A 57,671-nucleotide genomic window follows, 5' to 3' on the forward strand; every position below is an offset into this window, starting at 1 on the left:
GTATTAATATTGAATACCATTGGCGATTTATGTTGTTGATTTAACCATTTTTTTCCACCTATGGGAAATCTACGCATATTACACGATGAAGTGCAGAAAGTCGGTTTACTCAAATACGGGGTGAGGTTGCACCTGCATAACAGCTATATATCTTCTAAATATTAGTAAAGGCACGGTAGAACCGTGCCTTAATTCGCAAAAAATATTATTTGACGGGTTTTTGCTTTATAGGAGATTTAAGACTGGCGTAAAATTGCAGACAGTGAACTATCTTTACGAAGATCCATTAAGTCTGCTAAAGATTCTGTGCGCGTATCCAAGTGGTGCTTATGTTCTGCTGGCAGAACCGTTACCAGATGTTTTGTTTTCGGTTGCACCTGCATAACAGGCATCAGTTGTGAGTGTGGCACAAAGATTGGCTGGTTCTTGGGAAGGCGAGGTTCCAATCTTTGGTAATGGTTCTGTGCCAAGCGGGACTGATGAGGCTTAACCTGTTTTTGGACTTTTTGCGGTTGCTTTCTCCAAGTGAGCATTCGGAAAATCAGCAAACAACCACTACCACAGCACAGGGCGATCGCAGCCACCATCCATAAAGGTGTAGGATTACTATTCTCAGAGGGCGCATTGATTGGTTCTTCAACTATAACTGGGATTTTTTCTGATTCGTCTTGTGTTACCTGTCCAGCATTACCTAAGCTGTACAGGGCAAAGACACCACCTCCTAAAAACATGGCTAAACACCCAGTTAACAATAGCCAAGGATGATGTGCAACCAGATATATCAGAACGTTCGAGCTTTGTTTGAATCTCGATTTCCTGTTTGTCAGCCCTGGAGTAGCCCTTTTTAATTGGGTTCGCTCGCGCTGTACACTCTGACTTTTTTCCATGATTACTTTCAGATTTGTACCCCTCTAGTGAATAAATTGTACTGGAGGAGTCAAGCATCAGGTATCCGTAACAAAAGTTCAGATTCATGTAGCTTTTTTGTAAAATATAGGCTACTAAATCTGGCTAACTTTTGCTAATATTCTGTATTTATTGTGACTTTTGGCGATAAAAATCTAGAAATCAGTTCGCTCATTTTCTCCCTCAGCTAGGAGAATGCCTTTCAATAGCAAGTTGAATTAACCGATCAACTAACTCTGGAAAGGAGACTCCACTATACGCCCAGAGTTGGGGATACATACTAGTCGCAGTAAAGCCTGGTAACGTATTTATTTCATTAATCAAAACTTCTTGTGTCGCTTCCACATAGAAAAAATCTACCCTTGCCAACCCCGCAGCATCAACAGCTGCAAAAGCTTGCAAAGCCATGTCCTGAATTTGACGAGCGATCGCATCTGGAAGCTGTGCCGGTATCAGTAAATCTGCCATACCTTCAGTATATTTAGTTTCATAGTCATAAAAATCGCTGTCATAAGTAATCTCTCCAACGACAGAGGCTTGTGGTTGATCGTTACCTAAAACGGCACATTCGACTTCTCTGGCGACAACACCAGCTTCGACAACCAGCCTTCGGTCATAACTGGCAGCATTATCTAAAGCGGCTTCTAATTCTGGGCGCGATCGCACTTTGGCAATACCCACCGATGAACCCAAATTAGCAGGTTTGACAAAAGCAGGATAACCTAATGCTGCCTCAATGTCATCACACAATTTCGGAAACACGCAAGGATTAGACCAAACTTGGCTTCTAGTTATCGCCTTATATTTTACCTGTGCTAGTCCTGCTTGCTCAAAGGCGATTTTCATGGCGATTTTATCCATCCCCATAGCCGAACCTAACACCCCAGAACCAACAAAAGGGACTTGCATCAAAGTTAGTAACCCTTGAATTGTCCCGTCTTCACCGTTGGGGCCGTGGAGAATGGGAAACCAAACATCCACATTCGCAACTTGAGAGGGAGATTGCCACTTACTCAGGGTTTGGGCTTGAGGGTTGGATGTGAGATTTGCAACAGATGTTGATTCTTCAGATTCCAGTAGCGGACTGCCGGTTTCTAAAACCTTTTCGGGTGCTTCTCCAGCCAGCCAATGTCCATCTTTTTGGATGTAAAAAGGTAATATTTCGTACTTATTAGCATTTTGTTCTGCACTTAAGGCTTTAGCGATCGCCCGTGCTGATTTGATCGAAACTTCATGTTCTCCAGAACGACCGCCAAACAATAACCCCACGCGCAGCTTCGCCATTTTTCCCTTCCTTCACACTTCTCAAGCAGATAGCCTATCACAACTTACAAAAATTGCCATATTTTTCTATATTATTTTATTGCCTTTGTGTAATTACTGGGTTTTTGTCTAGAGTGGAAACATAGCCCTATGGGATTATATTTGTTTTAGCCTTTGACGACACAGGAATATAGAATTAGCGATTTGAAAGGTAAGTAGGTAGGCGTAATTAAATATAAGATCAAAGCTCACCCTCAATCCCTATGCTTATTATTGTCGGGGTCAGCCGGATTGAGGGTGAGATTTTATATTTAATTTGACCAGTTTACTTATAACTCAATCTGTGCAATTTTAATTACACAAGGAATCAGGGCTGAATATAGCTGCAACTAGAGGTAGATATCAGATGAAAACAGACGAACGCCATGCTCTTGTGATTGGGGCAAGTATAGCTGGACTGCTAGCAGCTCAAGTACTGACCAAATACTTTAACCAGGTAACAATTATCGAACGCGATCGTTTGAGCGATCAACCAGAACAGCGCCCAGGTGTACCCCAAGCTCAACATCTCCACATTTTACTTAAACGGGGTTTGGATGTTATGGAACAGCTTTTTCCCGGAATCCAGACAGAATTAGCTGCATCTGGGGCAGTCGCCATTAATGCCAGTGCTGATTACCTGTGTTATGGCTTAGGAGGATGGACACCGCGCTTTAATTCCGATTTGAACGTCTACAGTTTAAGTCGGAATTTGCTGGAATGGATTATCCGCCGTCGATTAGCTGCTAACAACCGTGTTGTCTTTGTGCAAGGTTCCCAGGTTACTAGTTTGCTGTCTAACCCCAACAAACCTCAGGTTACGGGTGTGCAGGTACGCCAAAAAATTGCTCACAGCCAAGATACCTCCTATAGACAAACAGATTTCACTGCTGATTTAGTTGTAGATGCTAGCGGACGTAATTCTCACGCTCCTGAGTGGTTAGAAGCAATGGGTTATACACCGCCAAAAGAAACTGTGATTAATTCCTTTTTGGGGTACGCTAGTGGCTTATTTGAACTTCCCGAAAACTTTCACACTGATTGGCAAGGTGCATTGATAACTGCAAAAGCGCCAGGCACACGCGGTGGTGTGATGTCTACAATTGAAGGAAATCGTTGGATAGTTACACTTATTGGAATTGGTCGAGATTATCCACCAACTGACGAAGCTGGGTTTTTAGACTTTGCTCGGAGCTTACGCAATCCAATTATCTACGAAGCAATACTAGATGCCAAAGCCGTTTCACCCCTGACTGCCTATCACCGCACGGAAAATAGCTGGCATCATTATGAAAAACTGTCGAGATTGCCAGTAGGGTTTGTGGTAACAGGTGACGCTGTTTGTGCTTTCAATCCCGTCTATGGACAAGGTATGACTACAGCGGCTCTAGGTGCATTGACATTGGACGAGTGTTTGAATAAGCAATTATCTCGCCATGCTGATGGAAATCTAGTCGGGCTATCCCAAAGCTTTCAAAAGCAACTTAGCAAAATAATTGTAGTCCCTTGGCTAATGGCAACAGGTGAAGATTTTCGCTGGGATACTACTGTAGGCGGACGACCAAATTTGATCACAAAACTCATGCAGCAGTATCTAGATCAAGTGTTGCTGCTAACTGCTGAAAGCCCTGACATCTACAGGCTTTTATTAGAAGTGATGCACCTACTAAAACCTCCTAGTGTATTTTTCCATACTAATGTCTTTAGGCAGGTGGTACAGCGAATCATCAGGGAGAGTGATAAAAAGTGGAACAGAAGCAAAGACAAGTTGTTGGTAGACCACTGATTTTCTGAACCTTTGGCCTACCCCAAGTGTCTGGCTTAATTCAATGACGAATGATCAATGACGTTAGCGAGTATTCGTTCGCTTTTAGTGTCTAGTAGAGAGCATCATTACGAATTAGGAATTATTTTTATATTTTTTTTCTGCCTCCAGCCGCCAATTGAAACAATCGTGTTGTTAGCTACAGTTATATTTTCGGAAAGTGAGCAACAATATTGAAAATTAACTAGAAGTGCAGCCCTAATTATAAAAATGCTGCCGTTTCATGAAACCTAGAATTATTGTTTGTGGCTTAGGACATACCGGATATAAAATCTTTCGTTTGCTGAGACATCAGGGAGCCTTCGTTGTTGGTATTCATTACCAATCTATCCCTGGCGAAACAGCACAAGATGTGATTGTTGGCGATTTAAAAGCAGCTGCTACCCTCACAGCAGCAGGAATTCAACAGGCACACACTTTAATAATTGCTGGATCTAAAGATGATCTGAATTTGTCTATTATGATGCAAGCGCGGGTGCTGAATCCTCAGATTCGGATTATCAACCGTTTTTATAATACAAATTTGGGAGAGCGTCTAGATCAAAGTTTGCCAGACCATTTAAGTATGAGTGTTGTCGGATTAGCAGCACCCGTATTTACCTTTGCAGCACTGGGAAACCGAGCGATCGGACAAATAAAATTATTTCAGCAAACTTGGCCAATTCACGAAGAATACATTGATGAGAACCACTTGTGGAAGGGTCGAAAGCTGAGTGAATTGTGGTCAGAGCGATCGCGGATGTTGATTTATTACTTGCCAGTAGAAGGTGAGATAGATTTGGTATCAGCTGTCATCTCTGGACAAGAGATAAAAGTAGGCGATCGCTTAATTATTGGCACCCAACCCCGCATCCGTTCTCCGCGAAGATCATTGATTAAAAAACTCCTGAAAGTTTTAACTAATATTAGACTGTTTCAGGAACACGGGCGATCAGTGCTGGTGGGTGCTATTGCACTATTGGCAGTTATTGCGATCGCTACATTCACCTATATGTCGGCTGAGTTGAGTTTGTCTCCTGTCGATGCTCTATATTTTTCTGTAGGCATGATTACTGGAGCCGGTGGTAATGACAAAGTAGTAGAAAATGCTTCTAACAATATTAAGTTATTTACCGTTGTTATGATGCTGGTTGGAGCAGTAGTAATTGGTATTTGGTATGCAATGCTCACCGATTTTGTCTTAGGAAGCCGCTTTAAGCAATTTTGGGATGCAGCCCGAATTCCCCAGCGTTCTCACTACATTGTTTGTGGCTTAAGTGGTATTGGAGTCAGAATTGTTCAGCAACTCCACACCAGTGGATATGAAGTTGTAGTCGTTGAACTCGACCCCAACAACAAATATATCAACACCGCCCGTGAACTCGGTATCCCCGTCATTCAAGGCGATGCTAGCTTCCGCACAATACTTAAAGCCAGCAATATAGACTCTGCCGCCGCAGTCCTTGCTGTTACTAGCAATGATGCTACCAATTTGGAAATTGCCCTCAAAGCCAAAGGTTTGACACCCAGCATTCCGGTGATTGTTCATTATGCTGATCCCGATTTTGCTAGCATAGCGCAACAGCTATTTGGCTTCGAGGCCGTACTAAGTTCAGCTGAACTAGCAGCCCCAGCTTTTGCTGCTGCTGCACTAGGGGGAAGAATCCTCGGCAATGGCATCACAACGGATAGTCTTTGGGTGGCCTTTGCAACTGTGATTACACCTTCACACGTCTTTTGTGGTCAGTGGGTCAAAGATGTAGCCATGTCTGCTGACTGTGTACCTTTGTACGTAGAAACGAATAACAAAACCCTTCACGGCTGGGATTTGCTAGAAACTAATCTCAGTGTTGGCGATGTTTTATATATGACTATGCCAGCTACACGGCTATATCAATTGTGGCGGGACGATCAAATTTGCGAATCACAGACTTGAATAATTCGTAATACCTCGACTCCCTTCTCTTCGAGACGCTGCGCGAACGACTTCGCTCAGGGCAAGTCGCAGTTCGACTGCGCTCACCGTAAACTCGGCACAAGTTCGTAATTCGTAATATCATGTTCGCTTGATTGCTTATTAAACCCGAAGAACCCCAAAAAGCCAAAGCTGCGCTTTGTCTCCCCTGCCCTTAGCAATGCTGTGTATACACAAGTCAAATTACCCCCCTTAATCCCCCCTTGCAAAGGGGGGAAACTGGATTTTCCTGTTCCCTCCCTTTGCAAGGGGAGGGTTAGGGTGGGGTAAAACTGACGCGAAAAACCAGGCAGGTGTGTAAACTATTTCAGACTTGTGTGTACACCGTAGCCTTAGCAAGGGGTGGGGTGCAATGACTGTGGGAATCATAACTAAATTCTCCTAACTTGATATAATTTGTAATTCGTAATTATTTAACGACTCTTTCTTGATATTCCTGCTCAGTAATCATATCAAGAGTGTTTTCTAAGCGATCCACAAATACGATACCATCAAGATGATCGGACTCATGTTGAAAAATTCGAGCGATAAAATCGGTTAATTCTTGCTTTTGTAAATTGCCTTGATAGTCAGTGTATTCTACTTCAATAGATTTATATCGAGGAACTAACCCCCTAATTCCTGGAACACTTAAACAACCTTCCCAATCTTTGACAACTTCAGTTGAATGACCAATAATTTTGGGATTAATCATGGCGGTAGGTTCCATTTCCGGCGCGTTAGGATACCTAGCATTAGGATGGGAAGCCACAATAAATAAACGATAGGATTGTGCTACTTGAGGCGCAGCAATCCCCACGCCGTTCGCCTTGCTAACAGTGGCAATTAAGTCTTCAATTAACTTTTGGATATGCTCATCTTGAATATTCTCAACGCAAGCAGCTTTTTGGCGTAATGTTGGATTGCCTAATTGAATTATCGGCGCTAATTCAGTCATGATAAAACTCCTTTAAGTAATGGGGAAATGGGGAGTGGGGAGTGGGGGATGAGGGAGCATTTAGGCAGGGGAAGAATGACAAATGACAAATGACAAATGACAAATGACAAATGACTAACATCATCCTTCACCTCTCATGGGCAAAGGAGCAGGTTGGACTGCTAATTGGACAGTTTGGCCATTGCGTTCCACTTCTATTGGTAATCTAGCGCCGATTTTGCTATTTTCTACTAGCTTTTGGACATCTTCAATTTTAGTAACAGGCTGGTTATTAATGGTTTTAATCACATCACCGACTCGGAGTCCAGCTGTAGATGCAGGCGATCGCGGGACGATATCAACTAGCAAAACGCCGTCATCTGCTTGTAAGTTTAAGCGATCGCCTGCTGTATTTTTTATTCTTTCTTTAATTTCTGGTGTCAGTGTCACCATCTGAACACCCAAATAAGGGTGATCGACCTTCCCGTTAGCAATTAATTCTTGGGCAATTCTTTGCACAGTGTTTATGGGGATAGCAAATCCCAAACCTTGAGCGCCTCGGATAATAGCTGTATTCATCGCAATTACCTGGCCACGAGTATTTAGCAATGGCCCACCAGAATTACCAGGGTTAATCGCAGCATCTGTTTGGATGTAATCAACCCGCTTGTCGCTAGCACCGATGTCGCTACTAGAACGACCTGTAGCACTAATAATCCCAGAAGTAACGGTATTATTCAAGCCTAACGGGTTACCAATGGCGATTACTGCTTCTCCTGGTTGCAAGGTATCGGAGTTACCCACAGATAGAGTTGGCAGATTATTAGCATTAATTTTGATCGTAGCCACATCAGTTACCGGATCTTCACCCAACACTTTCCCGTCAAAAGTCCGGCCATCTTTGAGTGTGACAGTTACCCTATCAGCACCATCTACCACATGAGAATTGGTGACAATTTGACCTGAAGAATTAATAATAAATCCAGAGCCGCTACCGCGCTCTATCTGTTGTTTAGGCTGTGGCGCATTATTTCCAAAAAACCGTCGGAAAAATGGATCGTTAAATTCGTCTGGTACGCGAGAAGTGATTGTTCGGGAAGAATCAATGCGAACTACCGCAGACCCCACCTGTTGCACTACTTTTACCACAAAATTAGGATCTCCAGACGAAGAAATAATTGGCAAGGGAGCAATTACCGGATTGGTTTCTATTGTCTTTTGGGCTTGAGTCTCGCTTTGTCGTGTCTCAAAGGTTTTAGCAGGTAGAACAGAGCAGCTCCCCAAGAACACCACTGCTAACCCATACGAGAGCATCCATAACCTGTGAGGTAAACCCCTGGTATCAATCTTTTTGGGCGCTAAATCACGGTTTGTTGTCTTCATGTATCGTTGCTTCTCCATATCAATCACTGGTGTTAGGATCTTGCCTAGCGGGTATGTCCCAAAATGATTACAACTTAAAAGCTTATTCTAGGTCTAGCGTGTATGGATGCTAAATTAGTGCTTTCTCTTATATTGTGACGGTTAGCAGCAAAGGTGGTGGATGATGGAAATTCCCATAGAAAGTCTGTGGAGTCAGGTACTAGAGCGCCTACAGCTTGAACTATCCCGGACTACCTTTGAAACTTGGATTAAAACTGCTAGTGCGGAGCGATTAGAAAATAATTGTTTGGTAATCCGTACTCCTAACCCATTTGCTCGTAATTGGTTACAGAAATATTACATTAATACCATTGCTCATGTAGTACAAGATATTCTCGGTCATCCCGTAGGAATTTACATTACTGTTGCTCAAGGTGATGAAGTTTCTCATTTGACTGAACGAGAGGTTTCTTGGCAATCACCACCCAACAGTATTTGCGAAGCTGTTCCTAATCACAATCAAAAAAGTACTCAATTAAACTCTAAATATGTTTTTTCACGATTTGTAGTTGGGGCTAACAATCGGATGGCTCACGCTGCTTCTTTGGCTGTTGCCGAATCTCCAGGTAAAGAGTTTAATCCTTTATTTTTATGCGGTGGCGTAGGTTTAGGTAAAACTCATCTCATGCAGGCTATTGCTCATTATCGCTGGGAAATTTCCCCTAATTGTAAAATATTTTATGTTTCGACTGAACAGTTTACTAATGATTTAATTACAGCGATTCGTAAAGATAGTATGCAAAGTTTTCGAGAGCATTATCGAGCCGCCGATGTTTTATTAGTTGATGATATTCAGTTTCTTGAAGGGAAGGAATACACCCAAGAAGAATTTTTTTATACTTTTAATACTTTACATGAAGCTGGTAAACAAGTTGTCATTGCTTCCGATCGTCCTCCTAACCAGATTCCTAGTTTACAAGAAAGGCTTTGTTCTCGGTTTTCTATGGGGTTAATCGCAGATATCCAAAAGCCGGATTTAGAAACGAGAATGGCAATTTTGCAAAAAAAAGCCGAGGATGAAAATATTAGTCTTCCCCGCGATGTGATTGAGTATATTGCTTCTAATTATACTTCTAATATTAGAGAATTAGAAGGAGCTTTAATTAGGGCGGTGGCTTATATTTCTATTTGGGGCTTACCGATGACGGTAGAAAATATCACACCAGTTTTAGAGCCGCCTAATGAAAAAATGGCAGCTACCCCAGAAGCAATTTTAAAGGTTGTGGCGGATAATTTTGATGTTTCCATAGACGATCTCAAAAGTAACTCACGACGCAGAGAGATTAGCTGGGCGCGTCAAATTGGAATGTATCTCATGCGCCAACACACGTCTCTGAGTTTGCCGAGAATTGGTGAGGAGTTTGGTGGTAAAGACCATACAACGGTAATCTATAGTTGCGATAAAATTACTCAGCTCCACCAGAGCGATCGCACTTTAGCACAAACAATCCGCCAACTGAGCGATCGCATCAATATGACTAGCCGTTCTCAAAAATCATCCTGAAGATGTATTTTAAGTTTTCCACAACCAACACCCTGATAACTAGCATTGATGGCTGAATAATTACTCAAGAATATTAAATAACGGATAAAAATTGATTAAATTTAACTTAAATTGTGGAAAAATCTTACTTCTTGTGGAAAATGTTGGGGAAAAATTGAGATTTTCCTGTTAAAACTTAATTAAGTATAATTACCTTGTGGAAAAATATTTAACTTTTTCCACAAGTTTTCCACAAGGCAAACTTGCCTAATGTATGACTTCAACAGAAATTGTAGAATTTTCTAGAGCGTCGGTCAAGTTAAACAATTTTGGATTTTAGATTTTAGAAAACTCTCTCCTCCTCATTCCTCTGTGTTAATAGTCCCTCTGTGGTTCGTTTAATTTGGGTAATTTATTTCTTAGAAGTCCCTAATCAGATGGAGCAGCAATCACAACATCTAGACCTTATGATTGCTTCATTGGGCTTCTCCTCATTCGCAATGACAATCTATGCGAATTGCGAATTGTTTTAATTCCCTTGTAACGGCGCATTTAAGACTTTCTCGATGCGATCGCGTGTTTCTAATAAGTGCGCTTTGGTGTATTCATCATCTGAATTAACCCCCTTGAGTTTCTCATCCAATTGTTTGAGTTTATACCACGCCAGAGTCCGAGCATCTTCTGGGACATATTCTTTTCGCAACACCATAGCAGTCAAAATATCCAGGTATTGCCGTTGTAAGCCTCGCCGCAAACTAGCAATCTTCATTGGTTTACCTTTTGGTTTGATTACTTCTGTCCAGATATCTGATTGCAAGGTGTCAAATAATTCCGGCAGAGTCAGTGCATTTTCTGGCTTCGTTTTCAGTTCAATATCCTTAAGACGAGAGAGGCGATCGCCTGAGAGTAAATCCCGCAACACAGAACCCTGCATGAATAGCACCAAGTCATGAATTGGAAAATCCAAACGACCGACTTGTGGAGAACTACCCCAATGTCGCCAACGGGAAGGTGCTAATTTATTCAGTAGTTCTGGTGAAAAGCTGAGGGCATCTTCTGCAAATACATATTTTTGTAGTGTTTTTAAAGCCTGTCGTTGTTCTTCAACTGGTACTGGTTCAAATGGTAATCGGTGTTGGCTTCCAGAGGGTATTTCGCTGGGATGGATGCGATAGAAAGACTGTCCCCCAATGTATTTTGTAGTGTAATATATTTGCTGAAAATAGTTACCCAATACCGTGCTAAAACGTTCGCTCACATCGCTGTAACTATCACCAGCTATTGGGTAACGCTTATCGAGACGTTCCCACATCACCCGCGCATTATTCAATTGCCACTGAGAATAAAGCAAGACATTGCCACTGTTATCCCAAGCATCAGAAGTTGGGTCAAGGTCATACATATCTTCGTCTGTGGAATAACTCAACTCTGGCTTATAGGATTGTGCAGCAATTTCTGACAAAATTGGCTTTTCTGCGATCGGAGGTGATGTTTGAATGGGCATGTAGCCATATTTTATCGCCCATTCATCATAAGGCCCTACCATATTGGGAAAATAATCTCCCTGCTTTGTCCCTTGAGGAGCGATATTGGGGGGAATATAATCCATCACCGAAGTTGTCAAACCTTTAGTTTTGGTAATTTCCGTATTATTCATCTCGTCGGGTGGTAGCAGTGTACTACCACGGAAGTTATGGCGTAAACCAAGAGTATGTCCAACTTCGTGAGCGATAATTAAACGTAAATATTGATTGATATATTCTTTCACCTGGTCTGGAGTGGCCATGGTATCTGGCAGCAGTGACATTGCCAGCGAACCAAAGGCAAACTGATTAGCAGCTTCCATGCCATAGCATAAATCGTACTCGCCTGCCATTTTCGATAAACGATTTAACAACCCTTGTTGTGTTTGCGTGTGCTGAGGCACACCGTTATTTTTTGCATCTAAACCATTGGTGCAAAGTAGACGATTTTGCATCAAGGCTGATAGAGTAGTGCGATTTTCAGTTTGGCTAGGTTGGACGATTTTACGATACTCACTCTTAAGCGCCCGCACAAAGCTAGCATCTACGAGAATATCTGCATCCAAAATTTCTCCAGTCAATGGGTTAACGCGAGATGGCCCCATTGCAAAATAACCATCGACTGTGTTGATCCAGCGAATCGTGTTGTAGCGAATATCTGCTGGGTCCCATGTGGCATTATCCGGCATTTGGCGGACTTCGATTGCATCCTTGAATCCAGCTTTCATAAAGGCTTTGTTCCACATTAAAACGCCTTCTTTGAGAGCATCGCGGTACTCTAAAGGCACAGCGTTATCAATCCAAAAGACAATCGGTTTTTTGGGTGGAGAAATTGCTGCTTTCGGGTCTCGTTTTTCCAAATTCCAGCGATTGATGTAGCGGACAAAAGAATCGCCGCGATCGTCTTTGGATAAATCTTGGTAGGCGGTGATGAAATAACCGATGCGATCGTCAGCAAGGCGTGGGCGATAATCTTTATCAGGTAGTTGAGAGAGACTATAGTGGACGCGCAAAGTATAACCACGGTTGTCAGCTAGCGACGCAAAACTTGCAACTTCACTGTTATGGTCACCGCCACCAGAAAAATTTAAAACTGACTCAATTTCTAAGTTTTGGGGAAAAGCTTTGGCAGTACCAAAATAAGATTGATCTGTGGTTGCTGGGACTCCTAAACTTGCAGATAATCCACCTAAGTCTGTCAGTAACAAATCTCCCAAGTCGATCAGAAGAGTTTTGCGTTGTGGATGAATGCTTTTAAGGGGAATGCTGTAGAGAACAGAATCACTAAAAGACCGGGTTAGCGATCGCACCTGCGGATCTCCCTCCCGAGTGCGAAAATTAACATTGCGGATCACAAAGTTTAATTTATCATCTACCCGTTGGAAATAAAACAAAAAATCTTGCAGAGGCATACCACTATAAATACCCCGTTCACCAATACCCGATTCCAGGGTTGCTGTAGCTAAATAATTTTTATTGAGTTGCTCTGGCTTAATTTCTAAATAAATTTTATTCTTCTCTTTATTGCGATATAAGGTAAACAATCCCCCTGACTTTTGGGTATCTTTGATGACTTCATCAAATGACTCTAAATCATCCTTTGTTGGTGTTTTGCTAGGTTTAGGCTTTTCTGCGGGTTTTGCAACTTGCAAAAATGGTTGCTGTCCTGCTTTTTTAAGGTCTTTTACTACCCAAATAAATGGTTGAGGCTGTGCCTGTTTATTTTGATTAACTACCCAAACTTGCCCTGATGGTAGCCTCTGTTTCTGAGGAATATTGAGATTATTTAGCGATAATCCTGAGGTTATTGAAGAAGTTTCTGTTGTTAACTGACTATTGGATTTTTCTCCACTTCTGGCTGTAACTAAGGCTTCTCCAACCTGCACAGCCTTATGGTTGGCTAACAATGTATCAATGTTAACAAATGGTGACTTGGCGCTAGCCGTTGCTATTCCTAAAAACAAACCATGTAACAAAATCATATAAAAAGTTAAACTGTTCTTCATCCCCTGTATCCCCGATAGTTATTCCGTAGTTAATTTTTAACTTTTGCAAAGCTATGTAGCTTGCTTTTTGTCGATTCTCTTAGATGCTTTAGATCGAGCAGCAAACTTTAGACTTCAATTTAAGTTGCCTTTTTTCCGCAATGTTCACGCTGTTATAAGTAAGTAAGCGAGAATAAATTAAACTAAGTTAAGTAATGTAAAAAATATTGAACTTACATCGTAGTAAGGACTTTAGTCCTTATTTTAGGACTAAAGTCCTCACTACGAACCTTTAATTATTTACGTCACTCTACTTACAGTAGGATTTTTCCTAACAATTGCAACTCTCACAAACAGTAAGTATTATTTTTACATGAGACTAGTAAATATCTTAGGTAAAAAAGGATAAAAAATTAGTCAAAGGTGGAAAATTACTTGATTTTTGAAAGAATTTTTCTGATGATACTTGATTTGCATCAGCAGAAGAAACTTGATCTGACTACGGGTTAGCGAGAAGCCGTCCTCCAGGAACACCGTTGGTGTAACCCATCAAGATATGGCCAACCCATGATATTTTTGTGTAGTATTTATTGATACTATTAAATTTTGGCAATGGCAAGCAAACTACCATAGAGAAATTTTTAATTCAGAATTATCAAAACAGTAATTTAAATGTAACAACGGACACAGAAATGTCAACATATTTATCTCAAGTTTGGCAACTGCTGAGAAATTATGTGAGGGATATAAGGTTAGAAGAGATGCCAAAGGCCACATCTGTAAAAACCGAAGCAGTTTTACCTCTAAGAAAAAGTATTAAAGAACCATATAAAAGCGTTAAATTTGGTCAAGATAATTTACAGGAAGATTTATGGTTTAAAAGACTGCAAGAAAGCTTAGAAAAATGGGCAATACCAAAGGGCGGTTTGACTTCTAAAATCGGTAATCAGACATCAGGAACACTACCTTCTGGGTTCTCTTTTAGAGTGTGCGATCGCCAGATGCATGAAGAGATTTATGATTTACTGGGCAATGGAGCGCTAAAACCAGAAATAGTTAACCAAGTAATGGAATTGGTTGTGACTGCTCAAAAAATTTGCCCAGAACTGCTTTTTTGGCGGCTAGAAGATTTTTATCATCGCTGGTGTCAGGGAGAATTTATCGATGCGACACCAGATGATAACCTACCTCAGAAAACAATGTTAGAATTGAGGGCGCAAAATATTGCGATCGGGCTGAGACAAGTTGACATATATACAGGGCTAAACGTACTAATTTTACTGTTAGAGTTACACCGCTACGCCCAAGCGCGAGATGAACTCAAACAAAAAATCACCTTCTATCCATCTGCTCAACCAGACACAGACAATTTTTTCACATCCCAACTGCTGCGGATCATCAACTATAGCAATGCCCTAGAAATTGGCAATTTTAGCACTATAGTCGGGCAATTTCTTAGAGGCGGTAACTTTAAGAGTGCTTACCTGGGCGATGCTAACCTCACTGGGGCAGACTTTAGGGGTGCTGACCTGGGCCAAGCTTATCTCGGCGATGCCAACTTAACTGGCGTAAACTTCAGTGGTGCAAACCTTAGCGGTGCTAACCTCGGCGATGCCAACCTCAGTGGTGCAAACCTTAGCGGTGCAAACCTTAGTGGTGCTGACCTCAGCAGCACCAACCTTAGTGGTGCAAACCTAAGCTGTGCCAACCTTAGCCGCGCCGACCTCAATCGCGCCGACCTCAGCAGCGCCGACCTCAGCCGCGCCGACCTCAGCCGCGCCGACCTCAATCGCGCCGACCTCAGCAACACTAACTTTAGCCATGCCGACCTAAGTAATGCCATCCTTTTCGGTGCAAATCTAAGTGAAGCCAACCTTGGCAGCACCAACCTTAACCATGCTGACCTCTGTCGTGCTGACCTCAGTGGTGCTGATTTGAGTCACGCCATCCTCAACGGTACTAACCTTAGTGACACAATTCTTTTCAGTACTAACCTTAGTGATGCCATTCTCATGGCTGCTGACCTCAGCTATGCCAAACTTAACGGTGCCAAGCTTAACAACGCCAGACTCAACGGTGCAATGTTCTTAGGCGCAGACCTCAGTGGTGTAGACCTGAGTCGGGTAATCCTCAACGAAGCCGACCTCAGTGGGGTGATTCTTAGCGAAGCCGATCTCACTGGTGCCGACCTAAGCGACGCTATGCTTTTCGGTACAGACTTTAGCTATGCCAACCTTAACAGTGCTAACCTCAGTGGCAGTAACCTCAGTGGTGCTATCCTCAATGGTGCGGATCTCAGCCACAGTAACCTAAGTTACGCCATTCTCGGTGGTGCTGACCTCAGCGACGCCAATATGGAAAAAATGACCTGGGGTAAAAAGCAGCAGTGGGAAGGTGTGCGGGGATTAGAGACAGCAGTTAATGTGCCTCCGGCGTTGAAGGAAGAATTGGGATTGAATTGAGATGAGGGGGGAATGAGGGGAAAGGTAAAACCCAAGCTTTGAACCTGACAATTCAGGTTATGTGGAAAAGCTAACCATTAAGGGACTGACAAGAAATAAATTATCCAATCTTGTGGGGTGGGCAACATAAGCGCCTTTGGCTACTGGGCGCTCGTGTCGCCCACCCCACAATATAAATAGTTGGATATTTTTTTATTTGGAAGTCCCTAACCCCCTTCCCGACGCTCTAAGGGGGAATTTCAAAGTTCTCTCTCCTTAAAGGAAGAGAGAAATAAAAGTGAGGTTTTCCAGATGACCTGAATTGTCAGGCTTTGAACACCAACTTTCGAGTTCCGAACACGACTTACCGAGTTCTGAACACCAACTTCGGAGTTCCGAACACCAACTTTCGAGTTCCGAACACCAACTTTCGAGTTCCGAACACCAACTTTCAAATTCCGAACACGACTTTCCGAGTTCTGAACACGACTTTCCGAGTTCTGAACACAACTTTCCGAGTTCCGAACACCACCTTCCGAGTTCCAATCTCAAAAGATGGGGATCTCAGTTTGAGTAATGACCAAATATTACCTCAAAGCCAGTTTTAAGTATGCTAACTCTACATAAGAGGGGTATATCTCCCTTGCTAGAGTGTGAGTAGTTCACGTAAAATATAGTGCCATTGTTGCAGCAGTTCTCATGACCTCATCTGCGTCGTTTGACACATTAGAGTCTTTACAGGCGGATATCGCTGAATTAATCGCTCGTTTACCGACATTAAAAAATCGGCAATTTATTCAGCAAGCACTTGCTACTATTGTTCGTCTAGCTGATACCGAAATTGAACGTCTCGATTGGAAAATTTTATCGGCTGCATTAGCAGATATGGAGCGCGGTTTCGAGCTTTTCTATGATTACCGACACGTTCGCAAAGTCACCATCTTTGGTTCTGCTCGTCTAGCTCCAGATACACCAGAATACCAAATGGCCGTTGAGTTTGGTCGTGCTGTTTCTCAATTGGGATTTATGGTGATGACCGGCGGTGGCGGTGGAATCATGCAGGCGGGTCATGAAGGGGCTGGGCGAGAAAATTCCTTTGGATTAAACATTCAGTTACCCTTTGAACAGGAAGCGAACCCTTTTATAGAAGGTGATCCCAAGCTAGTTCACTTCAAATATTTCTTTACCCGCAAGCTGTTTCTCCTGAAAGAAAGTGATGCTGTAGCCTTGTTTCCGGGAGGCTTTGGCACTCAAGATGAAGCTTTTGAATGCATGACATTAAGCCAGACTGGTAAATTTGGCCCTGTACCTCTAGTTTTAATCGATCGCCCTGGTGGTGATTACTGGCGGTGTTGGAGCGAATATGTTGATAAGCAACTAGTGCAAAATCGTCTTGTCAGTCCTGAAGACCCCAGTCTTTACACGGTGACAGATAACTTGGATGTGGCTTGTAATGCCATTACACGTTTTTACCAGGTTTATCACTCCTGTCGATATGTAGCTGGTAAGTTAGTCATCCGTCTGAAGACAGATATATCAGAGGCTGAGGTAGAGCAACTTAATGCTAATTTCAGTGACATTATTATTCAAGGACGGATTGAAAAAAGTCAGGCTTTACCTCAAGAAGCACAAGATGAAACTATTGAACTACCGCGACTCATTTTGTATTTCAATCAACGCGACTTGGGGCGCTTGTATCAGATGATTGCCACAATTAACCAGATGGGTACTCCTTCAGCAGAGGATGCAGCGCATCCAGAAAGAAAGTAGGTATTAAATAATTCGGAATTCGTAATTATATTCGCGGAATGCTTTGTGCTACGCTAACGTAATTTTCGGGTTTGAGTCTTGTACTAAATTCTCAAATCGCTGGTCTATAATTAGTCGGGGTATGAATCCTTAAGTAATTCAATTACGAATTACGAATTATTTTAATGAGATGCGATCGCTTCATCCCTATCCATAAACTTTTGTCATAACTAATTCAGATCATTGCCTCAGCTAGAGATTTTTTATTCCCATGCGGCTATCTTCATGAGGAATAGGTTATTTTGGCATTGTAAAAGGAGCCGCGAAAATAATATGATTCATCCTACTTACAGATGAGAGAAATAGCAGTTATTATGACTCAATACTGATTATTGTAAAAAAGCTTGTATATTAACACAGTAAACACTATCTCACATCCTAACAGAGGAATAAAATATGCTGGAATTATTGGGTTCAGGTTTGGTGTCGCTCTGGCTAGAGATGGCCGGGGTACAACTCAAACCTCTAAATGCCTTAGACGCTTTGACTTGGCAAAGTACCCCTGGCTTGGTTCTTGGCCCCGATCCTAATCCAACTGGTGCTACTACGGTGCAGGAATATTTGAAACAGCTAATAACATCGAAACTGATAGCGCAAAATCTAGCCCAGAGTCAGGGAATTTGGATGCAGTCGGGGCCGATGCTGATGGCAAATCACCAAGGTACAACACCTCTGCCAGCCGCCTCTTTAACCAAAATTGCTACTTCATTAGTTGCTTTGAAAACCTGGGGGCCAGACTACCAATTTGATACCTTAGTCAGTGGCAGTGGCCCAGTGGTAAATGGGGTTTTGCAAGGCGATTTGGTGATTACTGGTGGTGGCGATCCGATGTTTGTTTACGAAGAAGCGATCGCTCTTGGTAATACTCTCAATAAAATGGGCATCAAGCAGGTAAAGGGAAATTTGATCGTTAATGGCAATTTTGCTATGAATTTCCAACGTCAGCCGATGCTAGCAGGTGTGATGCTTAAGCAAATACTAAATAGTGCGACTTGGGGCCGCCCCGCTATTTATACACACTCAATCATGCCCAAGGGAACCCCCAAGCCTCAAGTTCTCATTGCTGGTGCGGTGAAAGTTGAGGCGCAACCAAACCTAAGACAGATTTTGTTACTGCGTCATCGCTCATTGCCTTTGAAGCAACTACTTAAGGAAATGAACATTTACAGTAACAACGATATGGCAGAAATGTTGGCAAACTCAGTGGGAGGAGCGGCTGTAGTGCAGTCAACTGCTGCTAACCTTGCGAGAGTGCCACAAGTGGAAATTCAGTTAATCAATGGTTCTGGATTGGGGCCCCAAAATCGGATTTCACCGAGGGCTGTTTGTGCCATGCTGATGGCTATTCAAATCGAGGCATCTGCCCACCAACTGAATCTCGCTGACTTGTTCCCCATGTCTGGATTTGATCATCGCGGGACACTACACACCAGACACATTCCCCTTGCTACTGTGATTAAAACTGGTACTCTCCGCGATGTCAGCGCCTTAGCGGGAGTTATGCCCACACGCGATCGCGGTTTGGTTTGGTTTGCTATTATTAACCGGGGGACAAATGTCTGGGGTTTGCGGGCTGGACAAGACCAGCTATTGCAAAGTGTTGTAAAGCAATTACAATTACCTCTAACCGTTCCTATTGCCCTCACTCCCCACTCAGCCATCAACTCTTTACCCCAGCTAGGCGCAGAGAGTCGGAATGAAATTTTATATAAAAGTTAGTTCATCCATAGTTCACCGTTAGAACAGAGAGTAAGTCTGTCTTACTTGGCAATCCAAAAGTTTTCTTAATGGGTAAAAACCGAACTTGTAAAGGCTAAATGTCCATAATAGCTTTTGGGTTAAATTTTCCATTAAGTTGAGTATAGGTAGTTCGCAAAATGCCCTAAGCCCATTATTGGGAAAGCAGGCGAAACCTGAAACTAAAAATAACTGTAAATAGATTTGTCACGACTAAGCAACAATTAAGCTTATAAATTAGGTTAAGATTATGCGATTTCTCAAATTACCCAGGTCTTTACGTCAACTCAGTAATCATGTTTTAGCGATCGCGTTAGGAGTTCTGCTAACCGTTTGCACATTGCAGGTGTTACCCTCCCAAGCCGAACCAGCACCCCCAGTAACTGTTGATACTTCACAACTGACTGTCCAACGGCAATCATCAGCCACTGGTGCGATCGGTAGCAGTAGCTTTGTCACAGCAGCAGTGAATCGTGTTGGTACAGCAGTCGTCCGCATTGATACTGAGCGCACAATTACTCGTCGCGTTGATCCATTTTCGGAAGACCCTTTTTTCCGGCGGTTTTTTGGTGACGGTTTCTCTCAACAAATGCCACCTTCTGAGCAATTACGCGGTTTAGGCTCAGGTTTCATTATTGACAAGAGCGGGTTAGTTATGACTAATGCTCATGTGGTCGATAAAGCTGATAAAGTAACAGTCCGACTCAAAGATGGCCGCACTTTTGAAGGGAAAGTTCAAGGTATTGATGAAGTGACAGATTTGGCAGTAGTCAAAATTAACGCTGGTAACGATTTACCAGTCGCCCCCTTGGGTTCTTCCAGTAATGTCCAAGTAGGAGACTGGGCGATCGCAGTTGGTAATCCTTTAGGATTTGATAATACCGTTACCTTGGGAATTGTCAGTACCCTGAAACGTTCTAGCGCCCAAGTTGGCATTAGTGATAAACGCTTAGATTTCATTCAGACAGACGCTGCTATTAACCCTGGTAACTCTGGCGGGCCACTATTGAATGGTCAAGGTGAAGTGATTGGTATTAACACAGCCATTCGCCCTGACGCGATGGGTATTGGGTTTGCCATTCCTATTGATAAAGCTAAAGCGATCGCAGCCCAATTGCAACGTGATGGCAAAGTTGCTCATCCCTATTTGGGTGTGCAAATGCTAACTTTGACACCCGATCTTGCCAAGGAAAATAACGCCGATCCCAACTCTCCGATTCAGATACCAGAAATTAATGGTGTTTTTGTGATGCGAGTTGTTCCCAATTCTCCAGCTGCATCTGCGGGTATCCGGCGCGGGGATGTAATTCTGCAAGTTGATGGTAAAGCTATTACCAGTGCTGAACAATTGCAGAACTTTGTAGAAGACAGTCGTCTTGGTCAAGTATTACAGGTAAAAGTGCAACGGGGTGAGCAGATACAGCAGCTTTCAATCCGCACAGCCGAGTTGCAAAATGCTTCTTCTTAGAGGATGTTTTAAAAGTGGTGGCTGAGGTATCCAAAACTTTAGATCCTCCTAAATCTTCCGATAAATTGGAGAACTTTGATAAGATTATTCCCCCCAATTTATCGGGGGGCTAGGGGGGATCTTGATACAACTGTAGACTTTACAAACATCCTCTTAGAAGGCAATATTTCTTAGTACGTTTTGTATCAAAATTAGATCCGCTTAGTTATATGACGACAAAGTTAATAAACTTGATCATGCATCCCGATGTCGAGCAAAACAATAGCTTCATCAAAGTCCTCACGCATGGCTCCACCACCGATTTAAAAGTGCCAACTAGTTCAAATCACTTACCAACGGCTAAAACTAGACCTTCATGGGCTAGTATTGCTAGAGGAAAGACAGATTTAACATCAACTTGAACCTGGTCAAGAAAATCATCATGGTCATCTGGGTGATGATGAGAAATAGCTAGCCGTTTAACGCTAGCATTTAGAGCCGCATTCGCCGCAGCTTGCCAGAGTAAATCAGCAGAATCATGGTTGTGAGATGTCGGCGGAGTGTAAGTGCCATTGGCAATCAGCAAATCAACGCCTTTAATAAACTCTAAAATCCGCTCTCGCTCAACTTGATCGGCATTCGGGTGCAAATCCGTGACGTAGGCAACACTATACTCTTGCCAAGTGACTCGGTAGCCAACTGACCTCTGAGTTTGATTAATTAATGCAGTTGTAATGGTGACATCATCTAGCTTCACGTCACTCTCTGGAGTCAGATTGTAAAACTGCAATTCCGACTGCATTACCTGTAAAGGGTAAGGAAAGTGTGGCTGGAGCATCTGATCGTACAGACATTGTTTGATTGAGGCTCCATTTGATGCAGCTGTGCCGTAAATATGGAAGCAATTTTCCCCAATAAATGCGGGAGCAAAAAAGGGAAACCCTTGAATTCTATTTGATTGGCAGTTGGTAAAAAATAAATGGGCTTCTAGTGGCTGTTGCACTTCTTGCCAAGTTTTACCCAGTATGCGTAAGCCAGTACCGCCATCAAAAATCAAGCGTTTTCCAGCTACATGTATTTCTACACAAGCGGTATTACCACCATAACGACAGGTATAGCTACTTGGAGTGGGAATCAAACCTCTTACACCCCAAAATTGCACGAGAAATTCACCTCCTGGGCTACTTAGCAGGGTAGATGACTTTTCTTTTATGTAGCTCTGGGAATCCGACAACTCAAAATATGACATTTTCCTTGAAATTAGACCTTACTGAGCAGATCATCGTAGTGCCGCACTTCTAAGAGCCTGTTTTTTTCGTCCACAATGACTACCGTAGGAGAGTAACTTTTTAACTCTTCTAGATTGAACTGCCCGTAAGTCATTATAATCAAGCGATCGCCAATAATGCCTAGACGTGCCGCACCCCCATTTAGCTCAATTATTCCTGAATGGGCTGGAGCCGGGATCGCATAAGTAATAAAGCGCTGACCGTTGGCATTATTAACTACTTGCACCTGCTCATAGGGTAAAATGCCAGCTTTTTCTAAAAGCATTTCATCGATGCTGATACTACCCACATAGTTGATATTCGCCCCTGTGAGGGTGCAGTTATGAATTTTTGCCAGAAGGAGAGTGCGCTGCATTTGGGTTTGGGTTGGTGGCAGTTTTTACAATCCGTAACAAAGGAAAGTTATTAAAATGTGAAGTTAGGAGTGAGGAGTTAGGAGTAAGAAATAAAAATTCATAACTCTTAACTCCTAACTTTTAACTCCTAACTTTTAACTCCTAACTCTTTGTATTATCCTCTATAAGCTTTGATGGATTTTTCGACTATTGCTGCAACTTTGTCTACATCTTGCCAACCGAGAATTTCAGTCACCTTTTTTTCCAAATTTTTATAACTACGGAAAAATTCGGCAATTTCATCTAAGCGGTGTGGCGCTAAGTCATTCAGGGATTTGACCTGAGTGTAGCGCGGATCTTTGTCAGGAACACAAAGGATCTTTTCATCGCGATCGCCCCCGTCAATCATTTCCAAGAAGCCAATCGGTCGTGCGGCAATCACACAGCCTGGAAAGGTTGGCTCGTCAATTATGACCATACCATCTAGGGGATCGCCATCATCAGCCAATGTATTGGGTACAAAGCCATAGTCATAAGGATATTGTACCGAGGAATAAAGTACTCGGTCTAAAGCAAAAGCTTCTAGTTCCTTGTCGTATTCGTATTTATTTTTACTTTTGCCAGTAATTTCAATCAGAACGTTGATTAGACCGGGTTTGGGTTGGGCAGGAATACGAGATAAGTCCACAAAAAACTCCTCTGATAACAATAAATCATGGGGACACTCAGTCAGTTTCGCTCCCCGTGTAGAATTTTAGGGCAATATGGATCTCTCTCTGCTAAGTTTTTGTACAAAAACAGTCAACAAAGCGGGAGGCTGGCCAATGGCTATCGTCAGTCCTATTTGCCAAAAATAGAAAGGTAAAACCAGAGATATTACCTTCAATAGCATCTTTAATAGTCATGTATCCCTATTTCGTCCAACAGGAAATCACAAAAATAATTACCTAATTTTCAAATCCAGATAAGTTAAAGATTTCAACATTTTATTACTAACAAAATATGGCAAATATTTTGAAATGTCCAGAGAAAAATCACGTCGCTTTTTTAGAAAACAATTCAGAAACGACTTCACAACGGCAACAAAAGGGCAATAGCAGCATCCCACTTTTGTAAAATCTAACAATCTTGCGTCATTGCGAGGAGGGACGACGAAACTGCTACTGCATATATCTATCTTTAGGCATAGAAAAATTCTATTCTGATTTCATTTTTTTGTGAAACGCTATGAATAGGGTGAACGGTAAGACATTTCGACATTTATATACCTTCATTGATCACAAGTGATTGCTAAAAATATGTTAGCCAGGGGTAAAATTCTCTGGTTGAGGCTTTCCCGTCAGATGCTTCGGCCTAGGCGGTTGGCTTTCGTAGAAGCTTGCCTGATTGGTCTAGTTTCTGGGGTAGCGGCAGTTCTGTTAGGACAAACAGTGGATTGGGCAGGCGCATGGCGAGTACATATTTCTTATTTGTGGCCTGCCTACATAGTGCTACCAGGTATTGGACTGGTAGGAGGAGTTTTAGCTGGTTGGCTAGTAGAGCGCTTTGCACCTGAAGCATCAGGTAGTGGGATGTCTGAAGTCAAAGCTGTATTAGCTCGCGTGCCGATGCCGTTAAATCTACGGATTGCTTTGGTCAAGTTGATCAGCGCTACATTAGTGTTGGGTTGTGGAATGCCTTTGGGACGGGAAGGGCCAACTGTCCAAATTGGCGCAGCTTTGGCAAATCAACTTAGTAACTGGGTACCGACTTCACCGGAGCATCGTCGCCAACTGATCGCCGCAGGTGCTGGGGCTGGGTTAGCTGCGGCTTTTAATGCACCGATCGCAGGTGTCCTTTTTGTAGTAGAAGAATTACTGCAAGATGTATCAGGTATTACTCTTGGCACTGCGATTTTGGCTTCTTTCATCGCTTCAGTCATCTCCCGGCTCTATGGTAGTCACAGCCTGGATCTGAATCATCTGAATTTAGGTTTGCCAGATACAACTTTCTTCGCTCAGGAAATCCCTTTCTATTTGATTTTGGGAGTGCTGGCGGGACTACTAGGCATTCTGTTTAATAAAGGTATTCTTGCCAGTCTGGCAATTAACCGCCGCCTGCTACGCCTGAGTTTACCCTGGCGAATTGGAATTGCTGGGTTAGTCAGTGGTGTTGCGATCGCTTTATTACCTGTTACCTTTCGGGATCATGCTGGGCTGAGAGAAATTTTGCTTGTGGGTAGTGCTAACTGGTCATTTGCAGCGATCGCTCTTTTAGTTCAGTTTACCTTAATTATTTTTACCTACGGCTCTGGAGCGCCAGGGGGTTTACTAGTTCCTACCTTGGTCTTGGGATCTGCCCTTGGTTACTTAGTGGGTGCTGTTGAACACAGTTTACTAGGAATGAGCGCTGCAACAATCTATGCTCATGTGGGGATGGCTGCTTTTTTTAGCGCCGTCTCTAAGGTGCCAATTACAGCAGTTGTGATTGTCTTTGAGATGACAACAGATTTCAATCTAGTGCTACCGCTAATGATTGCGTCTGTGGTTGCCTATTTAGTAGCAGAAAAAATTGATCGGCGATCGCTCTACGACCTTCTACTAGAGTGGAAAGGGATTCACATCACTAAAGAGCCAAGTACAGAGGGGCTTTTCGCACAACTGAGTGCCGTAGATGTGATGCAACGGCGTGTGGAAACTCTTTCTAGCCAAATGAACACTGATGAAGCAGTACAGGCGTTTTCCCTCTCTCACCATCGCAACTTTCCAGTTTTAGAGAATGGGAGAGTTGTTGGCATTGTGACTCAGAAAGATTTAGTTAATATTGCTTCAGAACAGTTAGGTAAAGATACAACTATCAGCCAGATTATGACACCAGAGCCAGTGACAGTAAGCCCCACTGCTACATTAGCTCATGTCTTGCATATACTGAATCGTTATCACCTAAGCTGCTTACCTGTTACAGAAGGTCGCAAGCTTATAGGAATTATTACTCGTAGTGATATTATCCGTGTAGAAGCAGAGCGACTGAGTGGTAATAGCCAACAAATAGAACCCAAATCAGCACCTTCTTATGTAGTCTACCAAACTCGCGCTCCGGCTACAGGCAAAGGACGGTTACTACTACCACTTTCACATCCGCAGACAGCCGAAACTTTATTGGAAATGGCAGTTGCGATCGCCAAAGATCGCAATTACGAAATAGAATGCCTACAAGTAATTATCGTTCCATCTGGCCGCATCCCCTCGGAAACACCAGTGCAAATCAGCAAAAGTCTTGAACTTTTGCAACAGGCAATATTATTAGGAGAGAAATCGCGGATTCCCGTTCACACCCAGATTCGAGTTACCCATAATGTCGCTGAGGCAATTTTAGAGACTGTCAAAGATCGACACATTGACTTGGTGCTGATGGGATGGAAAGGCAGTACATCAACTCCTGGTAGAGTTTTTAGCCGAGTGGTGGATACGGTAATTCGACAGGCCGGTTGTGATATTATCCTGGCTAAATTGAATGATAAAAGAGCCTTTGACCGTTGGTTGCTGCCAATGGCAGGCGGCCCTAACTCCAGCCAAGCAATTAAGTTATTGCCTGCTCTTGCTTCTCTAAGTACATCACCCCAAATTAAACTATGTCAGGTTTTCCAGCCTACTGACTCTATTACTGACACAAAATTACTAGATAAATCTGTTCACTTTCTCCAACGCCGAGTTAGTGGTAAAGTGATCGCTACTCCAGTTCGTGCCAATTCTGTTTCTGAGGCTGTCCTTAAGTGTGCAGAACTTGACAATAGTGATGTGATTGTTCTGGGAGCTAGTCGTGAAACTTTACTGCAACAAGTAATTCAAGGAAATATTGCAGAGAATATTTCTCGCAAAAGTAATTGTACAGTTATCATGGTCAAAACTTAATTATGCAGGCGTAATCGTAAGTTTAAGGTATTAAGAATTGCCTTTCAAATCACCCTCTCTACTGCCTGATTTTTAAATAAGTAAGTAGGTTGACAAGATAAAATCAAACTATGTAACGAAAAGTAAAATCTCTGTATTTGGCTCGTAGTCGCGCTTTAGCGCTAAAGCGCAACTACGAGCCAGTGATGATTATTTGCGCCCACTTACTTACCCTTGAAAGACCTGCTCCCTCATTTCTGGCACTCCTATTGATATGGAAAAAGCGTTGCGAAGTAACTTTGCAACGCTTTTTCTCAGAGGGTATTATTCTCTCCCACCTTTGATTGCTGTTGGAGGGATTTATTTTTGCTCGTACTTTGTCAAGACAACTAAAATCTGGAGTCAGACAATACAGATTTCAGCTTATTCCTGATGAACTAGATCAAAATCTAGAGAGATTTTCTCAATATTACTTTTCTCCTTTTTTGTAGCTTTCCTGCTGGTGAAATGCTACTGGAAAGTTTTATCAATCTTAACTTCCTTTGAAATTTTGAACCAAGGGTTGCTGGTTGATTTGAACATTACTTGAAGAATAGTGGGCAATGACAAACACGGGTAGGGTGAGAGTCAACATAGCGATCGCAGTTCCCACAATGTCTGCCAAACGTTGGGAATATGTATCGGTATTGGCAGACTGACTATTTGAATTCATACAAAATTGGCGTTTTTCGGATCACTGTGTAGGTCTACTCTCTGAGCGAGAGTCTTAATGATATTTTAGCTATTTTTAAAATGTAAAATGTCTAGCATTCTACAATCTAAACCAGTTTTACAACTGTCATAATAGCATTTTTATACATGGACTTCTTAATACAAAGTTACAAGTAAACAAATCATGTTTTATTTTGTAATTAATATTTTCAGATGTTTCCCTGTATGGTGTAACGGTTCGCATACGCAAAGCCAACTTTAACAGCATCATAAATTACATTTTTTCGCTGCTTCAAGATTAATTAGCAAAATGTATTTGTTTGATACTTCATGATTATAACATTCTACAAAGCCTTTGATAAGGTCATTTTATGGGAATTCTTAATTTGTGATACAGAACACAAAACCGCAAAAGTACTGAAAATATATCAGTGCCATTGATTGTTATACAGTAGTTATACACAAAAATATTTGACATTAAAGAAGAAATGGATAGCAATGATTTTTATAACCAACGATAGTTACCGAATAAATACAGATGCATCAACGTTGTGCAGCATCGATTCAGTAATATTACTAAACAAATATTTGAGAATTTAAATTTTAAAATTTCCGTAATATCACAGTAATTTTGTCAATTTATATAGGGTATTGGGCATGGGGCATAGTGAAGAAGACTTAGGGACAAGGAGAAAGACTTGTTGCAACTTCTCACCTCTTGTCCCCTCATCCCCCTCATCTCCCTCATCCCTACTCCCTTCCATAAACACTCATAGGTTCCTTGATAAATCGGGTGTAAAGATGCTTAAACGTAGACTTAATCACACGGGGCATACCAAAATCGATGGGCATCAACTTGTCTGGTAGCCGCCAATCTTGTATTTTTAATAAGTCAGGATTTAAATGCGGAAACTCTATGGCATCTAGTTCTGGACAAACTCCCAGCCTTTGGGAAGCTGCAACTGTGGGTACTTGTTCAGGAGGAACATTGAGAATTTCTACCATTGCTCGATCTAAGGCAAATATATCTGATGCGGCTGCTAAAATCCCCAGGTGGCGAGGTTCACCATTACTGGGTCCATTTCCTTGATGACCGATGATGCCATCTAATATGGTTAAGTTAGGGTTAATTGCCCTAGCAGTTTCTACTAACATCTCACCAAATCTATTCGCATCTTTTCCAGCTTCGATATGCCACCAAGCTTTCATTTTGCCGGGGACGCAACCAAACAAGTTTTTTACACCCAGTGTTAATGTTAGCTGGGCATGTGATTTCACTTTAGGTAGGTTAATCACTACGTCTGCTTCCATTGCTTCTTTAGACAGCCGCAGATGGTTAAAATTGTCACTGACGGTTTGGTAACGCTGACCATGAAAATCGATGATGGGAAGATTGAGTTCTTCTAAAATAGGCAGATAGCCATTTGCTACTGCTACGCCCTTAGCACTGCCAAAAGCAGGACTATCGCCCAAAAAGGGCTTACCGCCAACTTCAATTACCATCTGGGCAACTTGATAAACTAGTTCGGCACGGGTGATACACTCTTTACCAGGACGCGTCCCTGTAAGTAGATTCGGTTTTAGTAAAACGCGATCGCCTTTTTTCACAAACGCTGCCATACCTCCAAAAGGTTCCAGGAGAATAACTAAGGATTCTCGTAAAGCCTCTCGTTCGTAGGATGTAGCCCGAATAAGACTAACAGATGGTTTTTGAGTCTGCATGGATAGATAGGGGATAGAGGGAGTTAGGAGTTAGGAGTTAGGAGTTATGAGTATGAGGGACAAGCAATGCCCAATGCCCAATACCCCATAGCCTATTATTCTGTTTTGAGCGGTAAGATACCACTCATTTCTTCTAGATTTAAGACTGTAGCTAAGTCTGTTTCACTCATCAATCCGCGTTCTAAGACAATTTGCCGTAGGGGTTTACCGGTTTCTAAAGATTCTTTGGCGACAGCAGCAGCATTTAAATAACCTATGTGGGTATTTAGTGCGGTTACTAAAGCTAAACTGCCTTCGGCATAAGCTAAACAACGTTCTTGGTTTGCAGTAATTCCCTCGATGCAGCGTTCGGTGAGTGCGGCGATGGTATTACCCAGAATTTCGATGCTGTGAATCAAGTTATAGGCAATTAGTGGCATCATCACATTTAATTCTAATTGTCCGGCTTGTGCGGCTAAAGCGATCGCACTATCGTAACCCATCACCTGAAAACACACCATTGATGTCATCTCTGCCATCACTGGGTTATATTTCCCTGGCATAATCGAGGAACCGGGTTGCACTGGGGGGAGTTGAATTTCTTTCAAACCAGTTTTTGGCCCCGAATCCATCAGTCGTAAATCATGAGATATTTTGACTAAATCTTGCGCTAAGTTGCGTAAAGCACCGGAAACATTTACAAATGGTGCCATACTTTGCATGGCTGCCATAAGATGCAGTGCAGGTTCTAAAGGAGTATCAATCAATTCTGAGAGAACTTCTACCACACGGGCGCGATACAAAGGATGAGTATTTAACCCGGTTCCGGCTGCACTACCTCCCAAACCCAACACCATCAAATCACCAGAGGCGGTGTAAATCCGGTTTTGATGTTCTGTAAGAATTTGCGCCCAAGCTCGAAAATTCTCACCCAAACGCACGGGTACTGCGTCTTGTAAGTGGGTTCTGCCAGATTTAACGATATCTTGAAATTCTACAGCTTTGTTTTCTAAGGATGCGATCGCATGATCTATTGCTGGGTGTAATGTCTTGGATAATGCCAATAATCCACCAATCCGAATTGCGGTAGGAATCACATCATTGGTAGACTGCCCATAATTAACGTGATCATTGGGACTAACACGTTTATAATTGCCTTTTTCTTCCCCAAGAATTTCTAAGGCGCGGTTTGCCAAAACTTCGTTGACATTCATGTGGTGGGATGTTCCAGCCCCCGCCTGATAAACATCCACGACAAATTGATCCCGGAACTTCCCAGCCAGGATTTCATCGGTTGCTTGGACAATCGCCTGACTAATTTCTTGGGGAATGCAATTTAGTTCTCCATTCACAATTGCTGTAGCTTTTTTAATGATTAATCCAGCATTTACGTAAGTAGATAAAGGCTTTATGCCGCTAATATGGAAGTTTTCGATAGCCCGAAGCGTTTGAATGCCGTAATAAACGCTACTAGCAATTTGGCGATCGCCCATCGAATCGCGTTCGATGCGGAATTGAGAGTCTGTGTGTTCAGTCATAGTATTGTTTTAGGATAGCTACAGAAAACAGATTTTCCCATGCAGCCATACTCAGATACACTAATCTGCATAGATTTTGCATATTTCCCTGGCTGCTTGTTGCTTTACAATTGTTAATTTTGAAGTTTGATTTTTTAATTCCCTATGACTATACCCAACTGGATTACCTTTTCTCGTCTATTGGGGATACCATTTTTGCTTTACGGTTTATATAATCCCACACCTCAAGCTCAGTGGATATGTTTGGCGATTTTTATCATTGCTGCATTAACTGATTGGTTAGACGGCTATTTGGCGCGGAAACTCAACCAAATTAGTGAATTGGGTAAATTTCTTGATCCCTTAGTGGATAAACTTCTGGTACTAGCGCCGTTGTTGGTTTTTATTGAACTAGGAAAAGTACCAGCTTGGGGAGTGTTTTTGATTTTAGCGCGAGAATTAGCGATCGCTGGTTGGCGGGTGAATCAAACGACGATTACCGGGGCGAATATTTGGGGTAAACTCAAAACTGTTAGTCAAATAGTTGCGATCGCACTTTTGATTGCGCCTCTGGGTGAAGTGTGGCAAACTCCCTCTCTAATTGCCTTTTGGATTTCTGTCGCCCTGACTTTAATCTCTGGGGGTATTTATCTTTTGCCGCAAAAAGCTATAACTTATGAAACGACAATATAGTATTGTTAACTCCAAACTCCAAACTCCAAACTCCTAACTCCTAACTCCAAACTCCAAACTCCTAACTCCAAACTCCAAACTCCAAACTCCTAACTCCTAACTCCTAACTCCTAACTCCTAACTCCTAACTCCTAACTCCTAACTCCTAACTTTTTTCATGCCATCCAAAATCTTACCACCGCCCCTGAAACCTGGAGACTTACTACGAGTAATTGCCCCTAGTGGTGCTTTGCGAGAATTTGAGGCATTTGAACGGAGTCTAGAAATTTGGCGATCGCATGGTTATCGAATAGAAATAAGTCCTAAGATAGATGACAAGTGGGGTTACCTAGCTGGTAAAGACGAAAAGCGTCGTCACCAACTAGCAGCAGCATGGCAAGATCCTGATTGTCGTGGTATTCTCTGTGCCAGAGGTGGTTTTGGCAGCACCCGTATTTTAGAAGATTGGAATTGGCCAAACTCAGCGCTTCCCAAGTGGCTTATAGGCTTTTCTGATATCACAGCTTTATTATGGAGCCTTTATACAGCAGGAATTTCCGGCGTTCACGGCCCCGTACTGACGACTTTGGCAGATGAGCCAGATTGGTCTATTGAGAGATTATTTGATTGGGTAGAAGGTAGTTCTTTCGCCCCTCTCAAAGGTTGCGGGTGGGGGGGCGGCGTAGTTAGTGGTACTTTATTACCAGGTAATCTCACTGTGGCTACTAACCTTTTAGCTACACCAATTTTGCCACATCTCGATGGTGTAATTCTGGCGCTGGAGGATATTACAGAAGCACCTTATCGGATTGACAGAATGCTGACACAGTGGCGTTTGAGTGGTGCTTTATCTCAAGTCTGCGGTATTGCTTTGGGCGGTTTTACTCGCTGTGAAGCGCCGCCAACTGTGTCTAGCTTTAGTGTAGAAGAAGTATTGCGCGATCGCTTGGGTGATTTGGGTATTCCTGTTGTTTCTGATTTGCCTTTTGGTCATGATAGCCCCAATGTAGCCTTACCAGTGGGAGTAGAGGTAACTTTAGATGGGGATGCGGGAATATTAGCGATGCCTACGGCGGCAAGCTACGCGCCATAGTTGACGGCAAATATTGATTGGTAGTATATCAGTTTTTCAGAATTTTTTGAAACCACTCTTCGGTGCGATCGCCCATCGCCTGCAAAGAGTATTCAGTTTCTGCTTTCTGGCGACAAGCATAACGGTCAAGTTCATCCAGACGCTTAATAGCTTCTACTAAACCTTGGACACTATCAGGTTCCACCAAAAAGCCAGTTTTGCCTTCCTGGATAATTTCTGTTAAACCACCCCGACGATAACTAATCAAAGGCACACCGCAAGCAAGCGCCTCTAGTGCCACATTAGGATAAGCCTCTATCCATCTGGGAGTGATTAATAATGCTCGACACTGACCTAATTCCTGTTGAAGTTCGTGCGTTGGTAAAAATCCTCCGTATTCTATGGGAGCATCAGGGTATTCCTGACAAATTTGCTCCCAATAGGGTACATCCTGTATTAATCCAAAGATTTTCATCGGTATACCCGTAATTTTGGCTGCTGCTACAGCATCTTCTAGCCCTTTTTCTGGCGCTATCCGACCTACCCAACCCAGGTAAGAACCAGGTTGAGTGCAAAACTGATAAACAGATAAATCTATGCCATTTACTAAACATCTACATTTATCTGCAAATGTAAAAGTAGCTGCCTGAGTTTGACCATGAACGCCAATAGTACCTGGAAAATTATTTGCTACCTGTTCAATTATGCCATCCATAGCATCTGTCAAAGAACCCATACTGATCAGATGAGCGATCGGAGTATTAAAAAATGGTGTTAAATACAATGGCAGCCAATCATAAGCAAAATTCACAATCAGATCATAATCTGCTTGCACTTGCCGAGCATAATCCCACATATTCGCCACAACAGAATTTTCCGAAATAAAAATTGGATCGGTACGAGTCTGATTTTGGGCTGGTATCTGGAGTTCGCCAGGGATTTCTTTAATAGGTAATGAACTGCTAAAAGACCCTTGTGGTGCAACAATTTCTAATTTGTGTCCTCGCCGCAGCATCTCTTTAGCAATGTTAGAAATGGTCAACTCCACTCCGCCACCCAATCCTGAACCTAGTGAACCAATTGGAGTAGACATAAATAATAATTTATGGTACATTTTCGTCGTTAATGTATTTTCATCAAGATCATTTTTTTACCTAAACAATGTACTTATTGGGTTTCGGTATCACTCCACCCAAAAGACATTAAGTCGAATTTAACTCTGCTTCTGGTAACAACGGGTTGTAATGAGATAAGGGTGAAAAACCTCTAAAAATTGACTCTGAAGTGTACGGAAAAAGGTTTCGATTGCTTTGGGATCATCTAAATGAAAAGGGTATTCTTGATTAAGACCTTTAAAGAAATACCAATTCATTATCATCTTACCATCAGAGTTCAAAGCTTGATAAAATTGCAATAACTGCTCGCTAGGATCTAACAAATGCTCTAAAACATCAAAGCATAAAATCGTATCAAATTTCTCTTTTCCAGGCATTTCAAGAGCAAAAACTATTTTTTTATCCAATCCCATTTTCTCAGAGCGATACTCAACAAAATCACGATTTATCGGATTTATATCATAATAGATTACTTGCTCAACTTGTGGGCAAAGAGCAGCGCCAAGGGCATGAGTTCCTATTCCACCACCAAAATCTAGCACTCGACCTTGGGCAGAATCTGCAATCAACCGCAACATATCTCCAATATACTCATGACTTGACAGATGCCAAGCCCCCAATTCAAATAAGTAAAGTTCTCCTACTTTATCTCGGTAGAAAGCACTTGCTTCTTGCCAATTAAAATCTTTGTGTCCTAAGTTTTTTATTTCTTCTTGTGCTGCTGCTAACTTTGTCTCTACGGTTTCTGCATCTAAATGTAAAAAATCTTGTAGATGATGCTTCAAATGAAATGAATTTTCTAAAAAGCTACTTAAAAAATAAGGCGTGATAGAGCTTACCATAAAATTTGGGTCACAAGGGAATAACGTATTATACTATACAATCAATATCTGCTAGTTTAACTTATTAGCACTCATGAAGATTCAGATAAAATGTAGTATATTGGAGCAACTTTTTCTAAAATAGAGATTAAGATAGATTTTTTAATGAAAATGGTCTTAGTTGCTGGAGGTTATATTCCTGCACCTCCCTTATTAAATCCTATTTGAACTCTGATGCAAGATAATTTTTTTTTATATAATATTGAAAATTAAATAGATATTGTTAATTATAAAGATGTTAATCAACTCATAGATCAAATAAATATGGATAAGTCGGTAGGTGTAATTAAATATAAGATAAAACCTCAGCCTCAATCCCTCTCCTTATTATTGTCGGGGTCAGCCGGATTGAGGGTGAGGGTTGATATTTAATTTGACCCACTTACTTATCTTCAATACTTTTAATCTTTATATAATTGACTACACGGCGGTGTAGTTTAAAAAGGGTGAAATGATAGATACCCAACAAATCTAAAAATTGACATGAAAGTTAACTTTTTCCCATTTAAAATTCAAAAACTTTCCCGCCAGTTGACCAATTCTGTTTGGCGGCTTTCGCTGATAGGAATTATTCTGAGTATCTTTTTGATATTTTTATATGGTTGTCAGGGGACAGTCCAGAAAAATGATAGAGTAATTAATCTGAGTCTATGGCAATCAATTAATCCCCCTACTAATCGGGATGTGTTTGATAAACTAGTAGATAAATTTAATCAGACTCATAGTGATGTCCAGGTAAAATCTATCTTTATAGGTCAACCCCAATTGCCAAAAATATTAACAGCAGTTGTGGGCAATACATCTCCAGATATTTTGTCATTCGATCCTCAATTGACAGGTCAGTTTATGGAACTAGGGGCAATTCGTCCTTTAGAAAAATGGCTGGACAAATTTCCATTAAAGTCAGAAATTAGCCCCAATTTATGGGAGGGATTAAAATTAGACGGTCATCTTTGGTCAATCCCACTTTACACGGGCAATGTAGGGATTTTTTACCGACCTAAACTTTTTCAAGCTGCGGGAATTAAGCAAATTCCTAAGACTTGGGAAGAGTTAAGGGAAGTTGCTAAAAAATTGACCATAGATAGGAATGGTGATAATCGACCTGAACAGTACGGAATGTTACTGCCTTTAGGAAAGGAAGAATGGACTGTATTTACTTGGTTCCCCTTCTTATTAAGCGCTGGCGGAGAGATTGTAACAAATAACCGTCCAAATTTGACGAATCCAGGTGCGATCGCAGCCTTACAATTTTGGCAAAACCTATTAAAAGATGGTTCCGCAACTCTTTCTTCCCCAGAGCGAGGTTATGAAGAAGACGCTTTTATTGCAGGTCGCGTTGCTATGCAACTCACAGGGCCTTGGACTTATATAATGAAGTCCAATGTTGACTTTAACGTATTCCCTATACCTGCAAAAGTGAAACCTGCTACGGTGACAGCCACTGGAAATATGTATTTGATGAAGACTACACCAGAAAGAGAGCAAGCCGCACTCAAATTTTTAGAGTATGTTTTAAGTGAAGAATTCCAAACAGAATGGAGTATAGGGACGGGTTTTTTACCAGTTAACATTAAATCTGCCCAAAGTCAGGCTTATCAAAAATTTCTCCAGCAAAAACCTGTCTTGAAAGTCTTTATTGAGCAAATGTCTGTATCAGGTTCTCGACCAATTATTCCTGGCTATAGTCGCTTGTCTGACAGTTTAGGTCGAGCCATCGAAGCCACTATGCTAGGAGCATCTCCAGAAACAGCACTCAAACAAGCTCAAGCAAACCTCGATTCAATTTGGGATTCTCTATAATCTAGATGAAATCTAAAATAGACATAAGACATCTCCGAAAAAGAATGTAGAGACGCGAAATTTCGCGTCTCTACAAGGGTTCTGAATAACGCATATTTAATTTCTGGAGATGTCTATAGAACTGATATTAAATATGCGTTATCTATAACACTTGTCTTGACGTAGCAATGCTACGTCAAAACAATTCTTTTTCACTCATATCTCTAATTATGATCAACCAGAAATTCCACTCCGGCGATGTGAATTTATTTTCAAAGTACATAAGCCAATTGCTGGTATAGTTCCCAAAATTAGTGCTGTAAATCCTTGTTCAGTCCAATAGAGTATAAAAGTACGGTTTGCTTCTGGAATCAAATTTTGCACAATAAAAAGCAACCAAACCAAAATAGTAATCAAGAAGAAAGAGATTGAGGGTAAAAAATTCCACCACCAAATACCTGTTGTGTATCGTCTCAATACCAGCCATTGGCAAAGCCCCAGCCAAATACCAGAAATAATATATGCGATCGCAGACAAAAATCCCAAAATCAAAGTCTGTTCAGGAGATGATGAGACAATGGTTGAAATGTAGTTAATCCAAGCTTTAGAAACGCCGTTGGCAATCAGCCAACCAACGCTAGTAGCGAATAGCCACTGCCAAGGCAGTAAATATCGGTAAATAGCAAGAGCTTGATCGGCAGCAAAAATCACGGCAAATACAACATCGCTGAGACTTCTGGCAACAATGCTCCATATTTGTGGTTGGATTGCAACACTAAGTAAGCTTTGGAGAATAATTTTCTCTAAGGCGATACTAGCAACGCCACCCACAACCCATCCGATCAGGGTCATTAAGGTAAAATTAATAAAGAACCGCTGTCGCTGCGATCGCGGAATCAAAAACTTTCCTGGATTAGGCTCATTGTTAGCAGATGCAACACGATCGGGACTGTTAGAGTCAGTTTGCATAGGGAGTTAGGGAGTGGGGAGTGGAGAGTGGGGAGTGGGAGACAAGGGGACAAAGGAGACGAGGGATAAGAATAATAACCATGCCCAATGCCCAATTTCCAATCCTCAGTTCAATATTGATTCTTGTTTTATCCTATTTCTCACTCCTTAGTCCCCACTCCTTAGTTCCCACTCCCCACTCCCCACTCTTCTAATCTCCAAACCTGGTGAAAAAGCGTAATCCCAGAATGATAAGCTAAACAGTGGCATAAAAATTGTGACTTAGGATGAAGTGATAAATGGGTGTTTATTCAACGACTCCTCATCTCTTACGGGCTGCTCGTGGTGAAGTAGTAGATCGTCCCCCTGTATGGATGATGCGACAAGCGGGACGATATATGAAAGCATATCGAGACTTAAGAGAGAAGTATCCTTCGTTTCGCGATCGCTCCGAAATTCCAGAAGTAGCAATTGAAGTTTCTTTGCAACCCTGGAGAGCTTTCGGGCCAGACGGAGTAATTTTATTTTCTGATATTGTCACCCCATTACCGGGTTTGGGCATTGACATGGATATTGCCGAAGGTAAAGGGCCAATCATTCACTCGCCCCTCCGCACTCAAGAACAAATTGAACGTTTGCATCCTTTAGAACCAGAAGCAGCTCTACCATTTATCAAGACAATCTTACAAGCGCTGCGTTCGGAAGTAGGCGATAAATCAACGGTGTTGGGCTTTGTGGGTGCGCCGTGGACATTAGCAGCTTATGCAGTAGAAGGAAAAGGTTCTAAAACCTATTCCATCATCAAAAACATGGCATTTTCCGAGCCGACGATATTGCATCAATTGTTAGCTAAATTAGCAGATGCGATCGCTATTTATGCCCGCTACCAAATTGAGTCTGGCGCTCAAGTTGTGCAAATGTTCGATTCTTGGGCGGGTCAATTGAGTCCTCAAGATTATGATACCTTTGCTCTCCCCTATCAGCAGAGAGTTTTCCAGCAAGTCAAGCAAACCCACCCTGATACACCTTTGATTTTGCTAGTTAGCGGTAGTGCGGGTGTGTTAGAAAGAATGGCACAATCTGGCGCTGATATAGTCAGTGTAGACTGGGCAGTGGATATGGCAGACGCACGAGCTAGATTGGGTAAGCAAGTCAAAGTTCAAGGAAATCTTGACCCAGGCGTGTTATTCGGCTCTAAAGAGTTTATCCGCGATCGCATTCTCGATACCGTTCGCAAAGCTGGTAATTGGGGTCACATTCTCAATCTCGGTCACGGTGTCTTACCAGAAACTCCAGAAGAAAATGTTGCTTTCTTCTTTGAAACAGCAAAGGAATTAAATCTTGCAGGAGTTAAGGCTTGAGAGTGAGGAGTTATGAGTTAGGAGTTATAAAATTATCAGTTGCGAGGTGCAAAGTGATTTTTTTTATTCTTAACTCCTCACTTCTAACTCCTAACTTGATTCTTAGCTCCTAACTTGATTAATAACTCTTGATTGGGAACTTTTAACTTAATTCTTAACTCCTAACTCCTAACTCCTAACTTATTAAAATTTTAGTATGAGCCAGAAACGGATTTTAGTGACTGGTGCAAGTGGTTGTGTAGGTCATTATTTAACAGAAGCCTTAATTAAAGAAACAGATCACGAACTGTATCTACTAGTTAGGAACCCAAGTAAACTGCAAGTTGATACTAAAGCCCGTTCAGGTATCAACGTTTTGCAAGGTGATATGCAAAATATTCGTCAATTTGCCGATTTGCTATCTACAATTGATACGGCGGTACTCACAGCCACAGCTTGGGGTGGTGATGAGACATTTGATATTAATGTGGTTAAGACTATAGAGTTGCTCGAACTCTTAGATCCAGAACGTTGCCAGCAGGTGATTTATTTTTCGACAGCTAGCGTTTTGGATCGGTACAATCAACCATTAAAAGAAGCCGGGGAAATTGGGACAGATTATATCCGTTCTAAATATGAGTGCTTAGAGAAAAAAGAAAAATTAGCGATCGCACCCAAAATTACCACAGTATTTCCCACTTTAGTATTAGGCGGTGATGCCAAAAAACCCTATTCTCATCTCACATCTGGCATTCCAGAAGTTACGAAATATATTAATTTGATTCGCTTTCTAGAAGCTGATGGCAGTTTTCACTTTATCCACGGGCGAGATATTGCCACTGTCGTGCGATATTTAATCGATCATCCTGTAGAAAATGATCAACCACATCGGCTTGTTTTAGGTCAAGCACCGTTAACTGCTAATCAAGCAGTGAAAGAAGTTTGTGCTTATCTGGGCAAAAAGATTTACTTTCGCATTCCCATATCTATAGCATTAGCTAATTTGTTTATTATTCTGTTCCGCATTCAGATGGCCGCTTGGGATCGGTTTTGCATGAACTATCGGCATTTCACTTATGAAAAATTCATCAATCCTGATAGTTTCGGCTTGCCAAATTATTGTGCAACCATGACTGATGTTTTAAAAATTAGTGGCGTTAAAGGGGGTAAAAATTGAATGTAATCTGTGGCTTTTGACAACATTTGTAAAACATACCTATTCAATCAAAGACCGTATCGCTCAAACTTTGCGTCCCTCTGCGCTTTCCTTTGCGTTCCTTTGCGTTTAAAAAAGCTCCGAACTTACTTATACAAAACTATACTTAGTGAAGGAAATTGAGCATTAGGCATGGAGAAGAATGAAAAATTACCTCTTCCCCTCTACTCCCTGCTCCTCATTCAGGTAAAAATATCAGCGATAAAATAAAACAACTTTAATAAAAAGTCAATAGCTCTTAATTTTCGTTAGAGTGGGATAACAATCAAAGTGTGAGGATTGATACTACATGCGAATCCTGTTAGTGTATCCAATATTTCCCAAAACCTTTTGGTCTTATGAAAAAATCTTAGAGTTAGTCGATCGCAAGGTTTTATTACCACCTCTAGGTTTAGTAACAGTAGCGGCGATTCTGCCCCAAGAATGGGAATTCAAGCTAGTCGATCGCAACATTCGTGCAGCAACAGAAGAAGAGTGGGCATGGGCAGATGTGGTAATCCTCTCCGCGATGATTGTCCAGAAGCAAGATTTACTTGAACAAATCCAGGAAGCAAAAAAACGTGGCAAGCTAGTCGCAGTTGGCGGCCCCTACCCCACCTCTGTACCTCACGAAGTTGAAAATGTTGGCGCAGATTTTCTGATTTTGGATGAAGGAGAAATCACTCTCCCGATGTTTATTGAGGCAATCAAACGGGGAGACACATCTGGCACTTTCCGCGCCACAGAAAAACCAGATGTCACAAGCACACCAATACCCCGCTTTGATTTATTAGAATTAGATGCTTATGACATGATGTCGGTACAGTTTTCGCGCGGGTGTCCCTTCCAGTGCGAATTTTGCGACATTATTGTTCTTTACGGGCGCAAACCGCGCACCAAAGCCCCAGCCCAACTGTTAGCAGAATTAGATTATCTCTATGAATTGGGTTGGCGACGGGGTGTGTTCATGGTGGATGACAACTTTATTGGCAACAAACGAAATGTAAAATTGTTGCTCAAAGAGTTAAAAGTCTGGATGGCAGAACATAAGTATCCCTTCCGGTTTGACACTGAAGCTTCAATTGACTTAGCACAAGATGCAGAAATGTTGGAGTTGATGGTTGAGTGCGGATTCTCGGCGGTGTTTTTGGGAATTGAAACGCCGGATGAGGATAGTTTGCAAATGACTAAGAAGTTTCAAAATACTCGCAGTTCGCTAACTGAGGCAGTAGAAACCATCACCAGAGCCGGATTACGCCCAATGGCTGGGTTTATTATCGGGTTTGATGGCGAAAAAGCAGGTGCAGGCGATCGCATTGTCCGCTTTGCAGAACAAGCAGCGATTCCCTCTACTACCTTTGCCATGTTGCAAGCGTTACCGAACACCGCGCTTTGGCATCGCCTGAAAAAAGAAGGGCGACTACGAGAAAATCAAGATGGGAACATCAATCAAACAACATTGATGAACTTCCTGCCCACCCGTCCTCTAGAAGAACTTGCCAGAGAATATATTGAAGCCTTTTGTACTTTATACGACCCAGTACAGTACTTAGATCGTACCTATCGCTGTTTCTTGATGATGGGTTTGCCAAGTTGGAAAGCGCCAGCGAAAATGCCAGAGTGGGTGGTTGTGAAAGCGTTGTTAATTGTAATTTGGCGACAAGGCATCAAACGGGAAACCCGTTGGAAGTTCTGGCACCATTTGTTTAGCATTCTCAAGCGTAACCCTGGCGTTATTGAGCATTATATCTCTGCTTGCGCCCACAACGAGCATTTTCTAGAGTATCGCCAAATTGTGCGCGATCAAATTGAAAGTCAGCTAGCTGAATATCTCGCACAAGGTGCAGAAACGCCTTATGTGCTAGTGAAGGAAAAAGCCCAGGAAAAAGCGGAAGCGGTAGTCAGTTAGTTTCATTAGAAAATAATAAGTGATATCATGTCCGCTTGATTACTTATTAAACCCGAATCATCCCAAAGAGCCAAAGCTATACTTTGTCTTCCCTCTCCCATCTGACGGGAGAGGGGCTGGGGGTGAGGGAAAAGATTTAAGCTAAAATTGGGATGCTCCCTAAGGAAGGGGTTGGGGGTTAGGTATTCTTTTTAACTTCTCAGTTGCACCGGCATAGCTAAATAGGTCATTTTCAAACCTCCCAATGGCGTAAAAATCACTGGAGTTAGGCTTTGATTTAAGTGCATTTGAATTTCGGAAGATGGTAACTCTTTCAAGCCTTCCATCAAATATTTAATGTTAAAAGCAATTTCTATGTTTTCCCCAGAAATTTGGGCTGGCATAGACTCTCTACCACTCCCCACATCTTGGGCTTCACAAGATAAGGTAATTTCTTGAGCTTCGCTATCAATACTGAGCTTGACAATATTATTTTTTTGATCGGCTAGTACAGCAATCCGCTCTAAAGTGCTGACAAATTGTCGCCGTTCAATTGTCACTTGTCGCTCAAATTGGCGCGGAATTAGTTGTCGATAGGCAGGATATTGCCCTTCTAATGTGCGACTAGTCAAGCGTTGATTTTGCCATGCAAACACAACTTGACCTTGATCGAAATATAAAGCTACAGGTTCATCTGATGAAGCGCTATGAGCTAGCATTCGTTGTAATTCGCGTAATGCTCTAGCTGGTACTGTCACTTCTAATTGACTAGTTCCGCCTAAAGGACGCTCATTGCTAGTTTCTACCACTGCTAGGCGATGTCCGTCGGTAGCTGCAAATTCTAGAGTATCTTGTTTAACTGTTAAATGCACTCCCGTAAGTACTTGCTTGGTTTCATCACCACTAGTAGCAAACAATGAACCCCGTAATCCCTCAATTAATGCAGTGGTGGTGAGATGGATTACTTCTGTATTTTCAATTACAGGTAATTCAGGAAATTCTTCAGGCCCCATTGCTCGGACTTGGTAATGTCCACTCTTGGGTGTTAGTGTAACAATTAAACCTTCTCCACCAGGTGTTACACCTGTGAGGGCTGATTCATCGTCTAGAGTAATTTCGCCCTCTGGAAGACGAGAGGTGATGTCTACAAGTAACTTAGCAGGAAGTGCGATCGCACCACTTTGCCATACCTCTGCATTAAAGCTGGTGCGGATTCCCAAGCTGAGATCAAAGGCTGTTAAGCTTACTTGGTTAGTTTGGGCATCCGCTTGTAACAGCACATTGGCAAGTACTGGATGAGTTGGTCGTGAAGGTACTGCACGACTGACGAGTGAGAGGTTTGTACTAAGATCGCTTTGGGAGCAAACTAATTTCATAAGTCAGATTCAGCTGGTGAAAAATATCCTAACACCCTTAAGTGACGGAGTTCTTGTAAAGTCGCCTAAGTTTCTGAAAGTAATGCAAAGCAAGCTGTTCATGGGCGAATAGCCAGTGTGTGTCTTATTTGTTTACTGCCATTTGGGCTTTAGCCTTAATGTACCATTCGAGTTACTTGCTGATTTACACGGGGACGGCCAAAGCGTTCCCAAGCACTCCCTCCTCGCAGAAATAGCTCTAAAAAGCGCAATGGTTCTCCTGAATCGCCTCTTGACCAACCGGAACTACCAGGAGCAAAGGCCAAAGTTCCTTCAGAAACTTTGAAGCTGCCATCAGAATAGACTGCATCACTGACCACATCTCCAATTCGGATCACGATTTTGGTTTGAGGCTCCAAATTCAGTGTATGCGCCCCAATAGTTGTTTTGATGTTGCCGTAGCCATCAATCCAGGCTATTCTATCTGGTGGAACATCTGGGATTTGCTCACTCTTAAGACTATCTCCTAGAAGGCTAAAATCTTCATTCATAATGGCAGCCGCAGCCGGCGGAAAGACATCGCGTGAGCGAAATTGCGAACCACCACGAGAAACGTTGACCACTCGCAACTCCTTTGTATAGTCTTTGATAAAGGAGAGTGTGTAGCCTGCATTTACACCTACGACTTTTACACCATTGGATAAAAGGGCATAAGTTAGCCCTTCACCTTCATTGTCTCGACGGGCTTCAGGATCATCCTGACGAGGCGCACAGTTATGATAAATTAGGCGATCGCTATTTCCTGGGTTGAGTCCTAGTTGAGCAATCCAAAATCCCGTTGCCAATGTACTGAATGCTGGAACCGAAAGCAAATGAATTTGGGCTTGGGGAAAAGCCATCAGCAAACGCTGTGTGACTTCTGTAAATGCCGGATCTCCTGTACCGTAGTCTGCAATAACACAAATAAACATTCTGCTCCTCCTTCTGATGGGTAGTAATTTGCAATTAACCTAATTCATAATTCATAATTAAATACCCATGTAACATAATTATGAATTATGAATTATTCGCTCATCATGTGATTAAGGACTTCCAAAAAATAAATTATCCAACATCATTTGTAAATTTGTAAAAGTGCAAGGACTTGCGCTCCTACGATAGGATGTTTTTTTACTGGAAGTCCCTTATAGGGTTAAATGAGCAGACAATTGCTTATTTTACTCCTAATTAATAACCTTAAAGTCTTACTCAACGCAATGAAAACAATCACCTCACTTTTTAGCGAAGAACGCAACCAACTCAAGACAGATATTGATAATGCAACCAACATTGAGGAGATAGTTAAGTTGGTTCAGAATCGACTTGATAATCTGGAAAGAAATTACATTGAAAAGCTTAATTTGGCTCAAGTTCGTCTAGCTTCCTTTTTCCTGGATACGCTGCGACAGTCCATCGCCACTCTCGCTGCGGCTAACTATCTTCAAATTGCTCCAACAGAACAAAAGCAATTTGCTAACCCAAGTACAAAGTTGTTTTCCAGCAGATTAATTCTGAAACTGCTAAAGGGACTAATTTATATCGGCATCTTAGGTTCGTTATTCTCCTTAACTAAAACGACCCCAGGTGCATGGATGGCTATTTTACTAACCTCTCTACTTCTAGGGGTAGAAGTTGTACTTCAACTCGACTCAAATAACCAGCAAAATTCTATGTCTCAAGAGCTATTGGAATTACCTAAACCTATGCTACAGGTTGATAGCAAAATATTTTTAGATCACCTTGGCGATGCTCTCAACACTATCGACTTAGCAGTAGCTAGAGTAGAAGAATGGAATAAACATGAAGGCGATCTAGCAATAGAAGAACTACCAGAGCTATTGAATTTTCTGCAAAGGCTAATGGGCGCATCAAAACTTGATAAACCCCAAATGGCTCATGAACTTGCAAAACTTCTGCCACAGATATTAATGTCTCAGGGAATTAACGCTCAAATTTACCGACCAAATGACCCACACAGCGATCGCGGCTATTTTGACTTTGAGCCAAGTATCGACCCTGATACCAAAGATCACGTAACTTTAACTCCGGCATTGTTGAAAGGCGATCGCTTAATTCGGCGCGGTCGAGTAATTGAGCCAGCATATTCCGCTGCTAGAGAATAATAGACAATAAGGGTATGGAAATTTTAGAAACAATCGGTTTTGATTTGGGACACGGTGAAACGGCTGTAGCTAAAGCTGTTGTGGAAAGCATCGAACCTCCCCAGATGCTGGAAGTTAATAACAAGAAGAACCAAATTACAGCCCTTGGTTGGCATCCTAAACTCGGTTATCTTGTCGGCGAACAAGCATTAATTCAAGCTGGCGTTACCCAGCTGACAATTTCATTTAAGCAAAAACCCAACAACGATCCCAAATATCGGGAAACAATTAGCACTTTTGTCGCAACGTACTACCGTCTTTTGAAAGAAAGCAAACAACTTGAAGGTGGGGAAAGTAGCTATTTTTACATAGGTTGTCCTTCCGGATGGTCAGCTAACGATCGCACCGAATACCAAAAGCTACTTCAAGCAGCTGGTATTCCCCAACTAAATGTTGTACCCGAATCGCGGGCTGCTTTCATGCAAGCCAAAGAAGCCGGGAAGTTGGAGTATGACAAACTTGTAGGAGCGGTGCTAATTGTCGATATTGGTTCTTCAACCACAGATTTTACTTTGGTTAAGAGCTTAGAAGAGATTCCGATAGATTTCGGGAGTAATACTTTAGGTGCATCGCTAATTGACAAAGCTATTTTTGCCCAGACTCTCGCCAACCACGAACAAAAAGCATTACTCGAAAAAGTATTTAAGGAATATCCGCATCACCAAGCTCGTTGTGAACTTGCTTGTCGCAAAGCTAAAGAAGATTACTTTTCTAATGAACAGCTATATAGCGATCCTGAATCCTTTGCGCGTGGCTTCGAGTCGATCAACGAACAGATTTATTTTATTCCCCAAGTGAATAAATTGATGATGGAGGAAATTTTAAACCAGCCCTTACCGGAATTGGAGCATCATAGTTGGGTGCGATCGTTTAGCGACTCTTTAACCGAGGCGAAAGAAAAGCTAGAAAAACTAGGAATTGTACCAAAACTTGTGCTGATGACTGGCGGTGCATCTCGGATGAAGTTTACGCATTTGCTTTGTCAAGAAATGTTTCCCGAACCAGAAACGCAGCTTCGCCCCGATCCAGAACCGGAACGGTGTATTGCAATGGGTTTAGCACGAGTAGGAAGATGGGATTTGCGGGCTGCTGCTTTTAAGCAAGAAGTCAACAAACTATTTACCTCGAACACACTTAAAGGTTTGATTGAAACGCATATCCCGGAGTTAATCGAATCACTAACTAAGCCTTTGACAGATGGCTTGATTGTCAACGCAGTTAAACCAGGTTTAAAAGATTGGCAAAAAAACAAAATACGGACTTTAGCCGATTTGGAAGCATCTTTAATCGGTCGAGCAGAACAGTGGCTCAAAAGCGATCGCGCTGTGCAGATAATTAATTATCAATGCGCTTCTTGGTTTAGTAATAAAATCCAACCCGATTTAGCCGCACAAACCGATCCAATCTGTCGAAAGTTTCAGATACCTAGAAGCAGCTTAAGGTTCCAGGATAGTATTGACCCAAATTTTGTTAATCCAGAGCTACGAATTGGAGATGCTATCTTAGCTGAGACAGTGGGCTTTATTGTCAATGTAGTAATTGGTGGAGGCACTGTAGCTAGCATCATCACTCTCATATTAACTGGACATTTAACCTGGCCGATTGCATTAGTATATGGGGCTTCGATGATGGCAGCAGGAATGGAGCTAAATCGTAAGAGTGTTCAAGAAGTAATCAAGACTAATGTGGATGTACCTAGTTGGGTTCGTTCTAGTTTTTTGAGCGACAAAAAAATCGAGGAGATGTCTGAGCAAATAAAGCCTGAGTTAGAGAAAGTTCTTCAAGAACAATTGACAGCAGATCAAGAGGCTTTTGATAAACTGATTAGCAAAGTTCAAGAAGGGCTTCAAAAAACCCTTTCTACCAAAGTTGAATCTTGCATAATTCTGATTCAATAGCGCTGATGTATGGTAGCAAATATAGTTTTTGGAACCTCTTATCCTATGTCCTTAATCTTTTAAAATTGTGGCGAAAATCAGAGTGCTAGCAACAGTAGGAAAATATAGCAGTTTCCAAACCATGAAGTACATATCAAAACCTCACCCCCAACCCCTCTCCGTGAGTTCGGAGAGGGGCGATAAAGTACAGCTTTGTCGGAGTGAGGTTAAGCTGTAACTCACGCTTATTAAAAAACATTATAAAACAATACAGTTCAGTTAACGCTAAAAACCTTAACTGTGTAGGTTGGGTTCAGGAACGAAGCCCAACAAACCAATTTTTCACAAAGCCAAAGTTATTGAGGCACAACAAGAACAATTATTTTATCTAGTTTTTATGTTTAACAATTACTTAAAAATGTAACCTGCTTATAAATTCAATGATTCAAACAATATTTGTATTTATGATCATTGGGCTGATTATCACTGGGATTTTAATCAATCCGGTTCTAGTAACAAGGCGAAGAAACCGCCTAAAGCACCGTCCTTTTCCCCCACTGTGGAATGCAATTATTGAAAATAATCTTCCCATTTATCTTTGTCTATCTCCCAATGAAATCAGACGACTTCAGGGACATATTCAAGTATTTTTAGCAGAAAAGCAATTTATTGGCTGTAGAGGATTACAGGTAACGGAGGAAATGAAACTGACCCTTGCATGTATTGCCTGTTTACTCCTATTAAATGAACGTGGGCAATACTTCCCTAGACTTCGTTCAATACTTGTCTATCCTAATGCTTATTTTGTTCAGGAAACGACTTCTATTGGAAATTATGTTGTTGAAGAAAGGCGTGTGGCAAGACTAGGTGAATCGTGGATAAATGACCAATTAGTACTTTCTTGGGAACAAGTGAAACAAGACACTAATAACTGGAGAGATGGACGTAACGTTGTGCTTCATGAATTCGCCCATCAGTTGGATCAAGAAGATGGTAAAGCTGATGGAGTTCCTATACTGCAAAGCAAATCAGACTATGGTATTTGGGCGAAGGTGATGACACAACAATATCAGCAACTTTGTAATGATGTTCTACAAGGCGTAAATACGGTAATGGACAGTTACGGTGCAACAGATCCCGCAGAATTTTTTGCCGTAGCGACTGAGACATTCTTTGAGAAACCGCACCAATTGCTGTCCAAACATCCGGCACTTTATGAGCAATTGCAACTTTACTATCAATTAGATACTGTTCAATGGACGTAAAGCAAGTAAGAATAAATCACATTATTTTCAGTTAGTCAACCCTCTTTCAAAGATTTTTGTAGTTGGGGTTTTAGTCCTAACTTTCTTCGTGTAGAGAGGACTAAAGTCCTTACTACAAACCTTTAATTTTACAGGAAGTTGCAAGTTAGTGAGGTACAGTCTTGGTGTAATTTTTAACTAGGAGGTTTTAATCGCCAGAATCTTCAAAGCTACTGCTTCAGGGACGGGCATCACCGATAAACGATTTCCTTGTCTCACCAACATTAACTCTTCGGCGCTAAATTGTTCTTTGACTATTGATAACAAAATGGGGTTGGAAAAAGTCTCAACAAATTCCACTACAACTGTTTGCCACCGAGGGGATTTGGAACTCGATTTTGGGTCGTAGTATTTACTATTTAACTCAAACTGGGTCGGGTCAACAATATCTTTTTTAACTACACGCATTAATCCAGCAATATTGGGAGGATTAGTGTTGGAATGATAGAAAAAAGCTAAGTCCCCTTCATTCATTTGGCGCAAAAAATTACGAGCTTGATAATTGCGAACACCGTCCCAGATAGTCTCGTTCTGCTGTTGAAGGTCAGCAATGCTATAGGTTTCTGGTTCTGATTTCATTAGCCAATAATTCATCTACAAAGATTATGGATATACAAATAACAAGAGTCTTTAACAAGGGGATTTTGCCCCTTGTCTTTGAGATAATAGCTGGATTTACGCCGTGCTGTGCCAGTGAATTTAATTCCGGTAAGCTATAACGGCATAAAATGGATCTCCTCCAGCTGCACCCAACCACTGTAATAAATTTGGTAATGTTGACTTATGAGCTATAACTTCTGCGGTTGTAAATCCTGGAACTGAGGCGAAATACTCTTTAACTAATTCTACTCGCTGTGCATCTGTTGCCTCCCGCCAAGCTTGAATCGCCTTTTCAAAAAACATCCGGTTAGAAAAGCTGATAATTGCGACACCTCCGGGTTTCAAGATGCGGTAAATTTCAGAAAATACTGCTTCTGGATATTGCACATACTGCACAGATACACAATTGAGAACAGCATCAAAATCTTCATCTGGTAAAGGTAGCTGCGGATTTTCGTTAAGATTTTGGACAAAGTAATCATTTAAGCGAGGATTTCGTGCTAATTCCTCAGCGTTGAGTCCGTGTCCTTTCACATGGGCAAACTCCATCTCTTCTGGCAGATGAGACACCCAGCTGCTCATCATATCAAAAATGCGGGTGTTGGGTTTGAGGCGATCGCTATATAAATTCGTTAGCTGTTGAATAAATCCTTCATCGACATGGGTAACAAAGCGGGGATACGCATAGAACAGCTTATCGTCTGTGTCGTCTAATTTCAGGCGCTGATTCGATTTTAACTGCATAAATCTCTGTTTTGGAATACTTTTTCCGAAAATTGCCGCAATTTAAGGTATTTTGTCACAATCCCTATGTAACATATTTGGGTCTGAAGAACCTTTTTTTTGTGAAGTCAAAGTAGTTAATCAGCATTGCTATTTCAATCCAATAGCTTTGATTATAATTGGGCATTGTGTTCAAGTCTTGGTTACGACTTTGATACATTCTGTTTTGAGAAGTACTAAATTATCAGTCTCCAAAACTGCACAAGAGTTAATTAATGTCGCTAAGATGGGTAGACCTTTCTGTAAGTTTGTGTTCGCTTGTTGTGCTGCTGGCTGATATTGTTGTAGCCAAGTGTTTTTAGTTATATATTCGGGAATGAATGCAGAACGTTCTAATAGCCAAAAAGTTACGTGATATTTTTGGATAAATTCTTTAAGCTGGTTAATATCTTCAGTATATTGGGCATTAATAAGGTCAACCATCCTCTGGCGAAATTGAGCATAATATTTTGTATGGGTTGGTAAAGCATATTCTTTACCAACCAAAATGGTTCTTTGAGCGAAGATAGGAATGTTATCTGCTTCTCCAGAAGTAGAGGCTATGACAATATTTTGCGGTTGCTTTTGCAAAAAATTATATAATGTTGGGACTGTACCCTCTACATAAGGGGTTTTGGGAAAAACTTTTAAGCTAAAGCTGCTAGGGTACAAAACGAGTCCTAAACCAAGGATTATACTAGCCCCCAAGATAAAAATTTGTCTCCCATTTTGTCTCGACCATCGAAATGTAGCATCTAAAATCAAGGTAATAGAGATTGCTGCTGCAAGAGCAAGTACCATCTTAAAAGTATGATGGGTGTAGCGGCTAGGCCAGTATAGTTGGAAAGCTAAGGCATGGGCAGTAAAAAACATTATCAAACTAGCTATTACTACCTGTAACAATAGCTTGACTTCATTATTTAGTTGCTTGTTTAGGAGAGAATAAGGAGACTGGATTTTCAGAATAATTGGTAATAATAAACCAAACAATAGTTGCGGAGGTGAAATTAAAGCAAAAAAACCGCTATCTCTACCATCAAACCAATAACTAATAATATTATGACTAAAATACCTGAATCTTCCTCCATCCCAGTACTCCGGCATAGTTCTTGCAACAGCAGCAGTAATTACCGGGCTAAATTGTGATGATTGAATGGCATAAGGTAAAATCATAATACCAACAATCATAATTGCTGCTGCAAATAAACTAAAATCTTTTTGGTTCTGAGAAATACTTATTTGCCCATTTTTCCAGCTAAATAATCTCAAAAATAAAATTAATAAATCGACAAAACCTATTAAAGGATATATTAAGCACTGGAGTGCAAGTACAATTAATATACCTAATGCAGAAGACCGTATTGAATAATATAGAAAAGCTAAAAATAGGGGATAAATAAAATCTCTAGGAGTTGCAGAAAATAGGTCATCATGCATACAAAGACTTTGATTCAAAAGTAAAGATGCAATAAACCCCGCCATTGGCACTGGTAATATCTGTATACAGACTGCAAAGCAATAGCTAGTTGTAATTAGTCCCACTACTATTGGAAAAATTTTGCTAAATAAAGTTAGATCGATATTTAAAGCCGCAATTATCTTATAAAGAAGACCATATCCAATTGGTGTCACCGACTGGAAATAATCAGCGATTAAATCCCCAGGAAATAAATCTGGGTTAAAGTAACGATACATCCAAGAAATATATTCCCGTGCATCGTCGCTGACTATATATTTACTGCTGAAAGCTTGTCGCACCCCCATAAGAATATAGCCAACAGCAAAAGTTAGACTTAGACTGTACCAAAAGATGACAGTCAATCGAGATTGATTTTGTCTGTTTTTTGGAGTAAGAGGTGCTGTTAAAAGTTTTTGTAATTGTGGAATTAGCATTATTATACCCGTCCAGGTCTGAATCAATCAATCGCGTTAATAAGGAGAATCAAAAGCTTTATTCAATTTTTCTGATTGTACTATCTTCAAGTACTAATACCAATTCTGTATTAAGATGCGCTAAACCATATTTAAGTACAAGAAAGAAAAACGAACCGCAAAGTCCGCAAATAACACAAAGAAAGAAAGAAGAAGTTAAGAGGGTTTGGCGCAGCCTCACAAAGAAATGGTATAAGGGACTTGCAATTATAGGACTTACGCATGAGTTACGGAATAACGAACCGCAGAGGCACAGAGAGCACGGAGAAGAGTTTGAGAGATATTTTGCGTAAGTCCTAAATTAAATAATGTACTGATATACCAATCAGGTTTTACCCTGTTTTAAAATCTTTCTTACAACAAAGTGCGATCGCCTCAATTCTCCAATTTCATCCTACCTACTATGTGCAAATAGACCAGAAAAGCCAAGTATTGCTTAATTTATATCTTTCTATTCTCCCCCAACAAGTAGCCTCTATTTCCCAAAGACCACCTTTGAGCTATGCTTGGATATATGCTGACCAGTCCCCTAAATTATCTCGACCTCACCGATTATCGGCACCCTCAAAGAGTACCAGTTGATTGAATTTATTCTCTAAGACGGACTGCCAAGCAGATGTCAAGCAAGTATTGCTAAAAAAAATTAATCTAGTTATAATAATAGTACGCATACTAAGTATTTTGCTAAATGGTTTCTACATCTAATCACTCCCCAGCTTTAGATTCGTGGCAGCAAAATCTGGCACCATACAATTTGGGTTACAGAATAAAATTAGTCTCACAACTGCTTGGACGCAAGTTTACAGAGAGGCTAGAACCTTTTGGACTTACGCCATTTCACTGGTTGGTGTTGTGCTGTTTGTGGCAAGAAGATGGTTTACCTACTTCTAGTATTGGGGACAAACTCAAACAAGTGGGTGGGACTTTAACAGGTGTACTAGATCGGATGGAAGAACGCGGCTTGGTGCGCCGAGAACGCGACAGTCACGATCGCCGCATCTGGCGAATCTGGCTAACGGATGCAGGTAAGGAACTAGAAGGTGTTTTACCCCCAATCGCCGCAGCCGTGCGTGATGAAGCGATGAATGGTATTTCCTTTGCTGACCGGGAAGTGTTTTCTGAAATCTTGAACCGGGCGATCGCTAACCTCTCCTAAAGATGATCCCATAATCACCCGACTGGGGGAGGTGGTGTAAAGATTTGTTTTGACATAATATTACGCATACTAATAAAAAAAGGATTTTTTTTCCTAAAATACTACGCATTCTAAATAAAAGGCTATCAATCAAATTACTTTACTTAACCAACAAACAAGTTAACAATCATGAAAACTAATACTTTTAACGGACGCAACGGACACAAAACCCCAGTTATTGAAAAACAATTGATTCCTGATTCCGAGACTTTAGAGGCTGTGACCATAGAAACATCGACAACAGCAGAAGCGCCTGTTGTAACACCTGAGATAGAGAAGGAGAAAGAAAAAGAAGTTCCATCGAAGCGCAAAAGACCGAATGCTTTAATTTTGGCAGCATTAGGTGTGGGTGCGATCGCCGCAGGTGCTTTTGGTTATCACTATTGGCAATATTCCTCCACCCATCAGGAAACAGACAACGCCACCGTAGCCGGAAACATTCACCAAGTTAGTACCCGCATTCCCGGAACTATAAGTGAAGTGCTTGTGAATGATAACCAACTGGTGCAACCAGGACAATTGTTGGTGAAGTTAGATCCACGGGACTATCAAAGTCAGGTAGAACAAGCACAAGCCGCCCTAGAAAATGCTCGTGGTCAGGCGCAAGCCGCCCAAGCAAGTATTTCCTTAACTTCACAAACCACCACTGGTAAGACAACTCAAGCGCAGGGTGATGTTAGCAGTGCTGTAGCGGCAATTTCCACAGCCCAAGCAGCAGTACAAGAAGCCCAAGCGGGAATACCAGCAGCCCAAGCAGTAGTACAAGAAGCCCAAGCGGGGATACCAGCAGCCCAAGCCCAGGTAGCACAAACAAATGCGAATTTAGAAAAAGCCCAAGCAGATTACAATCGTTACAACGATTTGTATAAAACAGGTGCGATTCCTCGCCAACAGCTAGACACAGCCAAGGCCGCTTATAATGTAGCGATCGCACAGAAAAACGCCGCTCTTGAGGGAGTAAAACAAGCGCAAGCCAAGTTAGCTTCTGCCAAAGTTGGTGTAGCCCAAGCTCAGTCTCAATTAGCACAGGCGCAAGAAAATGTCACCAACGCCCAAGCTAAATTGGCAGCATCTAAGGGAGGATTGCAACAAGCTACCGCAGGTGGACAAGATACCACAGTAAAACGTAGCCAATATGAAGCAGCAAAAGCGGCGATCGCGCAATCAGAAGCATCGCTGAAAAACGCACAATTGCAACTATCTTATGTTAATATTACCGCCCCTACTGCTGGACGCGTAGGTAGAAAAAACGTCGAAGTTGGTAACCGAGTCCAATCGGGAACACCATTAATGGCGATCGTCGATAACAACTATTGGGTAGTTGCGAACTTCAAAGAAACTCAATTAGAAAAGATGCGCCCAGGACAGCCAGTAGAAATCAAGCTGGATAGTTTTCCTCATCATGCCTTTATTGGTCGTGTTGACAGTATTTCGCCAGCTTCCGGCGCTCAGTTTGCCTTATTACCACCGGATAACGCTACAGGTAACTTTACCAAAGTTGTCCAACGTATCCCAGTAAAAATAGTTTTCGACCAAAAGAGCATTCAAGGATACCAATCGCGGATTACTCCGGGGATGTCTGCGGAAATTGCTGTGGAAGTCAAGTAATATCATGTCCCCCAAATTACCCATAATAAAAGAACCCCACCCCCGACCCCTAAGAGCTTGCGGGCTACGGTGTACACACAAGTCAAATTACCCCCCTTAATCCCCCCGATATATTGGGGGGAAACAAGAAAACAAATCTACTTCCCTCCCATTTATAAGGGGAGGGTTAGGGTGAGGTTCTTGGGGTTTAGTAAGTAATCAAGCGGACATCATTAATACTAAATTGAGTGCAAACAGATTGAAAAACTTTTTTCTGCGTATGACATTCTCATACATCTAAAGACAGGGGTATAGAGATGAGTTGAAATGATATTTATAAAACCAGATTAGTCTCAAGCAAGCCTAACATGAAAAAACCCCTACTACCTGCTTTAAGGTCAAGAAACTACCAGCTGTTTTTTGCCGGACAAGGTATTTCTCTAATTGGGACGTGGATGACACAACTAGCCACGATTTGGCTAGTTTATAGCTTGACAAACTCCCCATTAATGCTAGGAGTTGTGGGATTTTCGAGTCAAATTCCTAGCTTTTTTTTAGCTCCCTTTGGCGGAGTCTTTGTAGATCGCTTTTCTCGATATCGTACCTTAATTTGTACGCAAGTATTGGCGATGATTCAATCTTTAACATTAGCAGCGCTGGCGCTGACTGGTGTTATCCAGATATGGCAGATTATCACCTTGAGTTTGTTGCAAGGATTTATTAACGCCTTAGATGCGCCAGCCCGCCAAGCTTTTGTGCCAGAATTGGTTGAGCGCAGAGAAGATTTAGGCAATGCGATCGCTATCAACTCTACCATGATCAACGGTGCTAGATTAATTGGCCCTGCGATCGGGGGTTTATTAATTGCCAGGGTTGGAACTGCTTATTGTTTTTTATTTGATGGTTTGAGCTATATTGCTGTCATCGCCGCTTTATTAGCAATGAAAGTTAAACCGTGGAAACATGTAGTAACTGACGGTAATCCCATAGAAAAAGTCAAAGAGGGATTTATATATGCCTTTAGTTTCCCACCGATTCGATCAATCTTATTGCTATCAGCTTTAGTTAGCCTTATGGGGCTGCAAAACACTATTTTGGTACCAATTATTGCAGAACAAGTTCTTAAAGGTGGTGCAGAAAGTTTGGGTTTTTTGATGGCGGCTTCTGGAGTTGGAGCCTTAACTGGTGGTATTTATTTGACTACGCGCCAAACAATCTTAGGAATTGGTAAATTGATTGCTTTAGCACCAGCAATTTTAGGAATTGGTCTAATTGCCTTTTCATTGTCTAGATTTTTACCCCTCTCTTTATTTACAATGTTATTTGTTGGCTTAGGTACAATTCTCCAAATTGCTGCTAGCAACACCTTTTTACAAACAATTGTAGAAGATGACAAACGCGGGCGATTGATGAGCTTATATACAATGTCATTTTTGGGGATGATTCCCGTGGGCAATTTATTAGGAGGTTTTTTAGCCAGTCATATTGGCGCTCCCAACACTTTAATCATTGATGGTATAGTTTGTATTTTAGGGTCGATCATTTTTAGCAGACAGTTGCCTGCTTTAAAGAAAATGATGCGTCCAATTTATGAGCAAAAGGGGATTATCGAAACTTAGGAAGTTTAAGTAGGGATCATATTTTAATTTTGCTGTGCAGAGAGAAAATTAAGATTTAATAAGAGATTTTTTACAACTTAACCTTGAAATAGGAAAAAGACTATGGCTAATGCAGGGGTAATTCGTCAGCAAGCGCCACCAGAAAGTGTACCGCTAAGAACCTGGATTGGTGTATTAGCCAGTATGCTTGGTGCATTTATGGCGGTATTGGATATTCAAATAACTAATGCTTCGCTGCAAGATATTCAAGCAAGTTTAGGAGCAACCCTAGAAGAAGGTTCTTGGATTTCTACAGCATATCTCGTGGCAGAAATTGTGGTAATTCCTCTAACAGGATGGTTATCACGAGTGTTTTCTTTACAGCGTTATCTGTTAGTAAATACTGCACTATTTATTTTCTTTTCTATATGCTGTGCTTGGTCGTGGGATCTCAATTCCATGATTTTATTTCGCGCCTTACAAGGTTTTAGCGGAGGAGTATTAATTCCTACCGCTATGACAGTTGTATTAACGACTTTACCCCAATCTAAGCAATCAGTTGGACTGGCTGCATTTGGGTTTAGTGCAGTTTTTGCACCTTCAATTGGCCCAACATTAGGAGGTTGGTTAACAGAAAACTTTGGTTGGGAATACAACTTTTATATAAATGTAATTCCAGGGGCATTAATGCTAGCTGGTGTTTGGTATGGAATTAAGCAAGAAAAACCCCAAATTAATTTACTGAAACAAGGTGACTGGTGGGGAATTATTGCGATGGCTATTGGGTTAGCTTCCCTGCAAGTTGTTTTAGAAGAAGGTAGCCGCAAAGATTGGTTTGGTTCAGCGTTGATTGTGCGCTTAAGTGTAATTGCGGGAATTTTTTTAGCGATATTTTTCTTTATAGAATTAACTCGAAAGCAACCATTTATTAATCTACGGCTTTTGTCTAGACGTAACTTTGGTTTAGCCAGTGTTGTGAATGTGTCGTTGGGGGTAGGGTTGTATGGTTCAATTTATATTTTACCGTTGTATCTTACCCAAATTCAACAATACAATGCGCTGCAAATTGGTGAAGTATTAATTTGGGCTGGTATTCCCCAACTATTTATTATTCCCCTCATCCCCAAATTGATGCAACGCATTGATGTGCGGTTAATGGTAGCTGTTGGTGTGGCTTTGTTTTCCATTAGTGCATTTATGAACTCTGGAATGACTAATGAAACAGGATTAGATCAATTACGATGGTCGCAAATTGTGCGTGCAATGGGACAACCCCTAATTATGGTACCGCTTAGTTCTATCGCCACTGGTGGATTAAGTCCGAAAGAAGCAGGTTCGGCAAGTGGTTTATTTAATATGATGCGGAATCTGGGCGGTTCTATCGGAATTGCATCTTTAGCAACTTTGTTAACTAATAGAGAGCAATTTCACTCGAATAGATTGGGTGATACAGTGTCTTTATATAACCCAGAAACTCAACAGCGAATTGACCAAATGACGCAGTATTTTATCAGCCGGGGAGCAGATTTAAGTACAGCACAAAATCAAGCGATCGCATCTATATCTAATATAGTCCGCCGGGAAGCATTTGTGATGGCTTTTAACGATTGTTTCTACTTTATTGGTATTGCCTTATTAGTCAGTGGGCTTGCTATTTTATTCCTCAAAAAGGTGAAGCCAACTGGTGGCGCTGTGGCTCATTAAATTTTTTCTATGGGTTACAATCTTTGATAAAACTACTAAGGTACTAAAATGGTCATTAGCCAAAGTGAGTATTACAGCATTTTTCAGGTATTTAGACCACAGATGAGACGGGGAGTAGGGAGTGGTGTAGTTCAATTACTTGAAAAGCGCTGTAAATATGGTTTAGCGCATCTTCATACAGAATCGGTATCAGTGCCTTTTTTGAGTTCCTCAACAAAATTACAGGATAAAAACTCTTTCCCTGCCCTGATACCGATTCCCATACTTACGGATTGTACTATTACAGTGAGCCTGGAGATCACATCCAGTATCATTACCATACCTCTTACTATGGCAAGAAACGCTATACAGTGTTGCTGGGTTTAGTTGATAATTCATCCAGTAACCTGGAATATCAACTCTACAAAGATATTCCTGAATGGGAGACTCAAATGCGATCGCTCTCCCTAACCCCTGGGACTCTAGTCTTATTCAACGGTGACAAACTTTAG

The 57,671-nt window shown here is 41.6% G+C and carries 41 protein-coding genes; 22 read left to right on the top strand and 19 right to left on the bottom strand.

Annotation, left to right across the window (positions count from 1 at the left end; translation table 11 throughout):
- Window positions 1-236: 236 nt before the first annotated feature.
- Window positions 237-887: a hypothetical protein gene (locus V7K32_RS10930; RefSeq protein ID WP_334993008.1), complete on the bottom strand. Its 651-nt coding sequence runs from the start codon at window positions 885-887 to the stop codon at window positions 237-239.
- Between the two features lie 202 nt (window positions 888-1,089).
- A complete protein-coding gene (locus V7K32_RS10935) occupies window positions 1,090-2,190 on the bottom strand; it encodes a D-alanine--D-alanine ligase family protein (RefSeq protein WP_334993010.1) in 1,101 nt (366 codons plus the stop codon).
- A 385-nt stretch (window positions 2,191-2,575) separates the two neighbouring features.
- Between V7K32_RS10935 and V7K32_RS10940 the strand changes: the two genes are divergently transcribed.
- Both V7K32_RS10940 and V7K32_RS10945 read left to right on the top strand, forming a co-directional pair.
- The gene (locus V7K32_RS10940; RefSeq protein ID WP_334993012.1) at window positions 2,576-3,994 is read left to right on the top strand and encodes an FAD-dependent oxidoreductase; all 1,419 of its coding nucleotides are present in this window, start codon (window positions 2,576-2,578) and stop codon (window positions 3,992-3,994) included.
- Between the two features lie 262 nt (window positions 3,995-4,256).
- Entirely contained in the window at window positions 4,257-5,948 is a 1,692-nt protein-coding gene (locus V7K32_RS10945; protein WP_334993014.1) for an NAD-binding protein, read from the top strand.
- A 448-nt stretch (window positions 5,949-6,396) separates the two neighbouring features.
- Here V7K32_RS10945 and def read toward each other — a convergent pair whose 3' ends face one another.
- Window positions 6,397-6,924: a peptide deformylase gene (def, locus tag V7K32_RS10950; protein ID WP_334993016.1), complete on the bottom strand. Its 528-nt coding sequence runs from the start codon at window positions 6,922-6,924 to the stop codon at window positions 6,397-6,399.
- 120 nt (window positions 6,925-7,044) lie between these two features.
- A complete protein-coding gene (locus V7K32_RS10955; RefSeq protein WP_334993018.1) occupies window positions 7,045-8,286 on the bottom strand; it encodes an HhoA/HhoB/HtrA family serine endopeptidase in 1,242 nt (413 codons plus the stop codon).
- A gap of 163 nt (window positions 8,287-8,449) precedes the next feature.
- Here V7K32_RS10955 and dnaA point away from each other — a divergent pair, with 163 nt between their 5' ends.
- Window positions 8,450-9,829, top strand: coding sequence for a chromosomal replication initiator protein DnaA (gene dnaA / locus V7K32_RS10960; RefSeq protein WP_334993155.1), 1,380 nt, complete (start codon window positions 8,450-8,452; stop codon window positions 9,827-9,829).
- A gap of 508 nt (window positions 9,830-10,337) precedes the next feature.
- Here the strand turns inward: dnaA and V7K32_RS10965 are convergent.
- On the bottom strand, window positions 10,338-13,337 hold the full coding sequence (locus V7K32_RS10965) for a zinc-dependent metalloprotease (protein ID WP_334993020.1): 3,000 nt from the start codon (window positions 13,335-13,337) through the stop codon (window positions 10,338-10,340).
- 671 nt (window positions 13,338-14,008) lie between these two features.
- Here V7K32_RS10965 and V7K32_RS10970 point away from each other — a divergent pair.
- From V7K32_RS10970 to V7K32_RS10985, 4 genes are all read left to right on the top strand, one after another.
- Entirely contained in the window at window positions 14,009-15,778 is a 1,770-nt protein-coding gene (locus V7K32_RS10970) for a pentapeptide repeat-containing protein (protein ID WP_334993022.1), read from the top strand.
- Window positions 15,779-16,456: 678 nt separating this feature from the next.
- A complete protein-coding gene (locus tag V7K32_RS10975) occupies window positions 16,457-17,527 on the top strand; it encodes an LOG family protein (RefSeq protein WP_334993024.1) in 1,071 nt (356 codons plus the stop codon).
- A gap of 435 nt (window positions 17,528-17,962) precedes the next feature.
- Entirely contained in the window at window positions 17,963-19,285 is a 1,323-nt protein-coding gene (locus V7K32_RS10980) for a D-alanyl-D-alanine carboxypeptidase (RefSeq protein WP_334993026.1), read from the top strand.
- A gap of 268 nt (window positions 19,286-19,553) precedes the next feature.
- Entirely contained in the window at window positions 19,554-20,771 is a 1,218-nt protein-coding gene (locus V7K32_RS10985) for an HhoA/HhoB/HtrA family serine endopeptidase (protein WP_334993028.1), read from the top strand.
- A 325-nt stretch (window positions 20,772-21,096) separates the two neighbouring features.
- On the opposite strand, the gene V7K32_RS10990 is transcribed toward V7K32_RS10985, so the two are convergent.
- From V7K32_RS10990 to V7K32_RS11000, 3 genes are all read right to left on the bottom strand, one after another.
- Window positions 21,097-21,999 (bottom strand): MBL fold metallo-hydrolase, encoded by a 903-nt coding sequence (locus V7K32_RS10990; protein WP_334993030.1) that lies wholly within the window; start codon window positions 21,997-21,999, stop codon window positions 21,097-21,099.
- A gap of 11 nt (window positions 22,000-22,010) precedes the next feature.
- Entirely contained in the window at window positions 22,011-22,394 is a 384-nt protein-coding gene (gene panD, locus V7K32_RS10995) for an aspartate 1-decarboxylase (RefSeq protein WP_334993033.1), read from the bottom strand.
- Window positions 22,395-22,549: 155 nt separating this feature from the next.
- The gene (locus V7K32_RS11000; RefSeq protein ID WP_334878123.1) at window positions 22,550-23,062 is read right to left on the bottom strand and encodes an inorganic diphosphatase; all 513 of its coding nucleotides are present in this window, start codon (window positions 23,060-23,062) and stop codon (window positions 22,550-22,552) included.
- 610 nt (window positions 23,063-23,672) lie between these two features.
- Here V7K32_RS11000 and V7K32_RS11005 point away from each other — a divergent pair.
- The gene (locus V7K32_RS11005; RefSeq protein WP_334993157.1) at window positions 23,673-26,264 is read left to right on the top strand and encodes a chloride channel protein; all 2,592 of its coding nucleotides are present in this window, start codon (window positions 23,673-23,675) and stop codon (window positions 26,262-26,264) included.
- Between the two features lie 511 nt (window positions 26,265-26,775).
- Here the strand turns inward: V7K32_RS11005 and V7K32_RS11010 are convergent.
- The 3 genes from V7K32_RS11010 to V7K32_RS11020 form a co-directional block, all read right to left on the bottom strand.
- Window positions 26,776-26,955, bottom strand: a complete 180-nt coding sequence (locus V7K32_RS11010) for a hypothetical protein (protein WP_334993035.1) — start codon at window positions 26,953-26,955, stop codon at window positions 26,776-26,778.
- A gap of 749 nt (window positions 26,956-27,704) precedes the next feature.
- Window positions 27,705-28,676, bottom strand: a complete 972-nt coding sequence (locus tag V7K32_RS11015; RefSeq protein ID WP_334993037.1) for a DUF362 domain-containing protein — start codon at window positions 28,674-28,676, stop codon at window positions 27,705-27,707.
- A 95-nt stretch (window positions 28,677-28,771) separates the two neighbouring features.
- Window positions 28,772-30,193, bottom strand: a complete 1,422-nt coding sequence (locus V7K32_RS11020; protein WP_334993039.1) for an aspartate ammonia-lyase — start codon at window positions 30,191-30,193, stop codon at window positions 28,772-28,774.
- 144 nt (window positions 30,194-30,337) lie between these two features.
- Between V7K32_RS11020 and pgsA the strand changes: the two genes are divergently transcribed.
- Window positions 30,338-30,865 (top strand): CDP-diacylglycerol--glycerol-3-phosphate 3-phosphatidyltransferase, encoded by a 528-nt coding sequence (gene pgsA / locus V7K32_RS11025; protein WP_334993041.1) that lies wholly within the window; start codon window positions 30,338-30,340, stop codon window positions 30,863-30,865.
- Between the two features lie 157 nt (window positions 30,866-31,022).
- The gene (locus tag V7K32_RS11030) at window positions 31,023-31,937 is read left to right on the top strand and encodes a S66 peptidase family protein (RefSeq protein ID WP_334993043.1); all 915 of its coding nucleotides are present in this window, start codon (window positions 31,023-31,025) and stop codon (window positions 31,935-31,937) included.
- Window positions 31,938-31,965: 28 nt separating this feature from the next.
- On the opposite strand, the gene V7K32_RS11035 is transcribed toward V7K32_RS11030, so the two are convergent.
- Both V7K32_RS11035 and V7K32_RS11040 read right to left on the bottom strand, forming a co-directional pair.
- Window positions 31,966-33,009 (bottom strand): glycosyltransferase family 4 protein, encoded by a 1,044-nt coding sequence (locus tag V7K32_RS11035; protein ID WP_334993045.1) that lies wholly within the window; start codon window positions 33,007-33,009, stop codon window positions 31,966-31,968.
- 120 nt (window positions 33,010-33,129) lie between these two features.
- Window positions 33,130-33,873 (bottom strand): class I SAM-dependent methyltransferase, encoded by a 744-nt coding sequence (locus tag V7K32_RS11040; RefSeq protein WP_334993047.1) that lies wholly within the window; start codon window positions 33,871-33,873, stop codon window positions 33,130-33,132.
- Window positions 33,874-34,395: 522 nt separating this feature from the next.
- Between V7K32_RS11040 and V7K32_RS11045 the strand changes: the two genes are divergently transcribed.
- On the top strand, window positions 34,396-35,715 hold the full coding sequence (locus V7K32_RS11045; protein ID WP_334993049.1) for an ABC transporter substrate-binding protein: 1,320 nt from the start codon (window positions 34,396-34,398) through the stop codon (window positions 35,713-35,715).
- A gap of 213 nt (window positions 35,716-35,928) precedes the next feature.
- Here the strand turns inward: V7K32_RS11045 and V7K32_RS11050 are convergent, their stop codons facing one another.
- A complete protein-coding gene (locus V7K32_RS11050; protein WP_334993051.1) occupies window positions 35,929-36,663 on the bottom strand; it encodes a hypothetical protein in 735 nt (244 codons plus the stop codon).
- 278 nt (window positions 36,664-36,941) lie between these two features.
- On the opposite strand from V7K32_RS11050, the gene hemE reads away from it, so the two are divergent.
- The 3 genes from hemE (at window position 36,942) to V7K32_RS11065 (ending at window position 41,086) form a co-directional block, all read left to right on the top strand.
- The gene (hemE, locus tag V7K32_RS11055) at window positions 36,942-38,003 is read left to right on the top strand and encodes a uroporphyrinogen decarboxylase (protein ID WP_334993053.1); all 1,062 of its coding nucleotides are present in this window, start codon (window positions 36,942-36,944) and stop codon (window positions 38,001-38,003) included.
- Between the two features lie 196 nt (window positions 38,004-38,199).
- Window positions 38,200-39,159: an NAD-dependent epimerase/dehydratase family protein gene (locus tag V7K32_RS11060; RefSeq protein ID WP_334993055.1), complete on the top strand. Its 960-nt coding sequence runs from the start codon at window positions 38,200-38,202 to the stop codon at window positions 39,157-39,159.
- A 328-nt stretch (window positions 39,160-39,487) separates the two neighbouring features.
- Window positions 39,488-41,086, top strand: a complete 1,599-nt coding sequence (locus V7K32_RS11065) for a B12-binding domain-containing radical SAM protein (RefSeq protein ID WP_334993057.1) — start codon at window positions 39,488-39,490, stop codon at window positions 41,084-41,086.
- Between the two features lie 191 nt (window positions 41,087-41,277).
- On the opposite strand, the gene dnaN is transcribed toward V7K32_RS11065, so the two are convergent.
- A complete protein-coding gene (gene dnaN / locus V7K32_RS11070; protein ID WP_334993059.1) occupies window positions 41,278-42,441 on the bottom strand; it encodes a DNA polymerase III subunit beta in 1,164 nt (387 codons plus the stop codon).
- 155 nt (window positions 42,442-42,596) lie between these two features.
- Complete coding sequence (locus V7K32_RS11075) at window positions 42,597-43,391, bottom strand: SAM hydrolase/SAM-dependent halogenase family protein (protein ID WP_334993061.1); 795 nt, start codon at window positions 43,389-43,391, stop codon at window positions 42,597-42,599.
- A 285-nt stretch (window positions 43,392-43,676) separates the two neighbouring features.
- Between V7K32_RS11075 and V7K32_RS11080 the strand changes: the two genes are divergently transcribed.
- The 3 genes from V7K32_RS11080 (at window position 43,677) to V7K32_RS11090 (ending at window position 47,763) form a co-directional block, all read left to right on the top strand.
- Complete coding sequence (locus V7K32_RS11080; RefSeq protein ID WP_334993063.1) at window positions 43,677-44,582, top strand: hypothetical protein; 906 nt, start codon at window positions 43,677-43,679, stop codon at window positions 44,580-44,582.
- A gap of 14 nt (window positions 44,583-44,596) precedes the next feature.
- Window positions 44,597-46,519, top strand: coding sequence for an Hsp70 family protein (locus tag V7K32_RS11085; protein ID WP_334993065.1), 1,923 nt, complete (start codon window positions 44,597-44,599; stop codon window positions 46,517-46,519).
- A 419-nt stretch (window positions 46,520-46,938) separates the two neighbouring features.
- Window positions 46,939-47,763 carry a M90 family metallopeptidase gene (locus V7K32_RS11090; protein ID WP_334993067.1) on the top strand — a complete coding sequence of 275 codons (825 nt, stop codon included), beginning with the start codon at window positions 46,939-46,941 and terminating at the stop codon, window positions 47,761-47,763.
- 177 nt (window positions 47,764-47,940) lie between these two features.
- Here the strand turns inward: V7K32_RS11090 and V7K32_RS11095 are convergent, their stop codons facing one another.
- From V7K32_RS11095 to V7K32_RS11105, 3 genes are all read right to left on the bottom strand, one after another.
- A complete protein-coding gene (locus V7K32_RS11095; protein ID WP_334993069.1) occupies window positions 47,941-48,396 on the bottom strand; it encodes an EVE domain-containing protein in 456 nt (151 codons plus the stop codon).
- Between the two features lie 105 nt (window positions 48,397-48,501).
- Window positions 48,502-49,146: a class I SAM-dependent methyltransferase gene (locus V7K32_RS11100; protein ID WP_334993071.1), complete on the bottom strand. Its 645-nt coding sequence runs from the start codon at window positions 49,144-49,146 to the stop codon at window positions 48,502-48,504.
- A gap of 171 nt (window positions 49,147-49,317) precedes the next feature.
- A complete protein-coding gene (locus V7K32_RS11105) occupies window positions 49,318-51,057 on the bottom strand; it encodes a hypothetical protein (protein WP_334993073.1) in 1,740 nt (579 codons plus the stop codon).
- A gap of 727 nt (window positions 51,058-51,784) precedes the next feature.
- Here V7K32_RS11105 and V7K32_RS11110 point away from each other — a divergent pair.
- The 5 genes from V7K32_RS11110 (at window position 51,785) to V7K32_RS11130 (ending at window position 57,671) form a co-directional block, all read left to right on the top strand.
- The gene (locus V7K32_RS11110; RefSeq protein WP_334993075.1) at window positions 51,785-52,252 is read left to right on the top strand and encodes a MarR family winged helix-turn-helix transcriptional regulator; all 468 of its coding nucleotides are present in this window, start codon (window positions 51,785-51,787) and stop codon (window positions 52,250-52,252) included.
- 168 nt (window positions 52,253-52,420) lie between these two features.
- Complete coding sequence (locus V7K32_RS11115; RefSeq protein ID WP_334993077.1) at window positions 52,421-53,899, top strand: HlyD family secretion protein; 1,479 nt, start codon at window positions 52,421-52,423, stop codon at window positions 53,897-53,899.
- 347 nt (window positions 53,900-54,246) lie between these two features.
- Window positions 54,247-55,497 (top strand): MFS transporter, encoded by a 1,251-nt coding sequence (locus V7K32_RS11120; RefSeq protein WP_334993079.1) that lies wholly within the window; start codon window positions 54,247-54,249, stop codon window positions 55,495-55,497.
- Between the two features lie 102 nt (window positions 55,498-55,599).
- Window positions 55,600-57,180 carry a DHA2 family efflux MFS transporter permease subunit gene (locus tag V7K32_RS11125; RefSeq protein ID WP_334993081.1) on the top strand — a complete coding sequence of 527 codons (1,581 nt, stop codon included), beginning with the start codon at window positions 55,600-55,602 and terminating at the stop codon, window positions 57,178-57,180.
- A gap of 272 nt (window positions 57,181-57,452) precedes the next feature.
- Window positions 57,453-57,671 (top strand): hypothetical protein, encoded by a 219-nt coding sequence (locus V7K32_RS11130; RefSeq protein ID WP_334993083.1) that lies wholly within the window; start codon window positions 57,453-57,455, stop codon window positions 57,669-57,671.

The organism is Nostoc sp. (assembly GCF_036917635.1).
Lineage (GTDB): Bacteria > Cyanobacteriota > Cyanobacteriia > Cyanobacteriales > Nostocaceae > Nostoc.

Bases quoted from the DNA above. Each gene is read 5' to 3' on its own strand.
- V7K32_RS10930 (WP_334993008.1), bottom strand. From the start codon at position 887: ATGGAAAAAAGTCAGAGTGTACAGCGCGAGCGAACCCAATTAAAAAGG.
- V7K32_RS10935 (WP_334993010.1), bottom strand. From the start codon at position 2,190: ATGGCGAAGCTGCGCGTGGGGTTATTGTTTGGCGGTCGTTCTGGAGAA.
- V7K32_RS10940 (WP_334993012.1), top strand. From the start codon at position 2,576: ATGAAAACAGACGAACGCCATGCTCTTGTGATTGGGGCAAGTATAGCT.
- V7K32_RS10945 (WP_334993014.1), top strand. From the start codon at position 4,257: ATGAAACCTAGAATTATTGTTTGTGGCTTAGGACATACCGGATATAAA.
- def (WP_334993016.1), bottom strand. From the start codon at position 6,924: ATGACTGAATTAGCGCCGATAATTCAATTAGGCAATCCAACATTACGC.
- V7K32_RS10955 (WP_334993018.1), bottom strand. From the start codon at position 8,286: ATGAAGACAACAAACCGTGATTTAGCGCCCAAAAAGATTGATACCAGG.
- dnaA (WP_334993155.1), top strand. From the start codon at position 8,450: ATGGAAATTCCCATAGAAAGTCTGTGGAGTCAGGTACTAGAGCGCCTA.
- V7K32_RS10965 (WP_334993020.1), bottom strand. From the start codon at position 13,337: ATGAAGAACAGTTTAACTTTTTATATGATTTTGTTACATGGTTTGTTT.
- V7K32_RS10970 (WP_334993022.1), top strand. From the start codon at position 14,009: ATGTCAACATATTTATCTCAAGTTTGGCAACTGCTGAGAAATTATGTG.
- V7K32_RS10975 (WP_334993024.1), top strand. From the start codon at position 16,457: ATGACCTCATCTGCGTCGTTTGACACATTAGAGTCTTTACAGGCGGAT.
- V7K32_RS10980 (WP_334993026.1), top strand. From the start codon at position 17,963: ATGCTGGAATTATTGGGTTCAGGTTTGGTGTCGCTCTGGCTAGAGATG.
- V7K32_RS10985 (WP_334993028.1), top strand. From the start codon at position 19,554: ATGCGATTTCTCAAATTACCCAGGTCTTTACGTCAACTCAGTAATCAT.
- V7K32_RS10990 (WP_334993030.1), bottom strand. From the start codon at position 21,999: ATGTCATATTTTGAGTTGTCGGATTCCCAGAGCTACATAAAAGAAAAG.
- panD (WP_334993033.1), bottom strand. From the start codon at position 22,394: ATGCAGCGCACTCTCCTTCTGGCAAAAATTCATAACTGCACCCTCACA.
- V7K32_RS11005 (WP_334993157.1), top strand. From the start codon at position 23,673: ATGTTAGCCAGGGGTAAAATTCTCTGGTTGAGGCTTTCCCGTCAGATG.
- V7K32_RS11010 (WP_334993035.1), bottom strand. From the start codon at position 26,955: ATGAATTCAAATAGTCAGTCTGCCAATACCGATACATATTCCCAACGT.
- V7K32_RS11015 (WP_334993037.1), bottom strand. From the start codon at position 28,676: ATGCAGACTCAAAAACCATCTGTTAGTCTTATTCGGGCTACATCCTAC.
- V7K32_RS11020 (WP_334993039.1), bottom strand. From the start codon at position 30,193: ATGACTGAACACACAGACTCTCAATTCCGCATCGAACGCGATTCGATG.
- pgsA (WP_334993041.1), top strand. From the start codon at position 30,338: ATGACTATACCCAACTGGATTACCTTTTCTCGTCTATTGGGGATACCA.
- V7K32_RS11030 (WP_334993043.1), top strand. From the start codon at position 31,023: ATGCCATCCAAAATCTTACCACCGCCCCTGAAACCTGGAGACTTACTA.
- V7K32_RS11035 (WP_334993045.1), bottom strand. From the start codon at position 33,009: ATGTCTACTCCAATTGGTTCACTAGGTTCAGGATTGGGTGGCGGAGTG.
- V7K32_RS11040 (WP_334993047.1), bottom strand. From the start codon at position 33,873: ATGGTAAGCTCTATCACGCCTTATTTTTTAAGTAGCTTTTTAGAAAAT.
- V7K32_RS11045 (WP_334993049.1), top strand. From the start codon at position 34,396: ATGAAAGTTAACTTTTTCCCATTTAAAATTCAAAAACTTTCCCGCCAG.
- V7K32_RS11050 (WP_334993051.1), bottom strand. From the start codon at position 36,663: ATGCAAACTGACTCTAACAGTCCCGATCGTGTTGCATCTGCTAACAAT.
- hemE (WP_334993053.1), top strand. From the start codon at position 36,942: ATGGGTGTTTATTCAACGACTCCTCATCTCTTACGGGCTGCTCGTGGT.
- V7K32_RS11060 (WP_334993055.1), top strand. From the start codon at position 38,200: ATGAGCCAGAAACGGATTTTAGTGACTGGTGCAAGTGGTTGTGTAGGT.
- V7K32_RS11065 (WP_334993057.1), top strand. From the start codon at position 39,488: ATGCGAATCCTGTTAGTGTATCCAATATTTCCCAAAACCTTTTGGTCT.
- dnaN (WP_334993059.1), bottom strand. From the start codon at position 42,441: ATGAAATTAGTTTGCTCCCAAAGCGATCTTAGTACAAACCTCTCACTC.
- V7K32_RS11075 (WP_334993061.1), bottom strand. From the start codon at position 43,391: ATGTTTATTTGTGTTATTGCAGACTACGGTACAGGAGATCCGGCATTT.
- V7K32_RS11080 (WP_334993063.1), top strand. From the start codon at position 43,677: ATGAAAACAATCACCTCACTTTTTAGCGAAGAACGCAACCAACTCAAG.
- V7K32_RS11085 (WP_334993065.1), top strand. From the start codon at position 44,597: ATGGAAATTTTAGAAACAATCGGTTTTGATTTGGGACACGGTGAAACG.
- V7K32_RS11090 (WP_334993067.1), top strand. From the start codon at position 46,939: ATGATTCAAACAATATTTGTATTTATGATCATTGGGCTGATTATCACT.
- V7K32_RS11095 (WP_334993069.1), bottom strand. From the start codon at position 48,396: ATGAATTATTGGCTAATGAAATCAGAACCAGAAACCTATAGCATTGCT.
- V7K32_RS11100 (WP_334993071.1), bottom strand. From the start codon at position 49,146: ATGCAGTTAAAATCGAATCAGCGCCTGAAATTAGACGACACAGACGAT.
- V7K32_RS11105 (WP_334993073.1), bottom strand. From the start codon at position 51,057: ATGCTAATTCCACAATTACAAAAACTTTTAACAGCACCTCTTACTCCA.
- V7K32_RS11110 (WP_334993075.1), top strand. From the start codon at position 51,785: ATGGTTTCTACATCTAATCACTCCCCAGCTTTAGATTCGTGGCAGCAA.
- V7K32_RS11115 (WP_334993077.1), top strand. From the start codon at position 52,421: ATGAAAACTAATACTTTTAACGGACGCAACGGACACAAAACCCCAGTT.
- V7K32_RS11120 (WP_334993079.1), top strand. From the start codon at position 54,247: ATGAAAAAACCCCTACTACCTGCTTTAAGGTCAAGAAACTACCAGCTG.
- V7K32_RS11125 (WP_334993081.1), top strand. From the start codon at position 55,600: ATGGCTAATGCAGGGGTAATTCGTCAGCAAGCGCCACCAGAAAGTGTA.